The organism is Aeromonas taiwanensis, from assembly GCF_000820165.1.
GTDB lineage: Bacteria > Pseudomonadota > Gammaproteobacteria > Enterobacterales > Aeromonadaceae > Aeromonas > Aeromonas taiwanensis.
This window is the reverse complement of sequence record NZ_CDDD01000084.1, coordinates 1-56,455: the sequence shown is the minus strand read 5'-3', so window position 1 is coordinate 56,455 and position 56,455 is coordinate 1. Positions and strand designations below refer to the sequence as shown.

Sequence of the window (56,455 nt, the reverse complement as noted above, 5' to 3'; positions counted from 1 at the left end):
GGACTCCACCAGCAGCAGGACGGGGTGCGGGGCCAGCGCCAGAGCTCCCGCGCTGGTGGCGACCGGCCGGCCCAGCAGGTGCATGCCGGTAAAGAGCGGCAGCACGGCCAGGGTCGGGTTTTCGGTGCGGGTCATGGCCGGCGCGATGGCTGCCCAGCCACGGGTGGTCAGGAAGGGGTGCTCGGCGGTAAAGAAGGGGGCCAGCCGGTTGATCCCGTAGAGCCTGCGCGCGCCCAGCAGTACCCGCTCGATCGCCAGGATCCGGTTGCGGTGGCCATGCTGGTCCAGTACCTCTTCACCGGCCAGCAGCGTCTCGATGGGGCGCTCGCTGCCATCGGCCATGACGATACGGGTACCGGCAATGAAGCAGGACTTGGCATAGGCCTGATTCGGCTGCCACTGGTGGTGGCTGAAATCATAGGTGTACGGGGTTGCAAACAGGGCCAGAGCGATGGCGGAACCCACCAGCAGTCGGCGCTGGCTGGGTGTGAAGGAGGGCAGTGACATGGGGAACTCCTTGTCGGTATTTGGGCACTCCTTCGAGTATAGGGAGGGAATGGGGGCGACATCTGCGTCGACCAGTTGAAACCCTTGTCATGCTATCTACCCTGAAAAACGATTGGCGTCGGCCATAAAAGTGCGTAAAATCGCATCCTCGATGCTTGTAGCAACGAATCCCGCCTAAAAAGCCAGTTTCATGCCCTCCCCAAGCAGTGAAAGGTAACAAGTGACGCCCTTCGGCCCATTTTCTGCCTTGAAAATGTCTTGTGATGACTGAAAAGTGTCAAATATCCCTGTCAGTTATCAAAAAATTAAGGATACCCATGTTTTCCTTGGTCAAGCAAAGCGTCGCCGGGCTGCAAATTCTGTTTGTCGCCTTCGGTGCCATGGTGCTGGTGCCCCTGCTCACCGGATTAAACCCCTCCATGGCCCTGCTTGGTGCCGGTGTCGGCACCCTGCTGTTCCAGCTCTGCACCCGCCGTCAGGTGCCGATCTTCCTCGGCTCCAGCTTCGCCTTCATCGCCCCCATCATCTATGCCACCCAGACCTGGGGCCTGCCCTCCACCATGTTCGGTCTGTTCGCCGCGGGCTTCATGTACTTCATCCTGGCGGCCGTCATCCGCGCCCGGGGCATGGGCTTCGTGCACAAGCTGCTGCCCCCCGTGGTGATCGGCCCGGTGATCATGGTGATCGGCCTGTCGGTGGCCCAGGTGGCCTGCAACATGGCCATGGGCCGTGCCGGCGGTGAGCAGGTGGTGCCTGCCACCACGGCACTGACCCTGGCGGGGATTTCGCTGGCGGTTACCCTGATCGCGGCCGTCTTCTGCAAGGGCTGGATCAAGCTCATCCCCATCCTGTGCGGCGTGATTGCGGGCTATGTCTCTGCCGTGCTGATGGGTCAGGTGAGCTTCGACGGCATGGTCAACGCCCCCTGGCTGGCGCTGCCCCACTTCGAGACCCCGGAGATCAACTGGGCTGCGGCCCTGTTCATGCTGCCGGTGGCCATTGCCCCCTGCATCGAGCACATCGGCGGCGTGCTGGCCATCGGCGGCGTGACCGGCAAGGACTACACCAAGAACCCGGGTCTGCACCGCACTCTGGCCGGTGATGGCATCGGCGTCTGCTTCGCCGGCCTCATCGGTGGTCCCCCCGTCACCACCTACGCCGAAGTGACCGGCGCCGTGATGATCACCCGCAACTTCAACCCGGTCACCATGACCTGGGCCGCGGTGTTCGCCATCATTCTGGCCTTCTTCGGCAAGTTCAACGCCCTGCTGACCTCCATCCCCATGCCGGTGATGGGCGGCATCATGCTGCTGCTGTTCGGATCCATCGCCGCCATCGGCCTCAAGACCCTGGTGGAGTCCAAGGTGGATCTGGGTCTGTCCCGCAACATCGCCATCGTGGCCGTGACCCTGACCGTGGGCGTCGGTGCCCTGGAGATGAAGATCGGTGACTTCGCCCTGGCGGGCGTGGGCCTGGCCTCGGTGGCGGCCATCCTGCTGAATCTCATCCTGCCCCAGCACTCGGAAGAGGGCGCGATGGAGAGCGCCAAGGATTAAGCGTCGTCACTCCTTTATTCGACAAGAGGCCACCTTCGGGTGGCCTCTCTCTTTTTTGCTGGCGTCACCACTGACCCCGGGCTATCCATCTCAAGCGGCTACAATCAGGAGCATCGTTCACAGGTAGAGGAACAGGCGATGAAGAAGGCATGGATGCTGGCCCTGTTGGGGCTGATGGGCAGCGGCGCGGCCGAGGCGGGCGCTGTGCGCTACGAGGTCGAAGGCCAGCCGTTCGAGGGGTATTACTTGGCGGCCGCCGACAAGCAGGCGCCCCTGGTGCTGCTGGTGCACGACTGGGACGGGCTGAACGGCTACGAGATCAAGCGGGCCGAGATGCTGGTGGCGCTTGGTTACAGTGTCTTCGCGGTGGACTTGTTCGGTGCAGGGGTGAGGCCGACCGCCATGGAGGAGAAGAAGAAGCTGACCGGTGCCCTCTATCAGGACAGAGCCAAAATGCGCAAGCTGTTGCAGGGGGGGCTGGCCGAAGCCGGTAAGCAGGGGGGGCGGCTCGACAATGCGGTGGCGCTCGGTTACTGCTTTGGCGGCGCCGCCGTGCTGGAGCTGGCGCGCAGCGGGGCGGATCTCAAGGGAGTGGTGAGCGTGCACGGCGGGCTCGAGACTCCGGCCGGACAAGATTACCGGCAGGCGAAGGGGACGCTGTTGATCCAGCACGGCAGCGCTGACGAGGCGGTGTCCCTCGGGCAGTTTGCGGCGCTTGTCGGCGAGCTGGAGAGCGCCGGGGTGAAGCACGAGGCGACAAGCTACAGCGGCGCCCCCCACGCCTTCAGCGTCTTTGGCTCGGACAACTACCGTGCCGACGCGGATGCGAAATCCTGGCGCCGCTTCATCGACTTCCTCGGGGAGGTGACCAAGGGGTGAGGGGACCCGGATAGGATATACTGGTCAGATGTGACGCTACCCGCCCGGGCTCGGTGTCCCGCGAATCAATACAACAAGGAGTGAAGATATGCGTCAATTGCAGTTCTGGAGCCAACTGTTGATCGTGTTGGTGCTGGCGGGATGCTCAGCGAAAGGGGACACCCCGAGCGAGCAGCGCAACAGCATCTTGCAGATGCGTCAGGAGACGCTCTCGGCCCTGTATGGCCAGAAGCCTGCCATCAGGCAGGAGGTGAGCCGTGCCAAGGGCTATGCGGTCTTTAGCAACTTGAACAACAACCTCTTTCTCCTCAGTGCGGGGAGCGGGTACGGGGTTCTGCGGGACAACAGAACCGGTCGCGACACCTACATGAAGATGGCCACCGCCGGTTTCGGGGTGGGCCTCGGGATCAAGCAGTTCAAGGCGTTGATCATCTTCAACGAGACCGCCGCGCTGGATCGCTTCATCACCTCGGGCTTCGATGCCGGCGCCCAGGCCGACCTGGCGGCCAAGGCAGCTGACGATGGCAAGGTGGTGGTCAGCGAGGCGGCCAACGCCGACTTCCAGCGGGTGAAGGTGTACCAGCTGACCGAGCAGGGGCTGGCGGCGCAGGCCACCCTGCAGGGTTACAAGTACTGGCCTGATGATAATCTCAACGGCAAGTGAGGGCCGGATGGCCCGGTCCACCTCCCAGGCGGCGCTCCATGAGCGCCGCCTGTTTTTTTAAGGCCGTTCAGGCGGGGCGCCCGGCGAGATCCAGAACCCTCACCCACATGGCCCCCTTGCCCACGGGCTGGCGGGAGGCCAGGGTCAGCTGCCCACTCTCGGGGTCGATGCGGTGCACGGCCACCTGATCGGACTGCTGTCCGGTGGCGATGAGCCAGCGGCCGCCATGGTCGATGGCAAAGCCGCGGGGGCAGGCCTCGGTCGGGAAGTGGGCGAGGGATGTGAGGGCACCGTCCCGGGCATCGATCCCGAACAGGGTGAGCAGGCTGCTGGCCCGCTCGCTGGTGTAGAGGAAGCGACCGTCCGGGGTCAGGTGCAGGTCCGCTCCCCAGCGCTCGCCCTCATAGCCGGGGGGAAGCATGTCCAGGCTCTGGCGGGCCTCGATGCGGCCGTCCGCCTCCCTGTGGTAGCGATTGAGGGTGCCGTCGAGCTCATTGAGGCAGTAGAGATCGCCGTTGGTCGGGTGCAGCGCCAGATGGCGGGGGCCTGCGCCTTGGGCGGTGTGCAGATCCCCGAGGGGGTGGGGGGTCAGCCTGTCTTCCGTTAGAGTGAAGCGGCGGATGGCGTCTTCCTTCAGGCAGGCGACCAGCAGCTCCGGTTCACCGTCATGCCCCGCCAGCCACGTCACCGAGTGGGCCGCCATCAGGCCGTCGAGGCACTGGTGAGGGGGCTGCATCCGACCTTGCTCGTCCATGCGCGACACGCTGGCATGGTTGAAGGCGTAGGAGGCGGCGAAGAAGAGGCGGCCGCTCCCATCGGTGCAGGTGTGGGAGGCGCTGCCGAGCAGCGGTGCCGAGGTCGGCGTCCCCAGCCGGCCGTCCGCTGCGATGGGGTAGCTCAACACCCGAAAGTCGGGGCGTACTCCGGCGTGGATCCAGCGCCTGTCGGGGCTTATGACCAGGGGCTGCACCTCGCCGCCGGTCTGCACCTCCTGCAGCGGCAGCAGCTCTCCCTCCGCCAGCTGAAACACATGGATCAACCCGCTCACCGGGTTGGCCACATAAACCACTTGTTGCATTACATGCTCCTTGGCGACGGCCATCCGTCGGGATGAAGTAGGAGAAGGCGGGGGCTTTCCCGCCGCAGGATATCAGATGTGGGTCAGGATCTCCTGGATGACGGGCACCACGGAGAGCGCCAGCAGGGTGGCCATGACCAGGTTGAAGCGGCGGCGGGCAAGGGGGCTCGCCAGCCAGCGCTTGAGCAGGGCCCCGCACAGGAGCCAGAGCCCGACGCTCGGGAACGAGACGATGAAGAAGGTCAGGGCGATGGTCAGGTTCTGCTGGTGGAACCCGGCTCCCGCGCTGGTGAAGGCGGCGATGGCGCCGGTGGCGACCACCCAGGCCTTGGCATTGACCCACTGGAACAGGGCGCCCTTGAAGAAGCCGAGGGGGCGGGCCTGAGTGCTCCCCGTCACCTCGCCCGCCGAGCGGGCGATGAGCCAGGCCAGATAGAGCAGGTAGAGGGTGCCCGCGCACTTGATGAAGAGGTGCAGGTCGGGGAAGAGGGTAAAGAGCTGGCCGAAGCCGAGGCCCACCAGCAACAGCATCAGGGTGAAGCCGACGCAGATCCCCATGAGCAGCGGCAGGCTCTTCCTGACCCCGAAGCTGGCACCGGCGCTCATCACCATGATGTTGTTCGGCCCCGGGGTGACCGATGCCGAGATGGCAAAGAGCACCACGGCATAGAGAGAGTCCATAAGGTTCCTCGGGATGACAGTCCGTTGTCTTCCCTATATTGGGGGACTCTCTGTGCTTTCAAGGCGTGGGCGGGGACGAAAAAAAACAGGCCCCATGACGGGGCCTGTGCAAGAGAGCGGGATCAGGCGGAGGGATTCTCCGCCGGCGGCAGGGCCGGACGGGACTCCACCTTCTGCTCTTCTCCCTGCATGTTCTTGATGTAGACGTCCATCTGGTTGAACGCGATCTCGATGCCGTGCTCGCGGAACAGCACGTCGATGCGGCGGTTCAGCTCGTCGATGGCCGGGTTGCGATCCCCCAGTTCGCTCACGAAGAAGCGCAGCTCGTGATCCAGGGTGCTGGGCCCGAAGGTGAGGAAGTAGACGATGGGTTCGGGATCCTTCAGGACCCGGCTGTTCTCCATGGCGGCCTGATTGAGCAGCTTGCGGGTCAGCTCCAGATCCGAGCCATAGGCTACCCCGACCTTCACGATGACACGGGTAATGGTGTCACTCAGGGACCAGTTGATCAGCCGTTCCGTCATCAATTGCTGGTTCGGGATGATCACTTCCTTGCGGTCGAAGTCGGTCAGGGTGGTGGCGCGGATGCGGATCTTGGAGACGGTGCCCGAGAAGGTGCCGATGGTGACGGTGTCACCGATCCGTACCGGACGCTCGAACAGGATGATGATGCCCGAGACGAAGTTGGAGAGGATCTCCTTCATGCCAAAACCGATACCGACGGACAGACCCCCCGCAACCCACTGCAGCTTGTCCCACTGGACACCCATCATGGAGAGTGCCACCAGGGAGCCGACACCGATCAGCACATAGTTGAGCATGGTGGTGATGGCGTAAGCGGTGCCCTGGGCCAGGTTCAGCCTGGACAGTACCAGCACCTCCAGGAGACCCGGCAGGTTGCGGGCCAGGGACAGGGCGCCCCCCAGCAGGAGGAGACCGATCAGCACGTCGCTCAGGCTGATGGGGAAGAGGACGGCGTTGGCACCGGTCCCTTCGCTCTTGTGCCACAGCACCATGCTGTCGAGGTAGGAGAAGATCGCCACCAGATCGGACCAGAGCCAGTAGAAGGCGACGCCGAACACCAGCAGCAACATGATGCGGGTCAGACGCAGGGACTGCTGGCTGACCTCTTCCAGATCCATGGGCTGCTCTTCGATGGTTTCACCGCCTTCTGCATCTTCCTGACTCTTGTGCTCGCGCTTGGCCACCGCACGGCGGTAGGCGAGGCGACGGGCCGCGAGCTCAAGACCACGCAAGGCGGTGCGATAGACCAGGCCCCAGATGATGAGGAGGTAGAAGGACTCGATCAGGCGGCCGGTCAGCTTCAATGCGGTGTAGTAGTAACCCAGGCCTACCAGCACGATGAGCGCCACCGGTGCCAGGGCCAGGGCCATGGCGACGAGGGACTTCTGCATGCTCGCCTCGCCCTTGATGCGGGCGCGGGAGATGGGGAAGATCAGGTAGGCAGTCAGGCCCAGCAGGACCAGGGTCAGCACCTGGCCGATCACGTCGTTGCCAAGGGTGGAGGGTTCCACCACCGCCTTGGTCGAGAGCATGATGAGGGGCAGCAGGGGCAGCCAGAGGTAGCGCATGCTGTTGCGTTTGGCCTGCAACTCGTCACGGGGGATGCGGAAGTGGGTCTCGCCGATACCACTCGGGCGCATCACCGACAGGTAGACGCTGAACACCAGGTAGCCGAGTGCCAGGTTCAGGGTGATCTGGAAGATGAGACGCGGGCTCAGCAATCCGCAGTAGGTGAGCAGCAGACCGGCGGCCAGGATGAAGAGGCTGCCCGGCAGGCGCTGCAACACGGTATAGAGCAGGGCGCGAGGGGTGTGCCACTGGCTGTCCTGGCGGAAGCGCCCCAGATCCTTGGCGATCCGCTTCTGGCGCTCGAGCAGGGCCGACCGTTTCCACATCAGCAGCCCCCCGATCAACAGCAGCGGCAGGGCGAGCAGGGAGATGGGCAGCAGCATGTCGCCCCAACCGCTCCAGTCAGGTTTGAGTACCCAGTCGGAAGCCTGTTTGTAGGCCAGCGCAGGCCAGCTGAAGAACCACTTGCCGTCGATGGGCTTGTTGCTGCTCACCCAGAAGATGTGCTGTTGCAGGGTGAATTCGATGGAGGCATAGACCCGGGTCAGCTGCTGCTGGGTCAGTTGCAGGCTGATGGCGTTGGTCAGCTGGGCATCCATCTGGCGGTTGAGCTGGTCCAGCAGGCTGACGCGCGTGTCGATCAGCTTGGCCAGGTTTGCCCTGTCCTCCTCGCTCACCGTCTCGCCGCTGCTGGCGATCAGGTTGTCCAGATACAGGTTCTTCTGGAACAGCTGGTCACGCTGCTGACTCAGTTCGAACTGGGCCAGATGCAGGTCGGCGATCTGCTCCTCCAGGTTTTTCACCAGGGTGGAGGGGACGGCTTCCAGCTGCTGGTAGAGCTGGTAGAGGATGCGCGACAGCAGCAGGTTGCCCTTGAGCATCTGTACCTGTTCGTTGAGGTTGCGCTCGGTCTGGGTGCCGCGCTCCAGCCAGCTCTTGGCCTGCAGATTCTTCTGGGCGAGGGAGTTGAGGTTGGTGGTGGCGCTGATGAGCTGCTGGCTGAGCTGGTGGTTGATCTCCTGCTCTTTCTGCACCAGAGGGTTGTCCTCGGTGGCGACCAGCTCACCGGTCTGCTCTGCGGTCTTCTCGGTGTCACCCAGGCGCTTGGCGCTGCTCTGCTCCTGCAGCACCTGGAGTTTCTGCTCTTCGCTCGCGAGGCGCGCCCCCTGGTAGTCGCGCTGCTTGATTGCCAGATCCTGCATGCTGGTGCGGTTGTCCAGCTCCTTCTGCAGGTTGGCCAGCTGCAGATCCAGCAGGGCCAGCTCGGTATTGAGCTTCATCTTCTCGGCGCTGCTTACCCCGTCACCGGCGCTGAGGCGGGTGCGGATCTCCTGGCTGCGCTGGTAGGCCCGGCTCATGCTGGCCTGGGCCCGTTCCGGCAGGGTCTGCAGGCTGGTGAGGCGGCTTGCGATGGCGCCGATGGCTTCCTGGGCAGCCTGCATGTTGGCCAGCACATCGGGCTGACGGCTCTCCAGCTCGTTCAGGCTCATGCTGGCGTATTCGCTCTTCAGCTGTTCCAGGCTCTTGCCCTGGGTCAGGGCATCGAGTTTGGTGCTGATATCCTTGAGCTCGGACGGCAGGGAGCGGATGCGCTCGCTCAGGCTTTTGGCCTTGATCTTCTCCTTGTCGATGCTGTCGAGCAGGGAGAGGGTGTCCGTCAGGAACTTCTGGTCTGCCTGCTGGCTGACGGTCTCCGCCTTGCCGAGGGCATCGATGGCCCGCTGTACGGTGGCGCGCTGAGGCAGCTCTTGCGCCATCGCCGTCGGGGAGCCGAGTGTGATGAGTAAACAGAGCAGCGGCAACAGGGCGGCCGAGGCTCTTTTGAATCGTGTAGAGAACATAAAACGTCCGGGTGTATATGCGAGGTTCGGGTGATTTTCCACCAGGGGAAAATCCGCGTGGATTCTAGCACCGGTACAAGAAGGGCTGCAGGGGGAAAGAGAAAAAAAAACGGCGCCTCGTGGCGCCGTTTCATCGGTTCAGGCGTACTTACAGCACGTGAACGGAGGCGGTGTTGGTGGTACCGCTCGGTACCAGGGCACCGGAGACCATGACAACCACGTCACCCTTCACGCCCATGCCGATTTCCAGCGCGGCTTCTTTGCCGATGCGATAGAAATCGTCGGTGGAGGCGATGGAGTCAACCACGTGAGTCACCACACCCTTGGTCAGTACCAGCTGGGCAGCGGTCTTCTTGTTGGTGGTGATGGCCAGGATCCAGGCTTTCGGGAAGTACTTGCGGATGGCCTTGGCAGACTTGCCGCCTTCGGTGGCGACCACGATCAGCGGGGCATCCAGCTTCTCGGAGGTCTCGACCGCACCTTTACATACCGCTTCGGTGATGCGCAGCTTGTTGCTGTCGTTGGCAGCAGACAGGTTGGACGGCATCACGGAGTCAGTACGCTCGCAGATGGTGGCCATGATGGTCACGGCTTCCAGCGGGTACTTGCCCTTGGCGGATTCGCCGGACAGCATGACCGCATCGGTACCGTCCAGGATGGCGTTGGCCACGTCGCCGGCTTCGGCGCGGGTCGGACGCGGGTTCTTGATCATGGAGTCCAGCATCTGGGTCGCGGTGATAACCACTTTACGCGCCTTGTTGCACTTCTCGATGATCATCTTCTGGGCGAAGATAACTTCTTCAACCGGGATTTCCACACCCATGTCGCCACGGGCGACCATGATGCCGTCGGAGACAGCCAGGATCTCGTCGAAGTTGTCCAGGCCTTCCTGGTTTTCGATCTTGGAGATGATCTGGATGTTCTCGCCGCCGTGGGCCTTCAGGTGCTCACGGATTTCCAGCACGTCTTCTTTCTTGCGGATGAAGGAAGCAGCAACGAAGTCGACGCCCTGCTCGCAACCGAAGATGAGATCGCGCTTGTCTTTCTCGGCCAGGGCCGGCAGCTTGATGGAGACGCCAGGCAGGTTGATGCCCTTGTTCTCGCCCAGATCGCCGTTGTTCAGCACTTTACAGATCACTTCGCGCTCGGTGATCTCGATGACGTCCAGACCGATCAGGCCGTCGTCAACCAGGATGCGGTTGCCGACGCGCAGGTCGCTGGCGAAGCCGGCATAGGTGACGGCCACTTTGTCTTTGTTGCCAACCACGGTCTGGTCGGTGGTGAAGGTGAAGGTCTGGCCGGCGACCAGGGAGACGTCGTTGCCGCCTTCCAGCTTGATGGTGCGGATTTCCGGACCCTTGGTGTCCAGCAGGATGGCTGCTTGCTTGCCGGTTTCGGCCATGACAGCGCGCAGGTTGCTGATGCGACCACCGTGCTCGGCGTAATCGCCGTGGGAGAAGTTCAGGCGCATGACGTTCATGCCGGCATCCAGCATCTTGCCCAGCATTTCTTTGGATTCGGTCTTGGGACCGATGGTGCAGACGATTTTGGTCTTTTTCATGTCAGTCTTCATGGTTAAGGAATTTCCGCCGTGCAATATACACCAGTTTTTGGATACTTTTTATGATCCAGAAACAACGTTTTGAGTGAAAACTGCCTCATTTTGAAAGATAACGTTTTCGCTCACTGTTGATTTTACGGGCTAAAATAATTGGTTCCTCCATGTACCGGTTCATTTGGTACCCACCCTGTGTCCACTTGGGTGTCGTTCGGATGTTGTTAAATAACCAACATGGTGACATGAGCGACAGGGGGCTTCATGGTCGACCGTCACCAAGTGTAGTGGGGGGGCCGTCGGTTGCCAGCACAGGCGACGACAAAGGGGATCTGCAAAGTAACAAGGCGCCGCTGTCACCAGCGGCGCCTTGTCGTTGTCTGGGCGGTTTAGCCGAAGAACCAGTAGCCGCGGTTGACCAGCCGGGTCAGCAGCTGCAGGAAGCCGGCCTGATCCGCGAGCTCCACCAGCTCATCCTGGGTAATGATGTCCTTGTCGCACAGGAGCGAAATGGCGGCCGGATCCTCGCTCGGCAGGGTCCAGGCCTCGCCATCGATGTAACAGGTCCGGCTCTCGCCGCTGAACCAGACAGAGCGCAGCCCCGGCACCTTGATGGCGGGCTCGCCCTGGCTCAGCAGGTCGGCCACTTCGTCGGCGCTGTAGTCGGGCTCCATGGGGCTCACGTCCAGATCGTGCTTGGCCTCGGAGATCATGGTGCCAAACCACTCCTTGAACAGGGTCTCGTCATCGAGGGCCTGCTGCATCAGCTCCCGCAGGCGGTGCAGCTCAAAGGGCTGGATCTCGCCGTGGCGGGAACGAGGCTGGAGGTCGGGGTCGCCGTAACGCTCGGTGCGCATCTCGTTGTCAATCAGGTGATCGGCAAAGGAGGAGATAAGCGCTTTTGCGTCAGGCGCGCGGAAGCCCACGGAGAAGTTCAGGGAGGGCTCGATGGCGTAGCCCTCGTGAGGGAATCCGGGCGGAATGTAGAGGATGTCGCCCGGCTCCATGATGACGTCGATGATCGCCTCGAACGGCTCGCAGTGCAGCAGGGCGGCGTGGGCGGCGAACTCGCTGAGCGGCTTGGCATCGCCCACGCGCCAGTGGCGTTTGCCCTGGCCCTGGGTGATGAAGACGTCGTAGTTGTCGATGTGGGGGCCGACGCCGCCATGAGGGGTGGAGAAGCTCACCATCACATCGTCAAAGCGCCAGCCCGGGATGAACTGGAACGGCACCGCCAGCTCGTGTACCTCGGGAACCCAGTGGTTGCAGGCCTGCACCAGCACGGTCCAGTTCTCCTCGCCCAGGTGATCATAGGATTCGAAGGGGCCGTGGGATGCCTCCCATTTGTTGTTGAAGCGGGTCACCAGGCGCGACTCGATCACGTCCTCCATGGCCAGCCCCGCCAGCTCGTCCGGGCTGATGGGATCCTGAAAGTCGGTGAAACCGCCCTTGATGAGGAGCGGGCGCTTCTGCCAGTAGTGCTCGAGGAAGTGAGCGATATCCAGATTGAGTTGGTACATGGTGCTTCTCGTATCTTGTGAGAGAGGGCTTGCCCAAGGCGGGCTTGGGCAAGGCCACTCGGTTCAACAGGGTCCTGACTTGAACATAGTGTTGCCGGTCGAAAATAGCAGGGGCCCTGTGGCAGTGCATGCACAGGGCCCCTGACGTCTTCGGCTATCCGCTTATTTCAGCAGATCGACCAGACGCTGGGCGTCGCCGATGTAGTTGGCCGGGGTCAGCTTCTTCAGCTCCACCTTCACTTCTTCGGGCAGTGCGAGGGTGTCGATAAAGGTACGCATCCCTTCGGCGTCCACGCGGCGGCCACGAGTCAGCTCTTTGAGCTTCTCGTAGGGCTTCTCGATGCCGTAGCGGCGCATCACGGTCTGGATCGGTTCGGCCAGCACTTCCCAGTTGGCGTCCAGATCGGCGGCCATGGCATCGCTGTTGGCTTCCAGCTTGGAGATGCCCTTCAGGGTCGCCTGATAGGCAATCAGGGAGTAACCCACCGCCACCCCCAGGTTGCGCAGCACGGTCGAGTCGGTCAGATCACGCTGCCAGCGGGAGATGGGCAGTTTGCTCGCCAGGTGCTGGAACACGGCATTTGCCAGACCCAGATTGCCTTCGGAGTTCTCGAAGTCGATGGGGTTGACCTTGTGGGGCATGGTGGAGGAGCCGATTTCACCGGCGATGGTGCGCTGCTTGAAGTGGCCCAGGGAGATGTAGCCCCACACGTCGCGATCGAAGTCGATCAGGATGGTGTTGAAGCGCGCCATGGCGTCAAACAGCTCGGCGATGTAGTCGTGCGGCTCGATCTGGGTGGTGTAGGGGTTCCAAGTCAGGCCCAAGGAGGTGACGAACTCCTCGGAGAACTGGTGCCAGTCCACTTCCGGATAGGCGCTGAGGTGGGCGTTGTAGTTGCCCACGGCCCCGTTGATCTTGCCGAGGATTTCGACTGCCATGATCTGCTTGAGCTGGCGCTCCAGACGGTAGGCGACGTTGGCCATCTCCTTGCCCATGGTGCTCGGGGTCGCCGGCTGGCCGTGGGTGCGCGACAGCAGCGGCATGTCGCGGTACTCGACGGCCAGGCGCTTGATTTCGCTGATCAGCTTCTCGCAGTAGGGCTTGATGACCTCTTCGCGAGCGGTCTTCAGCATCAGGCCGTGGGAGTTGTTGTTGATGTCTTCGGAGGTGCAGGCGAAGTGGATGAACTCGCTAACGGCGGCGAGCTCGGGGTTCACTTCCACCTTCTCTTTCAGGAAGTACTCCACCGCTTTCACATCATGGTTGGTGGTGCGCTCGATCTGTTTGATGCGGGCGGCGTCGCTCTCGTTGAAGTCGCTGACAATGCCGTCGAGCAGGGCGCTGGCGGCCGCACTCAGGGCAGGGACTTCCGGGATCCCGGCGTGGCTGGCCAGTTTTTGCAACCAGCGAACCTCGACTTCGACGCGAAAACGCAGCAGACCGAATTCAGAGAAGATAGGGCGCAGGGCATCGGCCTTGTCGCCATAACGACCGTCAATCGGGGAAACGGCAGTCAGCGCGGACAGCTCCATGGGGTGAACTCCTGATGATTGGTGTGGGGGATTCGTCGCCTCTCGTGTCTTGGCCGGGTCGTCATCCAGGGGGATGTGCGGCTGTTCACCCTGGTGTCGACCCCGTGCCCGGGCACGAGCGGATATTTAGTAACGTTTGGCCAGCTCCACCATCTTCTTGCGCGCGAAGATGATCTGGGTACGGCTGCCGCCCAGCTGGCGCCACAGCACCACGGCGCGGATGCCGGCCAGCAGCAGGGCGCGCACCTTGTGCTGCACCAGGGGCTGCTGCAGGAACAGCGGGGTGCCCGCCACCTGGATGCGCGGCCCGATGGGGCTGATAAGATCGCTGTAGATGCTCGCCATGTTGGCCAGGATCTGCTCGTCGAGCAGGTCGAAATGCTGTTGCTGGCGGCCGATCTGGCTGATCCGCTCCCCCAGCATGTTGAGGATGTCCTTGCGCTTGGCCAGCTTGCGCTCGAGCGCAATCAGGCTCACCACGTAGCGGGTCAGCTCGGCATTCTTCTGGCTGCCGTCGGCGCCCAGCTGCTCGACCAGTGCGCGGTAGCCGTCGCGAATGGCGAGGTGGTTGCCGAACACGTCCAGCGGCTGCTTGGGGTCGGTGACCAGGATGCTGGAGAGGCTCTCGCGCAGGGAGGCCTCGTCACAGGTGCCGTCGCGGGCCACCTTCTGCACCAGATAGGCCGCCTGGCAGATGCCGGCGAAGGCCATGGTTCTGTCTTGGAATTTGTCGCTCATATCTTCACAGCCCTGTTCTGTTCATCCGCCGACTGATGGCGCAGTCGGCCAGGATCCGGCCTTGGAATGGGTGGCTCACGCTTGTGGCCTTTTGTTCACGCTTCAAACAGGCGCGAGCCCGTTGGCCGAAGGTGTCTGCCAAGGGCCGCACGTTGCGGCCCTCGCTGCTCATCACACCGGATGGCTGAAACGCTGCTCTATGATGCCGCCACCCAGACATACTTCCCCGTCGTAGAAAACGGCGGACTGGCCCGGGGTCACCGCAGCCTGTTTCTCGTCGAAGATGACCCGGATGGTCTCATCGTCGATGGGCTGGATGAGGCAGGGGATGTCCTGCTGGCGGTAACGGGTCTTGACGGTGCAACGGCGCGGCTCGTGAATGGGGGTGCGATCCACCCAATGCAGCTGGCTCGCGATGAGGCCGTCGGAGTAGAGGCGGGGATGCTCCCCTTGCGCCACCACCAGGGTGTTGCGCTCCACCTCTTTGTCCACCACGTACCAGGCCTCCTCGGTCGCATCCTTCATGCCGCCGATCCCCAGGCCCTTGCGCTGGCCCAGGGTGTGGTACATCAGACCCTGGTGCTCACCTATCACCTTGCCATCCACGGTTTCGATGGGGCCGGGCTGGGCGGGCAGGAACTTGGCCAAGAAGTCCTTGAACTTGCGCTCGCCGATGAAGCAGATGCCGGTGGAGTCTTTCTTCTTGGCGGTGATGAGATCGAGCTGCTCGGCGATGCGGCGCACCTCCGGCTTTTCCAAATCCCCGACCGGGAACAGGCTCTGACCCACCTGGGTTTCGCTCAGGGTGTAGAGGAAGTAGCTCTGATCCTTGTTGGTATCCAGACCGCGCAGCAGGCGCGGGCGGCCGGTGCTGTCGTCACGGCGCACGTAGTGGCCGGTGGCGATGTAGGTGGCCCCCAGCTCTTCGGCGGCAAACTCCAGGAACGCCTTGAACTTGATCTCCTTGTTGCACAGGATATCGGGGTTCGGCGTACGCCCTGCCTTGTACTCTTCCAGGAAGTGCTCGAACACGTTGTCCCAGTACTCGGCGGCGAAGTTGATGGTGTGGAGTTTGATCCCCAGCTTGTCGCAGACGGCCTTGGCATCAGCCAAATCCTGGGCGGCAGAGCAGTACTCGTCCGTGTCGTCTTCTTCCCAGTTCTTCATGAACAAGCCTTCGACCTGATAGCCCTGCTGCTGGAGCAGGTAGGCCGAGACGGAAGAATCCACGCCGCCGGACATGCCGACGATCACCTTGATTTGGCTGTTGTCTGTCATTAGTCGAAGTTACCAGTTCGTTTAAACGGGGCGTATTCTACCAGAGTTTTGCGCCCCCGGTCACATCTCCATGCCGCCTTGCCCATCGGGAGCCTGGCAGCGGGAAATCGTTTTTCTTGTCTCGGCCCCATAGCATCAAAAAGAGCGTCTAATGGCGCTTAAATGAAGGCCTTGAGGGCCGACAGCGGCAAGCGGGTACCGGACAGATAGTCCTGGATGCACTGCCACACCAGGGGGCTGCGCAGGGCCGGCTTGCACTCGGCGATCTCCTCCAGGCTGAGCCAGTGGCAGGCAAGCACGTCGCCGTCGGGATCCTCTGGATGGTGCTGACCCGGCGCCTTTTCAAGGTCGAAGATGACGGCGGTGCGCACAAAGGTGGCCTCGCTGTCCGCCGGCTTGTAGAGATAGACCCCGAGCCAGGCGGTGGGAGGCACGGTGAGCCCCGTCTCCTCTTTCAGCTCGCGGCAGGCGGCCTGGATGAGATCTTCCCCAGGCTCCACATGGCCGGCAGGCTGGTTGAAGCGGCGCCGGCCCGCTATCTCCTCTTCTACCAGCAGGAAGCGTCCCTGCCAGTGCACCAGGGCGGCCACGGTGAGGCGGGAGGAAAGGGGGGGATGTTCGATCATAGGGACTCCTTGTCTCGTTGGGCTCGGCCTGTGTGGGGCGCTCGATTCAGCTGCGTTATTTACTGCACGATTGCCAGGCCATGGCCGCCCGTTATTCCGAGGGTTTGGTGCGAGCCGGTCGGCGCGCAGTGCCACGCCCGCCGCTGCGATTGGCCGGGCGGGGGCTCGCTTCGCGGCTGTCCCGCCCTTGGCGTTGCTCCTGGTGTTGGGTGTTGCGGGTCGGTCGGGCCGCTCGCGGTAGGCTGTTGTTGCCGGCACCTTGCGGCCTGGCGGATGCGTGCGGCTTGCCGTGCGCAGCAGATTGCCGCGGGGCCGGCGCCAGCTCGGGAGCGGGCAGGGCGCGGCTCTCGCCGGGCGCCAGACCGTCGAGGGTCCACTCCCCGATGGCGTAGCGGATTAGGCGCAGTGTGGGGTGGCCGATATGGGCGGTCATCCGCCGCACCTGGCGGTTGCGACCCTCGACAATCTTGATCTCCAGCCAGCAGGTGGGGATCTCCCTGCGCTCGCGAATGGGCGGGTTGCGTGGCCACACCGCAGGCTCATCCATGATGCGCGCCCCGGCGGGCAGGGTCATGCCGTCGTTGAGCTCCACTCCGGCGCGCAGGGCGGCCAGTTTCTCCTCGCTCGGCACGCCTTCCACCTGTACCCAGTAGGTCTTGGGGGTCTTCTCCCCCGGCTGGGTGAGGCGCGCCTGCAGCTTACCGTCGTTGGTAAGCAGCAGGAGTCCCTCGCTGTCGCGATCGAGCCGGCCCGCGGCATAGATGCCGGATTCGGTGATGTAATCCTTGAGGGTCTCGCGACCCGCCTCGTCGGTGAACTGACAGAGCACCATGTAGGGCTTGTTCAAGAGCAGCAGCTTGCGATCGGCAGGCGCCGGTGCCGGTTTGCGCTCCTGCTCTCTGGCTGTGCGCGGTTCATCCCGGCGCGGGGCCTGGCGCGGCGTGGCGGCACGTCTGGCCGTGGTGTCGGCATCGGGACGAGAAGAGAGGGAGAGTCGAGGGCGGGCTGATTTCATCGCGTGCATACCAAAAGCAGGGGATGCCGGAGTGTACCACAGGGGGGCAGTCGACGGGATGCAGGGTTGAATGGGGCGGGATAGGGGGGCCCGGAAGAAGGCCGCACGAGAGAAGGGCTGGGAAAGACCGCCAATCCGGCGGCTCGAAAGTGCCAAACACCCCCGGTGTGGGAGTTGGCCACGCCAGGGGGCAAGCCATCCGGATGATGGCCCCGGCAGCGGGAGGGCCGATGGGGCTGACTCCCGCTGCCGTCACAAGAGGGCCGTCAGGCTCAGGCCAGCTCGTCTTCTCCGACGCGAATGACCAGCTTGCCGAAGTTCTTGCCCTCCAGCAGCCCCTTGAGCGCCTCGGGGGCGTTCTCCAGACCGTCCACGATCTGCTCCAGATAGTGGATCTTGCCCTCACTCACCCACTGGCCCATCTGCTCGGCGAACTCGCCATAACGATGGCCGTAGTCGTCGAAGATGATGAAGCCTTTCACGGTGGCCCGCTTGGTCAGGATGGTGGACCAGGCCCAGTCCAGATGATCGGGCCCCTGGGGCAGGGCGCTGGCGTTGTAGTTGGAGACGGTGCCGCATAAAGGGATTCGGGCCTTGGCATTGAGCAGGGGCAGCACGGCCTTGAGCACCCGGCCACCGACGTTTTCGAAATAGATGTCGATGCCGTCCGGGCAGGCGGCGGCGAGCTGCTGTTCGAAGTCGCCTGCCTTGTGGTTCAGGGCGACGTCTGCGCCCAGTTCCTCGCGGGCCACCCGGCACTTCTCGTCGGATCCGGCGATGGCGACGACACGGCAACCCATGATCTTGCCGATCTGGGCGACGGTGGCGCCGACCGGGCCGGTGGCGGCGGCGACCACCAGGGTTTCACCGGCCTTGGGCTGGCCGATATCCATCAGCCCCATGAAGGCGGTGAAGCCCGGCATGCCGAGCACCCCGAGGGCGTGGCTGACGGGGGCCTGCGCGGGATCCAGCTTGAACAGGAAGCTGCCGTCGGAGACGCCGTAATCCTGCCAGCCCACCCCGTAGCTCAGCACCCAGTCCCCTTCCCGGTAGTCGGGGTGGCGGGAGGCGACGACCCGGTTGATGGTGCCCCCCACCATGACGCCACCAATGGTCACGGGCTCGGCGTAGGAGTCGGCATCGCTCATGCGGCCGCGCATATAGGGGTCGAGGCTCAGGTAGACGGTTCTGAGCAGCAGTTGCCCCTCGGCGATGCTCGGGACTGGGGTGGTCTTGAGGGCAAAGTGTTCGGCACCCGGGGTACCGACGGGACGGGCCGCCAGGGTCATCTGGCGGTTTTCGGTCCGGCTCTGGGTCATGGTATTTCCTCTTGTCACTGGGTGTCATTGCCACTGCGCGGTCAGTGGGCCCGCAGTGGCGAGAGTATTTGAGGCGCCTCACTCACTGGGGGGCACCTCGCCGGGCATTCAACTAGACCGGTCGTCTAGTTGTGGTGGCCAAAAAAGCCCGACATGACATCGGGCCTGTTGTTCAGGGTGCCAGCAGCTGGCACGTCAGGGTGTAGGCGTGCGCCAGCTGTTGTCCCTCTCGATCCAGTTTGCCAAGCAGGGCCGCCCCCAGCCAGAGCTGGTAGAGGTTGGTCGCCAGCGGCTGGGTCGCTCTGTGGCCCAGGCTGCCATCGGCGATGGCCTCCGCGATGGCCTGTGCGAGGCGCCGCACCACCCTGTCTGTGCCGGTTTTCAGTATGAGGCGCATGGTGTCGGAGAGATCCGCCACCTCGGCGCTCAGCTTGACGACGAGGCAGTCGCAGCAGTTCCCTTGCCAGTGGGCGAAGTAGCGCAGCAGGCGTTCCCGCCCCGGCATGTCCTGGCCTGCCAGCAGCGCCTCCATCTCCACCAGGTAGGTGTCGATGTAGTGGCTGAGCAGGGCTTCGCCAAACTGCTCCTTCGACTTGAAGTAGTGGTAGAAGGAGCCCTTGGGCACGCCGGCCTCTTGCAGCAGAAAACTCAGTCCCATGGCGCTGAAGCCGTGGGAGGTGAGTATGGTGCGGCCAGTGTCGAGCAGATGCTGGCGCGTGTCTTGGTATCTGTCGGTCATGGGGGCATGGTAGAGGTTACTAGACCGGTCGTCTAGAGGAAGTTTGCCCACGACCTCTCCTATGCCATCGGGCGAGTTTGCCCCGCACGGAGCGCGGGGCTAACCCCTTGTTCGGGCTTGGGTTCTTTTTACGGTCACCGGAAGAGGGCGCCAGGATCTTTTCTTGCCAAGTCCGGGGACCGCCCCGAAGGTTCGTTCCCATCGAAGGAGGTCCTGGTCAGGCGGCTAGACGCAGGCAACCGGTCAGCGGGCCGCAATCCATCGGTTGCCGATGGCTGTCAGGAGGGGGCAACGTCGGTCTGAGGGGACAGGCCGCCGGAGTCAGCGTGCGTCGGGGTCAGCTCCAGGGAGAGGCGCAGCATGTCCTTGTGCCGGATGCCGTGCTCCATCAGGGGCTCGGGGTAGTGGGTCAGGAAGTGATCTTTCACGACGGCCTCGACGCGAAAGCCGTGGCGCTGGTAGTAGGTGAGCTGATGGCCGAAGCTGCCGGTGCCAAGCTCGACGCGGCGCACGCCCTTCTCGGCCAGGCTGGTCAGCACGAAGTCCAGCAGGCCGGATCCTATGCCTTGTTGCTGTCGGTCGGGGGCCACGGCGATATTGAAGATCTCGGCTGTTTGCTCCCCCACCTGGCCGGCCACGCAGGCGCCCACCACCAGCTCGCCCTCCAGGGCGGCAAAACCCCAGGCGCCGGGCAGATAGGCGGCGATGCGCCGCTCGGCGGGGTCCGCCTCCAGCAGCAGCGCCATCGGCAGTTGGCCGGTCTCCATCTCGAGGAACTCCATCTTCATTTCATCCTGTTCTCTTGATGACACGCAGGGGCGCCCCTCAATACTCGAGAAATGTCTCGCCGCAGCGCTCGCAGATAAGGTGGCGCACATGGGTAGCCTGATAGGCCAGGGTCTGGCCAAATACCGCGTTGGTCAGGAGGCTGGCGCGAAAGGCCTGCCAGAAGGCCTTGTACGGATCCTTGGGCAGGATGTCCTGGCTGTGATCGCGCGCCACCAGCACCACGATATGGCGGGTGCGCTCCCCGCATTGGTCGCAGGGATGGATCTCGCTTGGCGGCTCGGCCTGCTCTTTCTCTTTGGACTCTGTTGTTGCCATGACGTCGGCTTCCGTTCTGGATGGTGCGGCGCCCATCATAGTCTTCTTCACTTGGCTCTCAATCCCCCAGGTTGAGGGGCGCTGCCGCTTGCTAGCGGGATCACCCCTTGGGGCGCGAGGCGGAGCGGCCAGGGGAGGGTGGTGCCCCTTCCCGTGATCTATCTGAGGGCATGATGCCCATGCTGGCCAGGACCCGGGCGGCGTTCTCCTCGCACGGCATGCCGTCGGGCTTGGACGCCACCAGCTGGATAAGGGTCTGCAACTGCTGCTTGTTATGGGCAAGGCGCGCCTCCAGCGCCTCAATGTCGCTCACCTTGGCCTTGAGCGCCGCCAGTAGCGGGACGTGTTGCCAGGTGCTGATGTCCGCCGGCACCAGCTGCTTGATCTCGTCGAGGGAGAAGCCCGCCTGCTGGGCCTGGCCGATGATGGTCAGCAGTTGCACCGTCTCGGGCGGGTAGTCGCGATAGCCGTTGGCGCCCCGCCGCACCTTGCTGAGCAGGCCTCTGGATTCGTAGAAACGGATGGCGGACGCCGCCATGCCGGTCTGTCTTGCCAGGTCGCCTATCTTCATCTTGCCTCCGGTGTGGTGAGCGGACAGCCCGCGCCGATGGTCGGGGGGGCAGGTCATCCTGGGGTTAAAGCCGGCTTGAATGTCAACGGCGGTCACAAGCGTTGCTGGCCGCGACCTGGTGTCGGCTGCACCAGCCATGACGCCACAAAGGAACTTGACCTTCAAGTTAGCTTTAAACTTATGGTGGGCTCCTCACTACAGAGGAGAGCGCCATGACCCCCTTTATCCCCTTGACCTTGCCCAATGGCAATCAGCTTATCAACCGCCTCGCCAAGGCCGCCATGGAAGAGAACATGGCCGACTGCGACCATGCCCCGTCCAAGGCGCTGATCCAGCTCTATCGTACCTGGGCGCAGGGGGGCGCCGGCCTCATCATCACCGGCAATGTGATGGTGGACGGGCGCGCCATGACGGGGCCGGGGGGCGTGGTGCTCGATTCCCCAGACCTTTCCCCACAGATAGGCGAGCGCTTCAGGGCCTGGGCCGATGCGGCCAAGAGCGGTGGCGCCCAGATCTGGATGCAGATCAACCACCCGGGTCGCCAGATGCCGGCGGCGCTGGGGCAGCCCACCCTGGCCCCGTCCGCCGTGCCCATGGCGCTCGGCAGTTTCACCAGGCAGTTTTCCCCGCCCAGAGCCATGAGCGAGACCGACATTGCAGAGGTGAAGGCGCGCTTTATCAATACGGCGCGGCTGTCACAGGATCTGGGTTTTGACGGGGTGCAGATCCACGCCGCCCACGGTTATTTGCTGAGCCAGTTTCTCTCGCCGCTCACCAATTTTCGCCGCGATCGCTGGGGCGGCAGCCTTGAGAACCGCGCCCGCCTGCTGCTGGAGATAGTGCAGGGGATCCGCCAGCAGGTGGGGGAGCGCTTCGCGGTGTCGGTCAAGCTCAACTCCGCCGACTTTCAGCGCGGCGGCTTCAGCGCCGACGATGCGAAGGCGGTGGTGGAGATGCTTAACCCCCTCGGGGTGGATCTGGTGGAGCTCTCCGGCGGCAGTTACGAGGCGCCCGCCATGCACGGCCAGGCCCGCGATGGTCGCACCCTGGCGAGAGAGGCTTATTTTCTGGAGTTCGCTCGGGAGATCGTCTCCGTTGCCCGTATGCCCGTGATGGTGACGGGGGGAATCCGTCGTTATCCTGTGGTGGAGCAGGTGCTCGGTAGCGGGGTGGCGGTTGCCGGCATGGCCACTGCGCTCGCCATCGACCCGGATCTACCCGCCAGATGGCGCCGTGAGCAGGAGAGTAGTGCCCAGCTCAGGCCCATCCCCTGGCGCAACAAGGTACTGGCCTCGGTGGGCTATATGGCGATGGTGAAATACCAGTTGCGCCGCCTGGGCCGGGGCAAGGCCAGCAACCCCGAGGTGGCGCCCGCCCTGGCGCTGGCCTGCCAGCAGTGGCAGACCCTGCTAGGCAACGCCCGCTATCGGCGCTGGATCCGCGGACGAGCGTCTTGATCGTTAGGGGCTGGGTAACGAGAGCTGCATGCCAGATAGCAATAGCCGTCCGTGCAAGAGTGGTTTTATGCCGGGCTGAATAGCCGTGTCGGTGGTCTAGACCGGCTCTTCGGTACGATAGAGCACCTTGCCACAGGAGAGGCAGGTATGGCGAAAGCGGTGATCAAACCAGCCGGTCTGCGGGTGGCCCAGCACCTTGTCGGAGCCGCAGGCGCAGCAGCGGGCACCCAGTTCATCGCCCGTGGCGCACTCGGGATGAGAGCTCAGGTACTCGGCGCGAGTGGGCAGGCGTTGCCAGTTGGGCTGAGCGTGGCGCCTGTCCCAGAAGCGCATGGCACAGAGGCTGGCCGCGAGGGCGAGCAGGCCGAATAACCAGAAGAGGTCCATATGGTGGCTTCGTGATGAACGGGGTCGAGGTTCCTTGTTTAGAGAATGGTGCGGCTGCGAAACAGTATCTTGCCGCAGGCAAGGCAGGTGTGGCGCAGGCGGTAATCGCCGACGCCGGTCAGGGGATGGAACACCACCTTGTCGGAGCTGCAGGCGTGACAGCGGGCATTCTCGGCATCCCCCGTGACGCAGTCGGGGTGGCGTGCGAGGTATTCCGGCAGGGTGGGCAGCGCCTCCCAGTCGGGTTGACCGAGGGCTCGGTTGCGCAGGATAAGGCCGGCGGTGATGAGGCCCGCCAGGGTAAGCAGTGTGTCGGTCAGATCCATGAGGAAAGCTGCTCCATCGTCGGGGATGAGTCGAGGCTGCCGGAAGCGGAGGTCATCGGGCGGCTTGCCCCGGCATCTTATCGGAGTGAAGAGGATGGAAGGTATCCCCGAATGGGTCGTGTTTGCTCCGGCCAGGAGGGGGTGCGAGAGAAAAATATGTGCATAGCATCTTTTTGCCGGCGAAGGTAAATCAATAGTTACTCAATAAGATTGCAAATAATTGATAAATAAAGATAATAACTCCAATTCATGAGGTTTTGATGAGCCGAAATAAAGGGCTTAAAAGGGTCTTTAAATTGTTTTTTAGATTGGATGTTGCATAATCAATCGCTTATTTTGGTGGACAATCCAGGAAAAACTGGTGTCCAATCGGGTGAGCAGGTTGGCCAACAGTGCCGTCAGCCAGTGTGTAACCCGAGATGTAAGGAGACATCCTGATGGATAAACTTGACCAAAATATCGACAACATGCGCCAGGAGTTCGAATCCCAAGGGCAAAAGCAGGCCCAGGACAAATGGCAAGCTAGGGTCGATGAACTGCAGCGGGAACGTACCGAGGTTCCCCAGCCGGAAGTGGCAGAACACTAGCCCCCGACGGCCATGATGGCCATCGGTTGAGCAAATAATAAAAACCACCGCCCTGCATCGGGGCGGTGGTTTTTTTCTGGGGTATTGCAAGGCGTCATCCGGCAGACGCGTCGGCTGGTGGCTGGGCCTATTGCTTAGCTGCGCTGACCCGTATGGATCAAGTTCATGTTCACACAATACCGTTCTCGCTCAAGGGAAGTGGCGCATCGCCGTGGTTACAGCGATGTGAACTGTGTTGGCCGGGTTTTCACGTTGCGGGTCTTTATGGATCTCTTTTGGTGTGGGGTGCTCTGTGAGCCCTGGGCAGGGAGAGAGCCTGGCATCCTGATGCCGGGGCGCCTTGATGCCCGTGCCCAGGCGGCATTGCGGTGACGATTCCCCTTCCCCAAGGCGTACTGTGATCCAGTCCCCGACTATGGTCGGACATGCACGCCCGCCATTTGATTATGCAAATGGATGGGCTTAAGATGGCCGCGCGCAACGATCAGATTGATAACAAACGGAAGTTAGGAGATGCCGATGGAAAGCAAAGTAGTTATCCCGACCCAGGGCCAGAAAATCACAGTCGATGCCAACGGCAAGCTGCAGGTTCCCCACAATCCCATCATTCCGTTTATCGAAGGGGATGGTATCGGCGTGGACGTGACCCCGGCCATGTTGAATGTGGTCAATGCCGCGGTCGAGAAAGCCTACAAAGGCGAGCGCAAGATCGCCTGGATGGAGATCTATACCGGCGAGAAATCGACTCACGTCTATGGCGAAGGTGCCTGGCTGCCGGCCGAAACCCTGGATTTCATTCGTGAATACTGCGTGGCCATCAAGGGCCCCCTGACCACTCCGGTCGGCGGCGGTATTCGCTCTCTCAACGTGGCTCTGCGCCAGGAGCTGGATCTCTACGTCTGCCTGCGTCCGGTACGCTACTACGAAGGCACTCCGAGCCCGGTCAAGCACCCCGAGCTGACCGACATGGTGATCTTCCGCGAGAACGCCGAAGACATCTACGCCGGCATCGAGTGGAAAGCCGACAGCGATGAAGCCAAGAAGGTGATCGCCTTCCTGCAAAACGAGATGGGCGTGAAGAAGATCCGCTTCCCCGAGTCCTGCGGCATCGGCATCAAGCCCATGTCCAAGGCCGGTACCGAGCGTCTGGTCCGTGCCGCCATCGAGTACGCCATCGACAACGATCGCGACTCCGTGACCCTGGTACACAAGGGCAACATCATGAAGTTCACCGAGGGTGCCTTCAAGGATTGGGGCTACGCCCTGGCCCAGAAAGAGTACGACGCCCAGCTCATCGACGGCGGCCCCTGGTGCTCCTTCAAGAACCCGAAGACCGGCAAGACCATCGTCGTCAAGGACGTCATCGCCGATGCCTTCCTGCAACAGATCCTGCTGCGTCCGGCCGAGTATGACGTCATCGCCTGTATGAACCTCAACGGTGACTACATCTCTGACGCCCTGGCGGCCCAGGTCGGCGGCATCGGCATCGCACCGGGTGCCAACATCGGTGACGGTGTGGCCCTGTTCGAGGCGACCCACGGCACCGCGCCGAAATACGCCGGTCAGGACAAGGTGAACCCGGGCTCGCTGATCCTCTCCGCCGAGATGATGTTGCGCCACCTGGGCTGGACCGAGGCGGCCGACCTCATCGTCAAGGGGATGGAAGCGGCCATCGCCAACAAGACCGTCACCTATGACTTCGAGCGACTGATGGAAGGCGCCACCCTGCGCTCCTGCTCCCAGTTCGCCCAGGACATGATCGACCAGATGTAATCCGGGTCGTTGAAATGCAAAACCGGCGCCATGGGCGCCGGTTTTTTTATGGGAGGAGCGGGAGCATCAGGTGGTCTTCTCCACGTGCTGCTCATAGATCTGCTGCCATTTGCTGAGCTCGGCTTCGTTCCCCTCTGCCTGCCAGAATTCGCAGATGGAGCTTGCCAGTTCGGATGCCATGGCGTGATCCCCGTCGCGACGGCTCATCAGATATTGTCCCAGCCAGCTTTGGTATTGTTTCATAGCCCGATCTCCTTATCTTGGGTGGCCCGGATGCCTGCCCACCGGCGTGGATAGCCCGCCAGAATCGGCCCGACCGGGTCACAAGTTTGCCTGCGCCGCTGCTCGCGGCCCTCATTGATTCCGATTGCTATCCAGTCGATGCGAGGGGTCAACGGGGGGCAGGTGTCAAAAAACGGTCTCCATCGTATCACATTTTAACCAGCCTGGGGGCGTGCAAGGCAAAATAAGGCATCCAGCAGTCTGGCCATCTATGTTCCTGGGTAAGATGCAAAGTGAACCATCTTGCTGATCTTGTTAAAGAAAAACCCGCCATCATGGCGGGCCTTTCGGGTGAAAAAAAGATCAGAGACGGGCACCGGCGAGGCACTGTTCTATCTCCTCGGCAGGCACCATGCCGCCACTGGTGGCACACACCAGGTGGGTGGCCCGGGTCACCTTGGCCTCATTCAGCCCTTGAGTTTCCAACCATGCGCGGCCGGCTACCACCCGCCAGGGGCCCGCCATGCCGGCTCGCCATCCACCCCCTGATGGACGAATACATGGTGCCGGTGTGCAGCCCGGCGTATGCCGAGCGCCATCAATTGCTGGATAACCCGGACCAGCTGCAACACTGTCGCCTGCTGCACGACAGGCAGGCCTGGGGATATGACTCCGACAGCGACGAATGGCAGAGCTGGGCTCGCCAGTCAGGGGTGTCCCTCGAGGGCCGCCAGATGAGCATGGGGTTCGATCGATCCGATCTTGCCATCATCGCCGCCCTGAACCACGCCGGGGTCGCCATGGGTCGCAAGCATCTGGTGAGCCAGCGGCTGGCACGGGGTGAGCTGGTGGCGCCGTTTCCGGGCAAGGAGGTGCGTTGTGAACAGCGTTATTATCTGGCGACTCTCCCCAATCGTCAGTGTCCCAAGATCCAGGCCTTTATCGCCTGGATAAAAGGTCAGGTGGATGCGGCGAGTTGAACCAGACCAGGTTCGACCGTTATGGTGATGGCTTATTGCCTCCCGGGCCATGACGATAAGCGCAATATTTGCGCAGAACCTGGCTGGCCCCATGGAGGAAATGAAAGGGATTGATCAAGGTGCCGCGTGGCGGGCTCCCCCGCTAATGGGATGGGGAATCCGGCTGGATTGACCCGGATGAAAAGAAATAAAGGCAGCCGCCTCTTTCCAATAAGTGCGAGGGGATGAAATTAACCATTGTGAATAATGCCCATAAAGGTTCTGGAATCCCCTCGTCGCCAGAAAAACATTATGTTGTTATCGAGTCGGCATGCTATTCTCAAAATGTGTTATCCCTGTGACATACAAAAATAATTCTGTGAGGAAGTAATGAACGAGTTTCTGAAGGTTCTGCTGAACATTCGTAGCTTGCGCGCTGCCATTCGTGAACTGCCGTTTGAGCAACTGCAAGAAGCAAAAGAGAAGTTTGATCTGGTATATAACGAGCGTGCCGAATCCGTAGAACAGGAGCGCGCCGAGCAGGAAGAGCGCCAGCGCAAACTGACTGAATTTACCGAGATGCTGCAACAGGCTGGCATCGATCCGCGCGAGCTGATCGGCAGCGTGGCTGCACCGGCAGCGGCAGGCGCGACCAAGAGCAAGCGTGCTCCGCGTCCTGCGAAATACAAGTATCAGGAAGATGGCCAGGAGAAGACCTGGACCGGTCAGGGCCGTATGCCCAAGGCCATTGCCGAGCAGGTTGCGCTGGGCAAGGATCTGAACGACTTCCTGATCTGATTGCCGGATCCGGATACCAATAATGCCGCCCAAGGGGCGGCATTATTATTTTCGGGATCCTGCCAATCTATTGCTCATGAAAAGAATCAGTAATTATACAGCCTCATCTGGAATAGCCATGAGCATCTTGGGTCAATAAAGCAGGGTGCGCCATCGCCTACTTGTGAGCGTCAAACCTGGGGGCCGGATAATCAGGACTCATACAGCCCGATGAGTGGCCCGATAGCACTGCATATCAAATTAGGATAAGGCTGGGCATGGTGAAATAGGCGAGGGGACACTGAGTCCCTCTCTCCATCCCCTTCCATATCATCAATCCGCGTCTTCATGGCGGTCTTGCGATTATTTTATTCCGTCATTCATGGTCTATTTGACACCCCGACTGTGAAATATATGTTCCCATGATTGCATGAAGGAGATAGGCCGGGTGCCGGTGGGAAGAAATAACTCAGATGACGGGCTGGTGCTTTTCTTGACCGAGGTGAACTGCACGGGATTTGGCGGCACGACGGCGCGTCTGCACCGCCTCGGCCAGCATGGCGAGCAGGGTCTCGCTCTCTTCCCAGCAGAGGCAGGCATCAGTGACCGACAGACCGTATTGCAGCTCGCTCAGCGGGGCTGGCTTCTGGCTGCCCCCCTGCAGAAAACTTTCCACCATGACGGCGGCGATGGCATCGCTCCCCTCGCTCAGTTGCCGGCAGAGTGACTCGGCGACCCTGAGCTGATTCCTGTGCTGTTTCTGGCTGTTGCCGTGGCTGCAATCGATCATCAGACGGGGGCTGAGCCCCTGCCGCTTCAGGCGCTCGGCGGCCTCCATCACATCGCTCTGGTGGTAGTTGGGCAGGGTGCCACCACGCAGGATGATATGGCAATCCGGATTGCCCTCGCTCTTGATCACCACCATGCCGCCCTGGCTGCCGGGAGCGGTGAAAAGATGGGATGCGGTGCTGGCCAAGATGGCGTCGATGGCCACCCGGATGTTGCCGTCCGTGCCGTTCTTGAAGCCGACAGGGCAGGGGAGGGCCGAGGCCAGCTGTCGATGCACCTGGGATTCGGTGGTGCGAGCCCCTATGGCTCCCCAGCTGACGAGATCCGCGAGATAGAGGAAGCTGGTGGTATCGAGGAATTCGGTGGCGGTGGCCAGCCCCAGGCGGTTGATGTCAAGCAGCACCTGGCGGGCCAGGTGCAGACCCTGGTTGATGTCGTTGCTGCCATCCAGATGAGGATCGAACACCAGCCCCTTCCAGCCGACCGTGGTGCGAGGCTTCTCAAAATAGGTACGCATCACTATCTGCAGGGTGTCCTCATAGGTGACGGCGAGCCGTGCCAGTCGCCTGGCATAGTCGAGGGCGGCGACGGGATCATGGATGGAGCAGGGGCCTATCACCACCAGGAGGCGATCGTCCTCCCCTGACAGGATCCGACGTACCTGGTGGCGCTGGTTGTCGATGTGTCCGGCCATGCCGGCGGGGCAGGGATGTTGTGCCAACAGCTCGGCAGGAGTGGGGAGCGCCTCTACCGCGAAGGCGCGCATTACCGAATTCAAAACAGCCATCTGAAGATTACCTTGCTGTGCAAATGGGACCGATAAGGCGTCAGCGCTGGGGACCGGTTGGAGTCGCGGCCGTAACGCCTTAGTTGAGAGTGATTATCATTATCTTGGTGTTTGTCTCAAATGCAAGCACTACCAGGCAGTGGGACAGAGATGGGGGAGTGGAGACAGGGAGAGATAAAGACGATGGCAGACAGGCCCGCTCCCTGCGGGAGAAGGCCTGATAAATCAAAGGGAAACAGGAGTGATCAGCTGTCCATCACGGTGTGCCTGTCCTGGTGGTAGGCATCTTCATCCTTGCCGCTGCGCCAGTAGGGGACAGCGTAGACCCGCTGGCGATCCACATCCAGGGTTCGCCTGACGTGGCGGCGAAGCGGCACGACCAGGCTCTCTTCCCCGCCGAACCAGAAATAGCTCCCCTCGGCGACCATGGGCTGGGCGGTGAAATGCGCCACCAGGGTCGCGGCCTGCTCCGGGTTGCCCACGAACCAGCGCAGGTCGACGCCGGCTGGCAGCGACAGATCCTGCACATCGTCCTGATGGGGGACCAGGAGGGCGATATGGCCGCGGGCGTCGCTCGGCATCACCTCGGCCATGGCGCTGATGGCGGGCAGGGAGGTGAGATCCCCCGCCATGTAGTAGTGGCTGGCCGGTTGCAGCATGGGATCCGGGCCACCGGGGCCAGAGATGGCGAGCTTGTCGCCCGGCTTGGCGTGCAGGGCGAAGCGGCTGGCGGGGCCGGCTTCGCCGTGCAGGGCGAAGTCGATGTCGAGCTCCAGCGCCTCGCGGCGAAAGGCGCGTATGGTGAAGGTGCGGATGACGGGTTTCTGGGCCGGATCCAGCCAGCGCGGCCCCTGGGGCGTCGGGGTCGGCAGCACTATTTCGCTCTGGCCCGGCCGGGGCAGCATGATCTTGACATGGGCGCCGCCACAGCTGAAGGGATAGTCCGCGAGCTCGGGGCTGGTCAGGCAGACTCGGCGCAGGTTCGGGCTCACATCGTGCACGTGCTTGACGGTGAGCAGGCGGGGGCGGTTGACCGGGGCGGGCTGAGACATATGAGTACTCCTGACAGGCAAGGGCGCTCATTTTCAAGCAAATGAAAATTATTATCAATTGCTTTGTGGGTAGCAACCGGCGAGATAAAAGGGAGTGTTTTGGCTCCCTTTCTGGGGTTGTGCTGGGTTGGATTATGCCCCTTACTCCCTATCGCTCCCCCCCAGTGCCCGGTAGATCCCGGCCATGTTGTTGAGCTGGCTCTGCTGCTGGGCGAGCAGGGCCAGCTCGGCATCCCAGAGGCGATTCTGTTCATCCAGCCAGGGTTGCACCCCGGTGGCGCCCGCAAGGAAGCGGGCGCCTGCCAGTCGCTCGGCCTCTCTGGCATAGTCCAGCTGCTGCCCCAGGTAGCGCAGTCGCTGTTCCCCCTGCTGGCGGGCGGCCAGGCCATCTTCCACCTCCATCAGGGCGGCATAGAGCTGCTTGCGAAACTCGGTCTCGGCGATCTGATAGTCGATGTCGGCGCCGGCGATGGAGAGCCGGGTCTTGTTGTATTCGAGGAAGGGGAGGGCCAGGGTTGCTCCCAGGGTCCCGATGGGGTTTTGCAGCACCTGGGTCAGGGTATCCGAGGTGGTGCTGGCGCCGCCGGTGAGACTCAGGGTGGGGTAGAAGCCGGTGCGGATCTCGTCCCCCCTGGCGAGGGTCTTGCGCAGCCTGAGCTCGGCGGCCCGCACGTCGGGGCGCCGGGCCAGCACATCGGCCGGGATGCCGGCTGCCAGCGTCGGGATGGGCCCCAGGGCGAGGGCGGTGGGCGCGTCGTCCAGGGGGCCATGGCTCTGTCCAAGCAACAGGCGCAGGGCATTGCCTGCCTGCTCCCGCTGCAGGATGAGGGTGGCGATCTCCGCCTGCTTGCCCGCCTTCTGCTGGCTGGCCTGCACCAGGTCGAGGCGGGTGATGGCCCCTGCCTCGTACTTGGCCCAGGTCAGCCGTTCGACCCGCGCCAGGTTGGCGAGCTGCTGGTTGCCCAGGGTGATGGCCGAGCCGAGGTAGGCCAGCTGCCAGTATTGCTCCAGGGTTTTGCCGATCAACAGCAACCGGGTAGCGGCGAGATCCTGCTCGCTGGCCGCTGCCTCCCACTGCGCCTGATCCCGTGCTGCGGCCAGCCTGCCCCAGAGATCCACTTCGTAGCTCAAGTTGAGGGAGGGGCCCAGATTGCTGCTGGCGCTGCCATCTCTCATGTTCTTGGTGCCACTGGCGCCGAGGTTGGCGCTGACCGAGGGAGTGAGGTTGGTGTCGGCCAGATCGGCGCCAAGCAGGGCGCTTTTGAGCCTGAGCCCCGCCACCCGCATGTCCGGATTGGCCGCCAGCACCGCCTCTACCAGGCGATCGAGGGCGGGATCCTGAAATCCCTGCCACCAGAGACCGGCCTGCGGCCCGGCGAGATCCCGGGCATCCTGCTGCCATTGTGGCGCCACGTCGAGGTCGGGTCTGTGATAGGGGCTCTGCTGGCTGCAGGCGCCGAGGCTGGCGGTGAGCAGCAGGCTCAGCCCCAGCCGGGGTAGGTTGTGCATCGTCATTCCCGCGCCAGTGCCTCCACCGGATCGAGCCTGGCCGCGTTGCGGGCGGGCAGGTAACCAAACAGGATCCCGATGAGGGAGGAGCAGCCGAAGGCCATCAGGATGGAGAAGAGGGAGAAGTGCATCTGGAAGCTCTCCACGAACAGTGAGAAGAGGGCACCGATCAGCAGGGCCAGGCCGATACCGAGCAGGCCCCCCAGCAGGCTGACCATCACCGCCTCGATCAAAAATTGTTGCAGGATGTCGGACTGGCGGGCGCCCACCGCGATGCGGATCCCTATCTCCCGGGTGCGCTCCACCACCGAGACCAGCATGATGTTCATCACCCCGACGCCGCCGACGATGAGGGAGATGACGGCGATGGCGGAGACCAGCAGCGTCAGGGTGGCGGTGGTCTTCTCCACCGACTTGACGATGCTGTCGCTGCTGAAGGTGAAGAAGTCCTTCACCCCGTGTCTCTGGGTCAGGAGCGCCACGGCGGCCTGCTCCGCCAGGGCGGGCTGGACGCCGTCCTTGACCCGGATGGTGATCTGGCTGAAGTGCTGCTGGGAGAGGAGGCGGCTCATGACGGCGCTGTAGGGGAGCCAGACGTTGACTGACTGGCTGCTGCGGCCAAAGCCGGTCTCCTGGGTCACCACCCCCACGATGCGCACCGGCAGGGTGCCGACCAGCATCACCTGGCCGACGGGGTCCGTCTTGCCGAGCAGGCTCTCTATGGTCTTGCCATCCACCACGGCGACCGCCGCCCGGCTGCGAATGTCCCGTTCATCGAGCAGGCGCCCCTGGGTGAGCGTCATCCCCTTGACCCGGAAGAAGTCGTTGCCGACACCGATCACGCTGCCGCTACTTGTCTTGTTGCGATAACGGAGCTGGCCCGAGGTCGCTATCTGGGGGCTGGCCCCCTCCAGATAGGGCTGGCCGAGCAGGGCGTCGAGATCCCGCTCGTTCAGGGTCTGGATGCTGGCGGCCTTCTCGTCCCCCCAATCCTTGCCGGGGAAGATGTCGATGGTGTTGGTGCCCATGGCGTTGATGTCGTCGATCACCTTGGCGCGGGCCCCCTGACCCAGCGCCACCACGCTGACCACGGCGGCGATGCCGATGATGATGCCGAGCATGGTGAGGAAGGTACGCATGCGGTGGGCCAGCATGGCGTGCAGGGCCATGCGCCCCGCCTCCCGGTAGCGATCCCAGCCCTGGCTCGCGGTGCTGGCATGGGCGTGTACCGGCACGGCCTTGGCATCTTGGGTTCCGTCCCCTTGCGTGCCGTGGGAGGGTGCCGATGCGGCGGCTGCGCCCTGGCTGGCCACGCCGGCCTCTGAGGCCGGGTGGGCGCTGTCTTCCACCACCCGCCCGTCGCGCAGGGTGATGATGCGATCGGCGTGGTTGGCCACGGCCATGTCGTGGGTCACGAGGATGATGGTGTGGCCCTGGGCGTGCAGCTCCTTCAGGATGGCCATCACCTCCTTGCCGCTCTGGCTGTCGAGGGCGCCGGTGGGCTCGTCCGCCAGGATCACCTCGCCGCCGTTGGCCAGGGCGCGGGCTATGCTGACCCGCTGCTGCTGGCCGCCGGAGAGCTGGCTCGGTCTGTGATGGCTGCGATCGTGCAGCCCCAGGCGGCTCAGCAGGGTACGGGCCCTGGCCTGGCGATCAAGGCGGGCGGTGCCGGCATAGATGGCGGGGATCTCCACGTTGGCGGCCGCATCCAGGTGCGGCAGCAGGTGGTAGCGCTGGAAGATGAAGCCGAAGTGGTGGCAGCGCAGCCGCGCCAGGGAGAGGGCGTCCAGGGTGGCGGTGTCCTGGCCGCGGAACAGGTACTGGCCGCCGCTCGGGCGATCGAGGCAGCCCAGCAGGTTCATCAGGGTGGATTTGCCGGAGCCGGAGGCGCCGACGATGGCCACCATCTCCCCCGCATCGATGGCGAGATCCAGCGGGTGCAGCACGGTCACCTCGTGTTCCCCGCTCGGGTAGCGGCGCTCTATGCCCTTGAGCCGGATCAGGGGTGTGCTCACGGCGCCATCTCCATGGACTCGTCGTGGACGGGCTTGCCCTGATCCAGGATGACCTTCTCCTGCTCACTCAGGCCATCGACCACCTCTATCTTGATGTCGTCCTTCATGCCGGTCCGGATACGGCGGGTCTCCCGCTGCTCCCCTTCCCCGAGCAGGGCCACCTCGTATTCGTTGTCACCGAGCTTCTTGCCGAGCGCCGTCTGGGGGATGGCCAGCACCTGCTTGCGTTCACCGAGCACTATGGTGACCTGGGTCGTCATGGCAACCCTCAGCTGGTGATCCGGGTTGGGCACGTCGAACAGGGCGTAGTAGTAGATGGCCGCATTGCTGGTGGTCGTGGTGCTGGCGGTCTGCTCGTTGATGTTGGTGGGAGCCAGCTCGACGGTGCGCAGGGTGGCGTGGTAACGGGTGTCCGGATCCCCAATCAGGGTGAAGTAGACCGGCATGCCCGCCCTGACCTTGGTGATGTCGGCCTCCGAGATCTGGGCCTTGACCGTCATGGTATCCAGGTTGGCGAGCTTGAGCAGGGTGGGGACCGTCTGGCTGGCGGCCAGGGTCTGCCCCTGGCGGGTCACTATGCTGACGACGGTGCCGTCCATGGGGGCCAGAATGCGGTTGTAACCGAGCTCCGTCTTGGCGCGCTCCACCTTGATGAGAGCGCTGTCGATGTCGGCCTGGGCACTCTGCAGCTCGGCCCGGGTGACGGCGAGCTGGGCCTCGGCGCTCTCCAGATCCGCGCGGGAGCTCGCCTCCTGCTTGAACATCTGCAGCTGGCGGCGCCAGGCGAGCTCGTTTTGCTTGAGCTGGGCCTGCTTGATCTTGAGCTGGGCACGGCGGCTGGCCAGCTCCGCCTCGGCGGTCTTGAGGTTGTTCTGGGCGATCAGGGGATCGATCTCGGCCAGCAGCTCGCCCTGCTTGACCTGTTGCCCCGCCTCGACGGCCAGCTTGGTGACCTGACCCGAGACCTGGGCCCCCACATCCACCTGCTCGATGGCCTGCAGGACCCCGCTGGCGAGCACCGTCTGTTCCACGTCCTGGCGGGTCACGGTGGCGGTCAGCACGGGATCGGGCGTCTTGCCGGGCCAGGTCAGCCACGCGATGAGGGCCAGCAGCGCGAGGGCAAGCAGGACGAACTTGCCAGGGAGGGGAAGAGTCTTCATTGATCACCTGAACGAAAGGGGCGAAGCGCGCAAGGGCCATATCGTGCAGCAAATGGCACTGAAAAAGAAGCGAACAAAGTGTAAGAAAGCATGTCGCCGGGAGGGCTTGCACGCCGGGGGCCTAAGGCCGGCACCATGACAAAGGGGCTTCCTGCTCGGGGGCAAGGAGAGGGGCCCGTTTGCGGGCCCCGGTGCTCAGCCGACGGCCTTCAGCTGCTCGGCATGGGGTTCGTGGCAGACCTGGATATCCACCGGCAGTTTGTAGATGAGCAGGCGGGCCAGCGAGCCCTCCATCCAGTGGTGACGGCTGCCGACCAGCAGCAGATCGGTGGGGTGGGCGGCCAGCCAGCGCCTGAGATCCAGCACCACGTCATCGACCACCAGGCACTGGTAATCCACCGGGTGAGATGGCTGGGTGATGAGTTCGCTGATGATCGCCTTGGCATCCAGAGTGGCCTGGACGCTGCGCTCCTCCTGCGAGAGGGACAGGCTGGTGCGGCGTACCTGGCTGCTGTGGGTCAGGTGCAGCAGGGTCAGCTTGCCGCCCAGACCTTGTGCCAGGCGGCTCGCCTTGGCCAGCGTATCCTGCTCGTAATCCTTGCCTTCCAGCAACAACACGATATGGGTAGAGCTCATATGCAGTTCTCCTTGGCATTACGCGGGTCACCCGGAACAGAGAGTGTTCCATCCTTGGCGCGTGCCCGCTGGTGTTGGATCAGCACTGCCGAGCGTGCGTCCAGCGTCGTGCCTTGACGTCATGCCCGCCATTTCTGCTTTGTTTACATCATCATAACAGAGGCAGTTGAATGGAAAATGAAGGGGGGCTGCATCTTGGGGTCGAAGTGGCGGTATTTGATGGTCAAACGGGATGAAGGCGATATGGGAGCAGGGGAGCCCCTGAGTGAGGCGACATTTTATACTGCCGTCCATCACGGTAGCGCTTGCCGCCGAGGGGCCCCGTTGACGAGGTTTAGCCTGGGTGTTTTGAAAGATGCTGCGTCAGCCAGGGGAGTCCCTCCTTCTTGCGGCTGAGTGCGCCCGCCAGCGGGACGGGGTTGGTGGGCAGTATGCCCTTGCTGGCACAATGGAGCAGACTCTCCCCCCTGGCCAGATCCGTCAGCATCAGGACATAGGCATCCAGAGAGTCCTGTTCCAGCCTGATGTGCATGGCCTGGTGCAGTTCAGCCATCCTGTCCAGTAACTGGGCCGGATCCATCACGCAGATCTGGCTCACCATCAGGGTGTGCCCCGCGATCTGGTAACGCTTCTCGTCGGCGACGAGCAGCTCGCTCATGGGGGAATCACCGAGTTGGGTGCGACGCTCCAGCAGGGTCTGGGCGAAGGGGGCCAGCGTCAGATCGGCGATGGGCAGCAGTCGCTCGACCGCCGCCCTGTCCTGGGGTGTGGTGGTCGGCGAGGTGAAGTTGAAGGTGTCGCTCACGATGGCCCCCAGCAGCAGACGGGCCTGGGCGCGAGAGAGCGTTTCATGGCCCATCAGTTCCAGCAGCACGGTGGCGCTGCAGCCGACGGCCCGGATCCAGGCATCGAGGGGGCCCCGGGTAATGAGGGTGCCGAGGCGATGGTGATCGATAAGCCCCTGCACGTCGGCCTCTGCCAGTCCTTCCGGTCCCTGCTCCAGCTCGCTGAAGTCCACCAGAAAGACAGGCTTGCCGGCCACGCTGCCCTGCAAAACGGGAGGCGCCGCTACCCCGGCGGTTTCCAGGATGAAGCGAGTCTCGGCAATGGGATCGCCCAGAGAGAAGGCCCGGGCGGGACGTCCCTGGCCATTGAGCCAGTCGGCAGCGACCAGGGCGGTACAGATGCTGTCGCTGTCGGGATTCTTGTGACCAAACACGTGGAGCATGGCGCGATTCCTGAGGGTGATGACACACCCGGGGCGAGCTCAGGTGTGAGGGGCAAGGGAAGAAAGTGTGGGGGACTGTCCCCGAACGGGTTTTACTCTAGGTGCCGCTACCGCCCATGGCAACAGGTACAGGTTGCCATGAGCCGGGAGACATCCTGTTGCCATGACGCAGATCAGGTCAGATTTCAATCTTCCCGGCGGGGATTTTACCAGCGCCAAGAGAGCTAAATCTGTGTGTGGAAGGTCAGTCAGGGCAATCATCGGCGCAAGGCTCACACCGCCACGGCCTCGAAGAGCTGGGCTGGTCAATGCGTCGTGAGGCGAGTGACACGACAAGGCCATTCAGGTCTGGGACGGTTGGCAACGCGTCTCGACGGATGCAGGGGGATGTGCATGGCGCCGACAAACTATTGCATTGCTGGCGGTTACGAGGGGAATCTGACACGCATGCAGGATTCCCCTCGTGACAATGGCGGCCGGTTGCCTCAGGAGGCCAGCAGCTCGCGGGCGTTGGCCAGGGTGTTGTCGGTGATCTGATCTCCCCCCAGCAGACGAGCCAGCTCGTTGAGGCGGGCCCCCGGGGTGAGCGCCTGCATCTGGGTTTCGGTAGTCTTGCCGTCGGTGTGCTTGCTCACCACCATGTGCTGGTGGCCCTTGCCCGCCACCTGGGGCAGGTGGGTGACCACCATGACCTGGGTAGACTCGCCAAGCTGGCGCAGGAGACGGCCGACCACGGCGGCGGTCGGGCCGCTGATCCCCACGTCCACCTCGTCGAAGATGAGGGTCGGGGTGGAGATCTTGCGGGCGCTGATCACCACGATGGCGAGGCTGATCCGCGACAGCTCGCCACCGGAGGCGACCTTGCCGAGCGGCTGGATCGGCTGGCCCGGGTTGGTGGTGACCATGAATTCCACCCGGTCGATGCCGAGGGGGGACAGGCTGCTCTGGGCATCTGGCCGCACCTCGATGGCGAAGCGGCCATCGGGCATGGCCAGCTCGTGCATGCTGGCACTCACCTTGGCGCCGAGCTCTTCGGCGTAGCGCTGGCGGCTCTGGCTCAGGGCCTCGGCGGCCTGCACGAAGGCCTGACGGGCCGCGGCAAGTTCGTCCTCCATCCCCTCCAGGCGCTCCTCGTCGGAGTGGAGGCGGGCGAGATCGGCGGCCAGCTCCTGATGGTGCAGGGCCAGCTCCGCCGGCTTGACGTGGTGCTTGCGGGCCAGGTTGATGGCCTTGGAGAGGCGGGCCTCCAGCTCGTTGAAGCGTTCGGGATCCAGCTCCAGCCGATCCAGGTAGCTGCGCAGCTCGCTGTGGCTCTCCTGCACGCCGATCAGGGCCTCATTCAGCATGCCGAGCACGTCCCCAAGCCGGTTGTCCATGGCGACCAGCCCTTCGGCCCGATCGACGACGGTCTGCAGCAGGCCGGCGATGGTGGTCTCCTCGTTGTCATAGAGCAGATCCAGACAGGCGCCGCACTCCTGCATCAGCTCGGTGCCGTTGGCCAGGCGCTGGTGCTCCTCCTCGATCTCCTCAAATTCCCCCGGTTGCAGGGCGAACTCGTCCAGCTCCTGTACCTGGTACTCGATGAGCTGGCGGCGGGCCTCCCGCTGCTGCTGCTCGGCCTTGAGCCGGTTGAGCTCGTTCTGCAGCTGGCGCCACTGCTGGTAGTGGCGACGCACCTCATCCAGCAGCAGGTGGTGACCGGCGTAGCCGTCCAGCAGTGCGAGCTGGTAGTCGGGTTTGAGCAGCAGCTGGTGGGCGTGCTGGCCGTGGACGTTGACCAGCAGCTGGCCCAGGTTCTTGAGCTGCGCCAGCGGCACCGGCACGCCGTTGATGTAGCTGCGCGAGCGCCCCTCGGCGGAGAGCACCCGCCGCACTATGCACTCTCCCTCGTTTTCCAGCTCGTTGGTGGTGAGCCAGGCGCGGGCGGCGGGGTTGCCGTCCAGCAGGAAACGGGCGCTGACCTCGGTCTTGTCGCTGCCGGGACGCACCATGCTGGCCTCAGCCCGTTCTCCCAGGCACAGGCCCAGGGCGTCGATGGCGATGGACTTGCCCGCCCCGGTCTCGCCGGTGATGCAGGTCATGCCCGGTTGCAGATCGAGTTCGAGAAACTTGACGATGGCGAAGTTGTTGACGGTCAGCTGGGTCAGCATGGTCTCATCCTGTATGGGTCAACATTACTGTGTATGTATCCAGTATATACTGGTTTTCCATACAGTAAAGATGTCGCCGCAGGACGGAATGCAAAACGGCCCGCGTCAGGGCCGTGTTGTGAGGGAGATGGCCTGCAGGGCGGGGTCAGAACAGCTTGCTGCCCCAGCCGAGCTTGTTGCGCAGCACGTGGAAGTAGCTGTAATCCAGCGGATGGACCAGGTGCAACTTGTGGCTGCTCTTCCTGATGAGGATCTCGTCCCCCGGGTGGACCGCCAGGGTGACCTGGCCGTCGCAGCTCACCTGCATGGCGTCGTCCTGGTTGTCTGGCGAGACCAGCAGGCGCACCTCGCTGTCCGCATCCAGCACGATGGGGCGGCTGCTCAGGGTGTGCGGGAACATGGGCACCAGCGTGATGGCGTTGAGCTTGGGGGTGAGAATGGCGCCGCCCGCCGACAGGGAGTAGGCGGTGGAGCCGGTCGGGGTGGCGACTATGATGCCGTCCGAGCGCTGGCTGTACATGAAGCTGCCGTCGATGTAGACCTCGAACTCGATCATGTGGGCTATCTTGCCCGGGTGCAGCACCGCCTCGTTCACCGCCAGGTTGCTCGACTTGCGCTCCCCGTGGCGATAGACCGAGGCCTCCAGCAGGAAGCGGTGCTCGCTCTTGTAGTGGCCGGAGAGCACCTGCTCCAGGGGCAGCAGGTAATCCTGGGGCGACAGGTCGGTGAGGAAGCCCAGGTTGCCCCGGTTCACCCCGATCACCGCCACGTCGAAGCGCGACAGCACCCGGGCGGCCCCCAGCATGTTGCCGTCACCGCCGACCACGATAGCAAGATCGGCCTGCTCGCCGAGTTGCACCAGATCCATCACGTTCTCCCCGAGCACCCCCAGGGTCTGGGCGACCCGGCTCTCCAGCAGCACACAAAAGCCTCGGCTGGTCAGGTATTGATACAGGCCGCTGAGGGTCTGGTTGGCCCCCTCGTGGTGGGGTTTGCCGATGAGCGCGACGGTTTTGAACGGAGAATCCATAGGTTACCGGGTCTGGGAGAGTCTTTGGGGGGAGTATACCGTGCTTTGCCGGGGATTTGTCTGTCTCCATGCGAGTTGGCGCATTCGGCCCCGAAAAGGGGCAATCTGGCCGGCTGGCGGGGGGCATTGTGTCCGATATGCCCTTTTCCCCTTGAAAGCCGGGGCGGCGTCCCCATAATAGCGCCAGCACAGGGTCCGTTGGCGCGTGTCGCTTGCCTGAACGCCAGCCGCCCTCATAAGTAACCCCTGAATATTGGAGATGTCATGAGCCACGAAGAACAAAAGGTTGAAGCGATGGAGCAATTGGACGCCCAGCCAGTCGAGCCGACCGATGTAGACAGTGAAGTGACAGCCGAGCAGGCCCGCATTGCCGAGCTGGAGGCCCAACTGGAAGCGGCCCAGCAGGCCTCCCTGGAAGAGCGCGAGCGCGCCATTCGTGCCGTCGCCGAGATGGAGAATCTGCGTCGCCGTGCCGCTCAGGACGTGGAGAAAGCCCACAAGTTTGCACTGGAGAAGTTCGCCGCAGAGCTCTTGCCGGTGCTGGACAACCTGGAGCGCGCCATCGAGCTGGCGGACAAGGAGAACGACACCCTCAAGCCGATGATTGAAGGGGTGGAGCTGACCCTGAAATCCATGCAGAGCGGCGTGGCCAAGTTCGGCCTGGTGGCCCTGGACCCGACCAACCAGCCGTTCGACCCCAATGCCCACCAGGCCATGAGCATGGTGCCGAGTGCCGACGTGGCGCCGAACACCGTCATCGCCGTGATGCAGAAGGGCTACGAGCTCAATGGCCGCGTCATCCGCCCGGCCATGGTGATGGTGTCCAAGTCCGCTGACTGATCGCGCTGTTCTCACCAAGCCCGCCGCTTGGCGGGCTTTTTGTTGGATGTGGCGCCAAAAAAACGTGTCTGGCGTCATTTGGCTGTCAGGTGGCCTGTATGCAGGTTTTTTCAGGGCCGGACTTGAAGCGCCGACTTGAGACCCCATATAGGTTGCAAGGCCACGGCGGCACAAAAAATTTGATGCCGGGAGCTTGAAAGCCACAGTGGCAGGCCCCACCTAGCCGTTAACGTATCAAGGCGAGCCCCTCGCCAGTTTATTCAAAGTATTTGGAGATTCGTCAAATGGGTAAAATCATCGGTATTGACCTGGGTACTACCAACTCCTGCGTCGCTATTCTGGATGGCGACCATGCTCGCGTGATCGAGAACGCAGAAGGCGACCGTACTACTCCGTCCATCATTGCCTATGCCGATGACGGCGAAATCCTGGTTGGTCAGCCGGCCAAGCGTCAGGCCATCACCAACCCGAAGAACACGCTGTTCGCCATCAAGCGTCTGATCGGCCGTCGTTTCGAAGATGACGAAGTACAGCGTGACCTGAAAATCATGCCGTATGCCATCGCCAAGGCCGACAACGGTGACGCCTGGGTCGAGGTGAAAGGCAAGAAAATGGCACCGCCGCAGATCTCTGCCGAAGTGCTGAAAAAGATGAAGAAGACCGCCGAAGACTACCTGGGTGAGCCGGTCACCGAAGCCGTCATCACAGTGCCGGCCTACTTCAACGACGCCCAGCGTCAGGCCACCAAGGATGCCGGTCGCATCGCCGGTCTGGATGTAAAACGCATCATCAACGAACCGACTGCCGCTGCTTTCGCCTACGGCGTGAACAAGGTCAAGGGCGAGCGCAAGGTTGCCGTCTATGACCTGGGCGGTGGTACCTTCGATATCTCCATCATCGAGATCGACGAAGTCGAAGGCGAGACCACCTTCGAAGTACTGGCGACCAACGGTAACACCCACCTGGGTGGTGAAGACTTCGACAACCGCGTCATCAACTACCTGGTTGACGAGTTCAAGCGCGAGCAGGGCATCGACCTGCGCAACGACCAGCTGGCCCTGCAGCGTCTGAAAGATGCCGCCGAGAAGGCCAAGATCGAGCTCTCCTCCGCCCAGCAGACCGACGTCAACCTGCCGTACATCACTGCAGATGCCACCGGTCCGAAGCACATGAACATCAAGGTGACCCGCGCCAAGCTGGAATCCCTGGTGGAAGACATGGTGAAAGACTCCCTGGAGCCGGTTCGCGTCGCCCTGAAAGACTCCGGTCTGGCGGTTGGCGAGATCGACGACGTCATCCTGGTGGGTGGTCAGACCCGTATGCCGCTGGTGCAGAAGACCGTGGCCGACTTCTTCGGCAAAGAGCCGCGCAAGGACGTCAACCCGGACGAAGCCGTGGCCATGGGTGCTGCCATCCAGGGTGCCGTACTGTCCGGTGACAAGACCGACGTACTGCTGCTGGACGTCACTCCGCTCTCCCTGGGTATCGAGACCATGGGCAGCGTGATGACCGCGCTCATCGAGAAGAACACCACCATTCCGACCAAGAAGTCCCAGGTGTTCTCCACCGCTGAAGACAACCAGTCTGCCGTGACCATTCACGTGCTGCAGGGTGAGCGCAAGCGCGCCAGCGACAACAAGTCCCTGGGCCAGTTCAACCTGGAAGGCATCCGTCCGGCACCGCGCGGTCTGCCGCAGATCGAAGTGACCTTCGACATCGACGCCAACGGCATCCTGCACGTCTCCGCGAAAGACAAGGAGACCAACAAGGAGCAGAAGATCACCATCCAGGCCTCCTCCGGTCTGTCCGATGACGAGATCGAGCGCATGGTACGCGAAGCCGAAGCCAACGCGGCCGAGGATAAGAAGTTTGAAGAGCTGGTGCAGGCTCGCAACCAGGCTGACGGTCTGGTCCACTCCGTGCGCAAGCAGATCACCGAAGCCGGTGAAGCCCTGCCTGCCGACGAGAAGACCAAGATCGAGACTGCCCTGAGCGAGCTGGAAACCGCCATCAAGGGTGACGACAAGGCCGCCATCGAAGCCAAGCAGCAGGCGCTGCTGGAAGCGTCCCAGAAGCTGATGGAGATTGCCCAGCAGCAGGCTCAGGCACAAGGTGCCGCCGGTGCTGATGCCCAGTCTTCCTCTTCCGCCAAGGCCGACGACGACGTGGTCGACGCCGAGTTCGAAGAAGTGAAAGACGACAAGAAATAAGCCCGACCCGGATGGGCGAGGTTCGCCTCGCCCATCGGCTCAGAATCTGTTCACGGTCTGTCGCGAGAGGCCGTCAGCAAGGTAAAGAGCAGCGCAGGAACCGGAGCGTATAGATATACGTGAGGATTCCGAGCAGCACATGAGCCTTGATCACGGCTTCGTAGTAAGAGTGTGAGCAGATTCGTCAATGAATTTACGGGCGTTGGGTGACCAACGCCCGTCTGCATAACTGCTGATATAGCAACAGGATGAGTATGTCGAAGCGCGATTTCTACGAAGTGCTCGGGGTATCGAAAGGTGCCGACGAGCGCGAGATCAAGAAGGCGTACAAGCGTCTGGCCATGAAGTATCACCCGGATCGCAACCAGGGTGATGCCGCGGCCGAAGAGAAGTTCAAAGAGGTCAAGGAAGCCTACGAGGTCCTGACCGACGAGAACCTGCGTGCCCGTTACGACCAGTACGGTCATGCCGGGGTGGATCCGAGCCAGGGTGGCGGCCACGGCGGCTTTGGCGGTGGTGCCGACTTCGGCGACATCTTCGGCGACGTGTTTGGCGACATCTTCGGTGGTCGCGGGGGCGGTCGTCGCGGCCCGGCCCGTGGCTCCGACCTTCGCTACAACATGGAGCTGACCCTGGAAGAGGCGGTGCGCGGGGTCTCCAAGGAGATCAAGATACCGACCCAGGTTCACTGTGAAGTCTGCAACGGCTCCGGCGCCCATACTGGAAGCCAGGCCCAGACCTGCCCCACCTGCCACGGCTCCGGCCAGGTGCAGATGCGCCAGGGCTTCTTCGCGGTGCAGCAGCCCTGCCCGCACTGCCACGGTCGCGGCAAGATCATCAAGGATCCGTGCCGCAAGTGCCACGGCGAGGGTCGCTACCAGAAGACCAAGACCCTGTCGGTCAAGATCCCGGCTGGCGTCGACACCGGGGATCGCATCCGTCTCTCCGGCGAAGGGGAAGCGGGGGAGGCCGGCGCACCGGCCGGGGATCTCTACGTACAGGTCCACGTGCGCGAGCACGAGATCTTCGTGCGTGACGGCAACGATCTCTACTGCGAGGTGCCCATCAGCTTCACCACGGCGGCCCTGGGTGGCGAGATCGAAGTGCCGACCCTGGATGGCCGGGTCAAGCTCAAGGTCACCCCGGAGACCCAGACCGGCAAGCTGTTCCGCCTGCGGGGCAAGGGCGTCAAGTCCGTGCGCTCCGGCCAGGTGGGGGATCTGATGTGCAAGGTGGTGATCGAAACCCCGGTCAAACTGACCGAGACCCAGAAAGATCTGCTGCGCCAGCTGGACGACTCCTTCAGCGGCGCCGCCGCCAAGACCCACAAGCCGAAATCCGAAGGCTTCTTCGAAGGGGTGAAACGCTTCTTCGACGATCTGACCAAATAAGCGCGACTCGCGTGACCCAAGCCGGCCTCTATGGCCGGCTTTTTTTTTGCCCGGGATCCGGCCCTATTGAGTGGATCCTGATGAGGGATCTTCCTCACAACTTCCACCTCTTCCTGCTGTGCAAATGTTATCCCGCTCACAGTTGGCTGAAACGGTTTAGCTGGCATATTGAGTTGGCTAAAGCGGTTTAGCTATCCTCAGCCCGTCGATAACAACAGCGCCCGGACGGGCGACACATGACAGGTGAGGAAGATGACGATGCACAAGAGCAAGTTGGCGCTGGCCGTGGCGCTGGGATTGGGGATGAGCAGCCCGCTGTGGGCGGCGGATGGTGGTATCGAGGCCCGCCTGGCGGCGCTGGAGGCGCGGGTGCAGGCGGCCGAGGCGCGCGCCACTGCGGCGGAAGCGCGGGCCGATGAGGCCGAGAGCAAGGCGAGCGAGGCCCACGAGACCGCCGCTGTGGCCAAGGCCCAGAGCGAGAAGGTGGACAAGCAGACCGCCGCAGCCCAGGGCTTCGAGTTCCACGGCTATGCCCGCTCGGGCCTGCTGGTGAACGGCAATGGCAACGGTGGCCGCGGCGGCCCCTACATCACCCCGGCCGGTTCGGTGGGCGGGGCCGTGGGGCGCCTTGGCAACGAGGATGACACCTACATGGAGGCCAACCTGCTGAAGACCCAGACTTTCGACGATGGCAGCTGGGCCCGCTACAAGCTGATGCTGGCGGACGGGGTGGAGACCAGCAACGACTGGACCGCCAGCGATTCCAGCCTCAACACCCGCCAGGTGTTTGCCGAGATCGGCGATCTGGCGAGCTTCAGCGGCCCCTTCCAGCACTCGGTGCTTTGGGCGGGCAAGCGCTTTGACCGGGACAACTTCGACATCCACTGGCTCGACTCGGACGTGGTCTTCCTCGCCGGCACCGGCGGCGGTGTCTATGACGTGCAGCTCGCCGACAGCTGGAAGGCGAACTTCTCCCTCTACGGGCGCGACTACGGCGACATCAGTGCGAGCGGTCTCTCGGACATCGAGAGCTACATCCTCACCATGAACAACCGCGTCGGCAACTGGCAGTGGATGCTGAACGGCCTCTCCGCCAAGGACAACGAGACGCGCATCAACGACGGCGGCGCCGGCAGCGAGGCGGCGAACAAGGGGGCCCACACCCTGGTGGCCTACCACGCCGACAGCTTCTTTGGCATCAACCCCGGCTTCTCCAAGGCAGCCGTGCTCTATGGCCATGGCCTCGGGGCCGAGCTCAAGGGGCTGGGCTCCGACAGCGAGCTGCTGCCGGATGCCGATGCGGTGCGAGTGGCCGTCTTTGGTGCCACGGATCTCAGCCCGCGCTGGCGTGTCGCCCCGGCCCTGCTGGCGGAGCAGAGCCAGGATCGCTACGTGAAGGGAGACGAGTACAGCTGGGTGACCCTCAATGGCCGGCTGGCCCAGGTGCTGAGCCAGAACGTCGAGCTGGTCTACGAGGCGACCTGGCAGTACATGGATCTCGATCCCAAGGGCTACAAGGGGCGCCAGGCGGTGAGTGGCGACTTCACCAAACTCACCTTCGCCCCCACCTTCAAGGCGCAGACCGCCGGCTTCTTCGAGCGGCCCGAGCTTCGCGTGTTCGCCACCTGGATGGACTGGTCCTCCGAGCTCGACAACTACGCCAGCACCGACGCCATGGGCCAGAACGATTTCACCGCCGGTGGCGAGTGGAACTTTGGCGTGCAGATGGAAACCTGGTTCTAGTTCGTTATCCCGATCACAAAAATGGCAGCCGGCGTCGGGATCTGTTGGTTGGCTAAAACGGTTTAGCAGATAATGCGGACCAAGAGATCAGGGCCCGGCTCTGGCAAATCCTGTGCAGCAGTGGAGTAGCAAGGTGACGAATCGTGTGTGGGTAATGGGGGATGCGGTGGTGGACTTGATCCCGGAAGGGGAGGTGCACTACCTCAAGTGTCCCGGCGGCGCGCCGGCCAACGTGGCGGTCGGGGTGGCGCGGCTCGGCGGGGAGTCGGCCTTCATCGGCCGGGTCGGCGCGGATCCCTTCGGCCGCTTCATGGCCGACACCCTGGCAAGGGAAGGCGTCGACATCCGTCACCTGACCCTGGATCCGGCCCATCGCACCAGCACAGTGCTGGTGGAGCTCGATGAGTCAGGGGAGCGCAGCTTCACCTTCATGGTGAGGCCCAGCGCGGATCAGTTTCTGAGCCCCGCCGATCTGCCGGTCTTCCAGGCCGGGCAGTGGCTGCTGACCTGCTCCATCGCGCTCGCCAACGAGCCGGTACGCAGCAGTTGCTTGCAAGCCATGGCGACCATCCGGGCGGTCGGGGGACGGGTCTGCTTCGACCCCAACCTGAGGCCCGAGGTGTGGGGCAACCCCGCCGAGATGCTGCCCGTGGTGCGCGAGGCCATCGCCCTCGCGGACGTGGTCAAGCTCTCGGTGGAGGAGTTGCAACTGCTGAGCGGTCTGGACGATCTGGCGGCCGGGCTCGCCACCATCACGGGACCCGCCCTGGTGCTGGTGACCCGGGGGGCGGCCGGCGTGGTGGCCCGCCTCGGGGGCGAACTGCTGGAGTGGGTGGGGCCCAAAGTGGTACCCATCGACACCACGGGAGCGGGGGATGCCTTTGTCGCCGGTCTGCTGGCGGCCCTTGCCAGGGGGGAGGGGGTGCCCGCCTTCAGCGAGCTGCCCGCCATCCTGGCCCAGGCCCATGGCTGCGGGGCACTCGCCACCACCGCCAAGGGGGCCATGACGGCACTGCCCACCCGCACCCGGCTGGATGAATTTTTGCGATCGGGCGCAAGCGGCTGTTGATCCGCGGCTAGAGCCGCAGGGCGACAGACCCTACTCTCATGTGACAAGGGCCCGCCGACGGCGGGCCATAAGAGGAAGAATATGAATATCAGTGCGATAGCCAAGGATCTGGTGCCCCTGCTCGGGGGCAAGGAGAACATCGTCAGCGCCGCCCACTGCGCCACCCGGCTGCGGCTGGTGCTGGCGGACGACAGCAAGGTGAACAAGGCCGCCATCGACAAGCTGGACGGGGTCAAGGGGTGCTTCAGCAACGCCGGCCAGATCCAGGTGATCTTCGGCACCGGCCTGGTCAACAAGGTCTATGCGGAGTTCGTGGCCCTGACCGGCACCGGCACCGCCAGCAAGGCGGAGCTGACCGACATGGCGACGGCCAAGCTCAACGTGGCCCAGCGCCTGGCGCGAACCCTGTCCAACATCTTTGTGCCCATCATCCCGGCCATCGTCGCGTCCGGCCTGCTGATGGGGTTGCTCGGCATGGTGCGCACCTATGGCTGGGTCAACGCCGACAGCGCCCTGTTCGTCATGCTGGACATGTTCAGCTCGGCGGCCTTCATCATACTGCCGATCCTCATCGGTTTTACCGCGGCGCGGGAGTTTGGCGGCAACCCCTATCTGGGGGCGACGCTGGGGGGCATCCTCACTCACCCGGCCCTGACCAACGCCTGGGGCGTGGCGGGGGGCTTCAAGACCATGGACTTCTTCGGGCTGGATGTGGCCATGATCGGCTACCAGGGCACCGTCTTCCCGGTGCTGCTGGCGGTCTGGTTCATGTCCCACCTGGAGAAGCAGCTGAGAAAGCGCATCCCCGATGCTTTGGATCTCATCCTCACCCCCTTCCTGACCGTCATCCTCACCGGCTTCGTGGCGCTGCTCTTTATCGGCCCCGCCGGGCGGGTGCTGGGGGATGGTATCTCGTTCGGTCTGAGCGCCCTCTACGAGCAGGCGGGCTGGCTGGCGGGCCTGGTGTTTGGCGGGACTTATTCGCTGATCGTCATCACCGGCATTCACCACAGCTTCCACGCCATCGAGGCGGGCCTGCTGGCCAACCCGGCCATCGGTGTCAACTTCCTGCTCCCCATCTGGGCCATGGCCAACGTGGCGCAGGGCGGGGCTTGTCTCGCGGTCTACTTCAAGACCCGTGACGTGAAGATCAAGGCCATCACGGTACCGGCGGCCATGTCCTGCCTGCTCGGCATCACGGAGGCGGCCATCTTCGGGGTCAACCTGCGCTACATCAAGCCCTTCCTGGCCGGTCTGTTCGGCGGGGCCTGCGGCGGCGCCTACGTGGTGGCGGCCAAGGTCGGCATGACGGCGGTGGGCCTGACCGGCATTCCGGGCATGGCCATCGTCCAGCCCATGAGCCTCATCCACTACGTCATCGGTCTGGTGATCGCCTTTGGCGCCGCCTTCGCCGCCTCCTACCTGCTCAAGTACAAGGTGGAGTGATGAAAGAGAGCCATCTCCTCAACCAGGTTGTCCGGTCCCTGCTGGCCGGACAGCTCAAGGCGGCGGCCGATCCCCATCGGCCCCGCTGGCACCTGGCAGCCCCGGTGGGGCTGCTCAACGATCCCAACGGCTTTATCGAGCACGGCGGGCGCTATCACCTCTTCTACCAGTGGAACCCGCTCGGCTGCGAGCACCGCAACAAGGGCTGGGGCCACGTCACCTCCACCGATCTGCTGCACTGGCAGCACGAGCCGGTGGCGCTTCTGCCCACCGAGGTCTACGAGAGCCATGGCTGCTATTCGGGGTCGGCGGTGAGCGACGAGCAGGGGCGCCTGACCCTGGTCTACACCGGCAACGTCAAATACCCGGACGGCAGCCGCACCGCCTACCAGTGTCTGGCCCGTGACGATGGCAAGGGGGGCTTCGAGAAGCTCGGACCCGTGCTGGCGCTGCCCGAAGGCTACAGCGGCCACGTGCGCGACCCCAAGGTGTGGCACGACGGCCGGCAGTGGCTGATGGTGCTGGGGGCTCGTACCCTGGACGATCGAGGCGAGGTGCTGCTCTATCGCGGCGATACCCTGGATGGCTGGACGCTGGTCGGTCCCATCGCCGGTAGCGGGCACGGGGGGCTCGGGGAGTTCGGCTATATGTGGGAGTGCCCGGACCTCTTCCCTCTGGCGGACCGTCACGTGCTGATCAGCTGCCCGCAGGGGATTGCCCCACAGGGAGAGGATTATCGCAACCTCTACCAGTGTGGCTGGCTGGCGGGCCACTTCGACGGAGCTCAGTTCGAGCACGGGGCCTTCCACGAGCTGGACCGGGGCTTCGAGTTCTACGCGCCCCAGACCACCCGGGACAGCCAGGGGCGCCGCCTGCTGTTCGCCTGGCTGGGGCTGCCTGAAGAGAACGAGATGAGCCAACCCACTGTCGAGCATGGCTGGATCCACCAGATGAGCTGCCCGCGGGAGCTGTTCTGGCAGGACGACTGGCTCTGCCAGCGGCCGGTGGCAGAGCTGGACGCCCTGAAAGGAGAGCAAACCCGCTTCGAGGGGGCGCCGGGCGAGCTGCCAGCCCTGGCCATTGACGCGGCCTGGCTGGACCTGTCCTTGAGCGGGGAGGGGCGCCTCGGGTTTGGCGCCGTGGCCGAGCTGGTGTGGCAGCCGGGGCGCCTCATCCTGCGTCGCCAGAACTGGCAGAGCGGGGAGTGGGAAGAGCGATCCTGCCCCTGGCTTGGGGGGAGCATCACCGTCTTGTGCGATCGCTCCAGCCTGGAGTGCTTCGTGGACGGTGGTCGCCAGACCCTGTCTACCCGCTACTTCCCCGGTGAAAACCCAGTACTTTCCGCACGTTGTGACGGTGATGACAGCAAAATTTGCCTCGATCACTGGCCGCTGGCGGCCTGCCTTGTACAATAGCCCGGTGTCAGTTTGCCGGGAGGTCAGGTGGAGAAGAAGAAACGGATCACGATTGCCCAGATAGCCACGCTCGCGGGGGTCTCCAAGGCCACCGCCAGCCTGGTGCTCAACGGCAAGAGTGCGGAGTACCGCATCGCCGACGATACCCGCAAGCGGATCCAGGCGGTGGCGGATGAGTGTCACTACCAGCCGAGCATCCATGCCCGCTCCCTGCGGGCGGCGCGCAGCTACACCTGGGGGCTGGTGATCCCCGACCTCACCAACTTCGGCTTCGCCAGCACAGCCCGCGCCCTCGAAGCCCACTGCCGGGAGGCGGGGATCCAGCTGCTCATCGCCTGCTCCGAGGATGACCCCACCCTGGAGCAGCGGGTGGTGGACAACCTCATCAGCCGCCAGGTGGACGGCCTCATCGTCGCCTCCAGCGGCCACAGCGATGACATCTATGCCCGCATCCACGACCGCCTGCCGGTGGTGCAGCTCGACCGCCACATCGGCGAGTCGCGTCTGCCCATGGTGATCTCGGATGCCTGCAAGGCCACCGCCGAGCTGGTGCAGGACATGGCGGCCGGCTGCGGGGAGGATATCTACTACTTCGGCGGCCTGCTGGATCTCTCCCCGAGCCGCCACCGGCTGGCGGGCTACGAGCTGGGGTTGCACCGCGCCGGGCTGGAGGCCACATCAGACCGGGTCCGTCATCGCGACTACCAGCCAAGCTCCGGCTATCAGCTGATGGCCGAGCTGGTGGACGAGCTCGGGGCGCCCCCCAGGGGGCTCTTCACCGCCTCCTTCACCCTGCTCGAGGGGGTGCTGCGCTACCTCAACGAGGCGGGGTTGATGGAGACGGGGATGCGGCTGTGCACCTTCGACGATCACGACCTGCTCGACTGTATTCCCATGCGTATCGACTCCGTGGCCCAGGATTGCCCGGCCCTGGCCCGTGCCACCTTCGAGCTGATGCAAAAGCTTATTGCGGGTAATGCCCCCACCCAGACCGCCCAGGTCATCCCCCCCAGGGTGCGCTGGCGCAGTCGCCGTTGACCCGGAAGATGAAAAAAGCCCCGCCAGTGCGGGGCTTTTTGTCGTGGGGCGAGGGCGTGCCTCAATCCGTGGTGCTGGCGCGCCAGAAGATCTGCTTGATGCGGGGATGCTCCCCCAGCCGCTTCATCAGGGCGTCCAGCTCGTCGCCATCGATGGAGGTGGCCAGCAGCACCGCCGAGATCTCCAGATCCTGCTCCCCGAACGGCTCGATATCGAGCTCGCTCAGGGGGTAGTTGGCCTGCTCTAGCATCTGCTCCAGCCAGGGCAGCACCTCCTTCTGGTGGGTGCGGCGGATGAGGGCCGTGACGCGGTAGGTCACCTCGGTGTCGGTATTGTCCACCGGGTGGCGGTTGATCTGGTTCACCAGGGGGCGCAGCAGAGTGTTGGCCGCCAGCACGAAGAGGGCACCGAGCACGGCCTCCAGGGCAAAGCCGGCACCGCTGGCGGCCCCCACCGCCGCCACGCCCCAGAGAGTGGCGGCGGTGTTGATGCCGCGGATGTTGCCGGATTCGCGCATGATGACGCCGGCGCCGAGAAAACCGATGCCGGAGACGATGTAGGCCACCACGTGGACCACGCCGTAGCTGCCGCCGTGCAGGTCATAGATGCGCTGGGCCAGGTTGACGAACAGGGCCGCCCCCACGGCGACCAGGACGTTGGTGCGAAGGCCGGCGGTGCGCTGGCGATACTGGCGCTCCAGACCGACCAGGCTGCCGAGCACGAAGGCGAGCAGCAGGCTGGCCAGGGTGTCGAGCAGGGCGAGAAAATCGAGTTGTTGCCACATTCTCATGGGGTTCTCCTTCTAAAGGTGCCGGTTCGACGCTGCCCATCTGGGTGACGAGATGGGGCGATGAGGCATCGAGGGCGCAGCGCCGGCGCAGGATGAATGCAAACTAGGGGCCGTGCCCGGAAGGCGGGCACGGAACGAACGGAGCGTGGCCGAGGTGCCCGGGAGGGCAGTCAGTGCCGGGCGGGTCGCTGTCCGGGCGCAGCTCCCAGCGCACGGGGCGAGTGGCCCCGACCTGGTGGACGAACTGCACCAGATAGCGGCGCTGGGGCGGGGTGCAGCAGAGGCTCAGCACCAGCATCCGGGCATCGCCGCGAGCCGGCGTCATGGACTGCGCGGGGTGCAGCCCGGCCGGATGCAGGGTGCGGTTCACCAGATCCAGCACCTGCGCCATGTCGGCCCGATCCTCGCAACGGATCTGTAGCTGGTAGTGGTGCTGGCGCCGCTTGCCGCGCAGCCAGAGCGGCAACAGGCCGTGCCCCAGTCTGCTCAGCAGGGAAGGGGATTCGCCAGCAAGATAGTTGTTTGAAATCAAACGCATAGTAGCCTCCTTTTGGGAAACAGAAACTATGCAGGCAAGGTGTCCGGCCGGGGCTGGTCACCTGACGTCAAGTGTAAAGAGAAGGGAGACGGTTCCGCATCTCGCTGGGGTAGCGAGTCGCGGCAGGGAAGGACCTGCGGCTAGCTCGCGACCGGGGGGCCGACAAGGATCGGCGTGCATCTGTCACTTGATGAGTTGCCCACTGATGGTCTCCGCCAGGGATGAAAGAGGCGACATGGTAGCCGATGAGACAGCCGGGGTAAACCCTGGGGTCCTGATAGCAACATATTGAAACATAATAAAAAAGAGATGGAGGAGTCGATGAGGACGCCTCATTCCCCCGTGTTGGCTGGCCGCTCGGGCGGCCTCTACTTTCCGATGCAGGGGCATGTCTCACCCGTTTGCGTGGGCGCGGTCCGTGTCTCCCATGGGCGTCTCGTGAGGCGGTGGTGAGGTGCCACTCGCCATTTAATTAGATATTGCTAATTTAGTGTTTATTTATACAATGAGGTAAATATCAGGAGTTGCTAATTTAAATCATGACCCCCCTCGACGAGATGAACCGGCACGTCGCCGCGGCCGCCGATCTGCTCAAGGCGCTGGCTCACCCGGAGCGCCTGAGGGTGCTCTGTCAGCTGGTGGAGGGGGAGAAGGGAGTCGGGGAGCTGCTGGCGAACAGCCAGCTCGGCCAGTCTGCCTTCTCCCAGCAGTTGTCGGTATTGAAGCGTTGCGGGCTGATTCGTTCGCGCAAGGTCTCCCAGCAGATCTTCTACTCGCTGGTGAGCGAGGCGGCCGTCGATGTGCTGGCGGCGCTGCAAACCCATTTTTGTCACTCAGATGAGGAAACACGATGATGGAAAGCCAATGGCTGCTCTCTCTCGGAGGAGGCATGCTGGCGGGGCTCTCGGCCCTGATCTTGATGCTGTTCAACGGCAAGGTGGCCGGGATCAGCGGCATCCTGGCGGGGGCCCTGCAACACAGAACCCCCTGGCAGGTACTCTTCCTGCTAGGTCTGGGTCTGGGGGCCTGGCTGGCACTGAATGCCGGCTGGGCCAGCATGCCTGCGTTCAGCACCCTGCCGGGCTGGCCGCTGGTGCTGGTGGCCGGACTGCTGGTGGGCATAGGCACCCGCCTTGGCAATGGCTGCACCAGCGGTCACGGCATCTGCGGCATGGGCCGCCTCTCGGTGCGCTCCATCGTGGCCACCCTCACCTTCATGGCGGCCGGCGTGCTCACCGTCCTCGTCACTCACCATCTGTTGTAAGGGGTTGATCGTCATGGCATTGATGACAAGTTTGCTGGCGGGTCTGCTGTTTGGTCTGGGTCTGGCCATCTCCGGCATGATAGATCCCGCCCGGGTCACCGGCTTTCTCGACGTGGCGGGGGCCTGGGATCCCAGCCTCGCCTTTGTGATGGGGGGGGCCCTGGCCGTCTTCATGCCGGGCTACTTCCTGCTGGTGAAACCCCGCCGCCAGAGCCTGCTGGGGGAGCCAATGGCCAGGGTGCCGGCCCCCGTGCTGGATCGCCGTCTCATCGGTGGCGCCGCCCTGTTTGGCATCGGCTGGGGTCTGGTGGGGATCTGTCCAGGACCAGCCCTGAGCCTCATCTCGAGCGGGCAGCCCATGATACTGCTGTTCATCGGGGCCATGGTGGCCGGGATACTGCTGGTGGACCGGGGCTGGAACAAGGGGGCAGGAGCAGGCTCGCAAGCCCGGTAACGCCTGATCCCCCTCATCCCGAAGATCCCGTGTTCAACGGGCTGGCCATTTCCCTCATCTTCGGGATCCCGGTCTCGACCCGGTTGACCCTGGTGGTGATACCCTTGCTCTATTACGCCCTGCTCGCGCGCCGGGGCTGACGGTGCGCCCCGGATGGGGAAGAGAGCCATGAGAAAACTGTGGTGGGGAGGCGGGGTCGCCGTGCTGGCGACCCTCGCCCTGGCCTGGTGGCTGCGCCCGGTGGCGACGCCCGTCCCGCTGGTGAGCGTGGATCGCGGCGAGGTGCGCGTCACCGTCGTCAACACCCGGGCCGGCACCATCAAGTCGTGCCGCCGCTCCGGCCTGAGCCTGCCGGGCGGTGGCGTGGTGAGCGAGCTCGCGGTGCAGGCGGGGGAGCGGGTCAAGCAGGGGCAGCAGTTGCTGCGCCTGTGGAGCGGGGATCTCGAGGCCGAGCTCGCCCGCGCCCGGGCCCAGTCCATCCTCGGGCGCACCGAGCGCGAGCGCAGCTGCACCGAGGCCGAGTTCTACCGGCGCGAGGCGGCGCGCCTGGCCGTTCTGCTGGCCAGGAACCTCACCTCGCGCACCCTGGCCGAGCAGGCCCAGAACCTGGCAGACAGCCGCCGCCTCGCCTGTGAGGCCGCGAGCGATCAGCTGGGGGTGGACGCCGCCCAGGTGGCGCAGGTCGAGGCGCGCCTGACCGAGCGCACCCTGCTCGCCCCCTTCGACGGCGTGGTGGCCGAGGTCAACAGCAAGCTCGGCGAATACATGACCCCCTCGCCCCCCGGGGTCGCCATGCCCCCCGTCATCGATCTCATCGACGATACCTGCCTCTACGTCTCCGCCCCCATCGACGAGGTGGACGCCGCCCGCCTGCGCCTCGGCCAGCCGGCCAGGGTGCTGCTCGACGCCATGCCAGGGCGCGAGCTGGTGGCCAGGATCACCCGCATCGCCCCCTATGTGAAGGAGCTCGAGAAGCAGGCCCGCACCGTGGAGGTGGAGGCGGCCCTCGAGGAGCAGTCCGGCGATGCCCCCCTGCTGGTGGGCTACAGCGCCGATCTCGAGGTGACCACGGGGCGCGCCGAAAGGGCCCTGCGCATCCCCGCCAGCGCCCGGGCCGAGGATGGCAGCGTGCTGCGTCTGGAGGGGGAGCGCCTGGTGCGCCTCACCCCGAGCTGGGGGCTCGAGAGCTGGAACTGGGTTGAGGTGACCTCGGGGCTCGCCGAGGGGGACAGGCTCGTCGCCCAGCCCGCTCTCATCAAGGGGGAGGGGCCCTACCGCCCCGAGGAGGCCCATGAGTGAGCTCATCCGCCTCGAGGGGGTAGGCCGGCGCTTCCATCTGGGGGGCAGCGAGGTGCTGGCCCTGGACGGCGTGAGCCTCGCCATCGAGGCGGGGGAGTACCTGGCGGTGATGGGGCCCTCGGGGTCGGGCAAGTCGACCCTGCTCAACGTGCTGGGGCTGCTGGACAGGCCCGACGAGGGGGAGTACTGGCTCGAGGGGGCGCGCACCGCCCGCCTGGCGGAGCCCGAGCTCGCCCGCCTGCGCGGCCAGGCCATCGGCTTCGTGTTCCAGTCGTTTCACCTGGTGCCGCGCCTCACAGCCTTCGAGAACGTGGCCCTGCCCCTGATGCTGGCCGGGATGGCCCCCGCCGAGCGCACGGCCCGGGTGGCGGCCCTGCTCGCCGAGCTCGGGCTCTCTGCGCGCGCCGACCACAGGCCCGCCGAGCTCTCCGGCGGCCAGCGCCAGCGGGTGGCCATCGCCCGAGCCATGGTGACCCAGCCGCGCCTGCTGCTCGCCGACGAGCCCACCGGCAACCTGGATTCCCGCTCAGGGGAGGAGGTGATCGCCCTGCTCGAGCACCTCAACCGGGAGCGCGGGGTGACCCTGGTGGTGGTGACCCACGACGAGCGGATCGGGGCGCGGGCGGGGCGGCGCATCCGCATGAACGACGGCAGGCTGGAGCCCCCATGCTAGGGCGCGACGCCATCGCCTTCGCCGCCACCGCCCTGCTGCGCCATCGCGGCCGGGCCCTGACCCTGATCGCGGCGGTGAGCCTGAGCGTCGCCTCCGTGCTGCTGCTCACGGCCCTGGGGGAGGGGGCGCGGCGCTACGTGGCGGCGGAGTTTGCCAGCCTCGGCAAGGATCTGCTGGTGATGTTTCCCGGCCGCAAGGAGACCCGGGGCGGCCTGCCGCCTCTGACCGGCAATAGCCTGCGGGACATCACCCTGGAGGACGTGGATTTTCTCGCCCGGCGCGAGCCGGCACTTCGCCTGGTGCCCCTGGTGCTCGGCACCGCCGAGGTGGCCGCCGGCGGGCGGCTGCGCAGCGCCATGGTGCTCGGCACCCGCAACGGGCTGCGCGAGACCCACGGCCTGACTCTTACCTCCGGCCGCTGGCTGCCGGCGGGCAGCCCGCCGGTCATCCTGCTCGGGGCCACGCTTTCCCGCGAGCTGTTTGGCGAGCGGGATCCGGTGGGGCAGTGGGTGCGCCTCGACGGGCGCCGCTACCGGGTGGTGGGGCGCTTCACCAGCCAGAGCAGCAACCTCGGCATGGATCTCGCCGAGACGGCCCTCATCCCGGTCGAACGGGCCCTCACTCAGTTCAACACCGAGGGGCTG

The 56,455-nt window shown here is 63.9% G+C and carries 50 protein-coding genes and 3 pseudogenes (1 of these 53 cut by a window edge); 22 read left to right on the top strand and 31 right to left on the bottom strand.

Translation table 11 applies throughout. The features are described from left to right. Positions 1-507: part of a hint domain-containing protein coding region (locus tag BN1136_RS14625; RefSeq protein ID WP_043808777.1), annotated on the bottom strand (this coding region is incomplete at its 3' end). The annotated region extends 402 nt beyond the left edge of the window; the window shows 507 of its 909 annotated nt. Positions 508-824: 317 nt separating this feature from the next. Here BN1136_RS14625 and BN1136_RS14620 point away from each other — a divergent pair. The 3 genes from BN1136_RS14620 to BN1136_RS14610 all read left to right on the top strand — a co-directional run bounded on the left by BN1136_RS14620 (position 825) and on the right by BN1136_RS14610 (position 3,606). Then, positions 825-2,063 (top strand): uracil-xanthine permease family protein, encoded by a 1,239-nt coding sequence (locus BN1136_RS14620; protein ID WP_043808776.1) that lies wholly within the window; start codon positions 825-827, stop codon positions 2,061-2,063. A 138-nt stretch (positions 2,064-2,201) separates the two neighbouring features. Further along, the gene (locus BN1136_RS14615) at positions 2,202-2,942 is read left to right on the top strand and encodes a dienelactone hydrolase family protein (protein WP_043759087.1); all 741 of its coding nucleotides are present in this window, start codon (positions 2,202-2,204) and stop codon (positions 2,940-2,942) included. Positions 2,943-3,030: 88 nt separating this feature from the next. Beyond that, complete coding sequence (locus tag BN1136_RS14610; protein WP_043759089.1) at positions 3,031-3,606, top strand: lipid-binding SYLF domain-containing protein; 576 nt, start codon at positions 3,031-3,033, stop codon at positions 3,604-3,606. A 67-nt stretch (positions 3,607-3,673) separates the two neighbouring features. Here BN1136_RS14610 and pgl read toward each other — a convergent pair whose 3' ends face one another. The 15 genes from pgl to BN1136_RS14535 form a co-directional block, all read right to left on the bottom strand. Next, on the bottom strand, positions 3,674-4,684 hold the full coding sequence (gene pgl, locus BN1136_RS14605; protein WP_043808775.1) for a 6-phosphogluconolactonase: 1,011 nt from the start codon (positions 4,682-4,684) through the stop codon (positions 3,674-3,676). 72 nt (positions 4,685-4,756) lie between these two features. Beyond that, on the bottom strand, positions 4,757-5,365 hold the full coding sequence (locus BN1136_RS14600) for a LysE family translocator (RefSeq protein ID WP_043759094.1): 609 nt from the start codon (positions 5,363-5,365) through the stop codon (positions 4,757-4,759). 122 nt (positions 5,366-5,487) lie between these two features. Continuing rightward, positions 5,488-8,799 (bottom strand): mechanosensitive channel MscK, encoded by a 3,312-nt coding sequence (gene mscK / locus BN1136_RS14595; protein ID WP_043808773.1) that lies wholly within the window; start codon positions 8,797-8,799, stop codon positions 5,488-5,490. Between the two features lie 148 nt (positions 8,800-8,947). Further along, entirely contained in the window at positions 8,948-10,360 is a 1,413-nt protein-coding gene (gene pykF, locus BN1136_RS14590) for a pyruvate kinase PykF (RefSeq protein WP_043759114.1), read from the bottom strand. A gap of 383 nt (positions 10,361-10,743) precedes the next feature. Continuing rightward, positions 10,744-11,874, bottom strand: coding sequence for a ribosomal protein uL16 3-hydroxylase (locus BN1136_RS14585; protein WP_043759116.1), 1,131 nt, complete (start codon positions 11,872-11,874; stop codon positions 10,744-10,746). Between the two features lie 162 nt (positions 11,875-12,036). Next, positions 12,037-13,407, bottom strand: a complete 1,371-nt coding sequence (gene purB / locus BN1136_RS14580) for an adenylosuccinate lyase (RefSeq protein ID WP_043759118.1) — start codon at positions 13,405-13,407, stop codon at positions 12,037-12,039. A 126-nt stretch (positions 13,408-13,533) separates the two neighbouring features. Further along, positions 13,534-14,145: a high frequency lysogenization protein HflD gene (hflD, locus tag BN1136_RS14575; RefSeq protein ID WP_043759119.1), complete on the bottom strand. Its 612-nt coding sequence runs from the start codon at positions 14,143-14,145 to the stop codon at positions 13,534-13,536. 171 nt (positions 14,146-14,316) lie between these two features. Next, positions 14,317-15,423, bottom strand: a complete 1,107-nt coding sequence (gene mnmA / locus BN1136_RS14570; protein ID WP_043759120.1) for a tRNA 2-thiouridine(34) synthase MnmA — start codon at positions 15,421-15,423, stop codon at positions 14,317-14,319. A 158-nt stretch (positions 15,424-15,581) separates the two neighbouring features. Next, on the bottom strand, positions 15,582-16,049 hold the full coding sequence (locus BN1136_RS14565) for an NUDIX hydrolase (RefSeq protein WP_043759122.1): 468 nt from the start codon (positions 16,047-16,049) through the stop codon (positions 15,582-15,584). 91 nt (positions 16,050-16,140) lie between these two features. Then, positions 16,141-17,073 carry a pseudouridine synthase gene (locus BN1136_RS14560; RefSeq protein WP_043759124.1) on the bottom strand — a complete coding sequence of 311 codons (933 nt, stop codon included), beginning with the start codon at positions 17,071-17,073 and terminating at the stop codon, positions 16,141-16,143. Between the two features lie 263 nt (positions 17,074-17,336). After that, positions 17,337-18,383 (bottom strand): NADP-dependent oxidoreductase, encoded by a 1,047-nt coding sequence (locus BN1136_RS14555; RefSeq protein WP_043759126.1) that lies wholly within the window; start codon positions 18,381-18,383, stop codon positions 17,337-17,339. Between the two features lie 172 nt (positions 18,384-18,555). Beyond that, entirely contained in the window at positions 18,556-19,173 is a 618-nt protein-coding gene (locus tag BN1136_RS14550; protein WP_231557893.1) for a TetR/AcrR family transcriptional regulator, read from the bottom strand. Positions 19,174-19,400: 227 nt separating this feature from the next. Then, the gene (locus BN1136_RS14545; protein WP_043759176.1) at positions 19,401-19,904 is read right to left on the bottom strand and encodes a GNAT family N-acetyltransferase; all 504 of its coding nucleotides are present in this window, start codon (positions 19,902-19,904) and stop codon (positions 19,401-19,403) included. A gap of 43 nt (positions 19,905-19,947) precedes the next feature. Continuing rightward, complete coding sequence (locus tag BN1136_RS14540) at positions 19,948-20,226, bottom strand: hypothetical protein (RefSeq protein ID WP_043759129.1); 279 nt, start codon at positions 20,224-20,226, stop codon at positions 19,948-19,950. A gap of 100 nt (positions 20,227-20,326) precedes the next feature. Continuing rightward, complete coding sequence (locus BN1136_RS14535) at positions 20,327-20,797, bottom strand: MerR family transcriptional regulator (protein WP_043759130.1); 471 nt, start codon at positions 20,795-20,797, stop codon at positions 20,327-20,329. Between the two features lie 212 nt (positions 20,798-21,009). Here BN1136_RS14535 and BN1136_RS14530 point away from each other — a divergent pair, with 212 nt between their 5' ends. Next, a complete protein-coding gene (locus BN1136_RS14530; RefSeq protein ID WP_043759132.1) occupies positions 21,010-22,254 on the top strand; it encodes an NADH:flavin oxidoreductase/NADH oxidase family protein in 1,245 nt (414 codons plus the stop codon). Positions 22,255-22,350: 96 nt separating this feature from the next. Here the strand turns inward: BN1136_RS14530 and BN1136_RS14525 are convergent, their stop codons facing one another. Together BN1136_RS14525 and BN1136_RS14520 are read right to left on the bottom strand one after the other, a co-directional pair. Beyond that, a complete protein-coding gene (locus BN1136_RS14525) occupies positions 22,351-22,641 on the bottom strand; it encodes a hypothetical protein (RefSeq protein ID WP_043759133.1) in 291 nt (96 codons plus the stop codon). 38 nt (positions 22,642-22,679) lie between these two features. Next, a complete protein-coding gene (locus BN1136_RS14520; RefSeq protein ID WP_043759135.1) occupies positions 22,680-22,967 on the bottom strand; it encodes a hypothetical protein in 288 nt (95 codons plus the stop codon). Positions 22,968-23,404: 437 nt separating this feature from the next. Here BN1136_RS14520 and BN1136_RS20425 point away from each other — a divergent pair, with 437 nt between their 5' ends. Further along, the gene (locus BN1136_RS20425; protein WP_081843654.1) at positions 23,405-23,554 is read left to right on the top strand and encodes a hypothetical protein; all 150 of its coding nucleotides are present in this window, start codon (positions 23,405-23,407) and stop codon (positions 23,552-23,554) included. A gap of 519 nt (positions 23,555-24,073) precedes the next feature. After that, complete coding sequence (gene icd / locus BN1136_RS14515) at positions 24,074-25,327, top strand: NADP-dependent isocitrate dehydrogenase (RefSeq protein WP_042075114.1); 1,254 nt, start codon at positions 24,074-24,076, stop codon at positions 25,325-25,327. Positions 25,328-25,393: 66 nt separating this feature from the next. Here the strand turns inward: icd and BN1136_RS19955 are convergent, their stop codons facing one another. Together BN1136_RS19955 and BN1136_RS20650 are read right to left on the bottom strand one after the other, a co-directional pair. Further along, the gene (locus tag BN1136_RS19955) at positions 25,394-25,570 is read right to left on the bottom strand and encodes a hypothetical protein (protein WP_081843655.1); all 177 of its coding nucleotides are present in this window, start codon (positions 25,568-25,570) and stop codon (positions 25,394-25,396) included. A 342-nt stretch (positions 25,571-25,912) separates the two neighbouring features. After that, positions 25,913-26,080, bottom strand: a pseudogene (locus BN1136_RS20650) (D-serine ammonia-lyase); the annotation flags it as partial. Here BN1136_RS20650 and BN1136_RS14510 point away from each other — a divergent pair. Together BN1136_RS14510 and BN1136_RS14505 are read left to right on the top strand one after the other, a co-directional pair. Next, positions 26,071-26,529 (top strand): annotated as a pseudogene (locus tag BN1136_RS14510) (LysR substrate-binding domain-containing protein); the annotation flags it as partial. The pseudogenes BN1136_RS20650 and BN1136_RS14510 sit on opposite strands and share 10 nt — an antisense overlap. A 369-nt stretch (positions 26,530-26,898) precedes the next feature. Further along, entirely contained in the window at positions 26,899-27,306 is a 408-nt protein-coding gene (locus BN1136_RS14505) for an H-NS family histone-like protein (protein WP_043759138.1), read from the top strand. A gap of 448 nt (positions 27,307-27,754) precedes the next feature. Here BN1136_RS14505 and BN1136_RS14500 read toward each other — a convergent pair whose 3' ends face one another. From BN1136_RS14500 to nadK, 9 genes are all read right to left on the bottom strand, one after another. After that, on the bottom strand, positions 27,755-28,861 hold the full coding sequence (locus BN1136_RS14500; protein WP_043759140.1) for a 3-deoxy-7-phosphoheptulonate synthase: 1,107 nt from the start codon (positions 28,859-28,861) through the stop codon (positions 27,755-27,757). A 245-nt stretch (positions 28,862-29,106) separates the two neighbouring features. Continuing rightward, the gene (locus BN1136_RS14495) at positions 29,107-29,913 is read right to left on the bottom strand and encodes a siderophore-interacting protein (protein ID WP_043759141.1); all 807 of its coding nucleotides are present in this window, start codon (positions 29,911-29,913) and stop codon (positions 29,107-29,109) included. Between the two features lie 141 nt (positions 29,914-30,054). Continuing rightward, positions 30,055-31,428, bottom strand: a complete 1,374-nt coding sequence (locus BN1136_RS14490; protein ID WP_043759143.1) for an efflux transporter outer membrane subunit — start codon at positions 31,426-31,428, stop codon at positions 30,055-30,057. Beyond that, positions 31,425-33,437 (bottom strand): MacB family efflux pump subunit, encoded by a 2,013-nt coding sequence (locus tag BN1136_RS14485; protein ID WP_043759145.1) that lies wholly within the window; start codon positions 33,435-33,437, stop codon positions 31,425-31,427. The genes BN1136_RS14490 and BN1136_RS14485 overlap by 4 nt, the downstream gene beginning before the upstream one ends. Next, on the bottom strand, positions 33,434-34,597 hold the full coding sequence (locus BN1136_RS14480) for an efflux RND transporter periplasmic adaptor subunit (protein ID WP_043759148.1): 1,164 nt from the start codon (positions 34,595-34,597) through the stop codon (positions 33,434-33,436). The genes BN1136_RS14485 and BN1136_RS14480 overlap by 4 nt, the downstream gene beginning before the upstream one ends. 195 nt (positions 34,598-34,792) lie before the next feature. Continuing rightward, the gene (locus BN1136_RS14475; protein WP_043759150.1) at positions 34,793-35,233 is read right to left on the bottom strand and encodes a universal stress protein; all 441 of its coding nucleotides are present in this window, start codon (positions 35,231-35,233) and stop codon (positions 34,793-34,795) included. A gap of 334 nt (positions 35,234-35,567) precedes the next feature. Beyond that, positions 35,568-36,461 carry a DHHA2 domain-containing protein gene (locus BN1136_RS14470; protein ID WP_043808770.1) on the bottom strand — a complete coding sequence of 298 codons (894 nt, stop codon included), beginning with the start codon at positions 36,459-36,461 and terminating at the stop codon, positions 35,568-35,570. A 485-nt stretch (positions 36,462-36,946) separates the two neighbouring features. Further along, the gene (gene recN / locus BN1136_RS14465; protein WP_043759152.1) at positions 36,947-38,611 is read right to left on the bottom strand and encodes a DNA repair protein RecN; all 1,665 of its coding nucleotides are present in this window, start codon (positions 38,609-38,611) and stop codon (positions 36,947-36,949) included. Between the two features lie 145 nt (positions 38,612-38,756). Then, on the bottom strand, positions 38,757-39,641 hold the full coding sequence (nadK, locus tag BN1136_RS14460) for an NAD(+) kinase (protein ID WP_043759154.1): 885 nt from the start codon (positions 39,639-39,641) through the stop codon (positions 38,757-38,759). Positions 39,642-39,905: 264 nt separating this feature from the next. Here nadK and grpE point away from each other — a divergent pair, with 264 nt between their 5' ends. The 8 genes from grpE (at position 39,906) to BN1136_RS14420 (ending at position 50,793) form a co-directional block, all read left to right on the top strand. Continuing rightward, entirely contained in the window at positions 39,906-40,481 is a 576-nt protein-coding gene (gene grpE, locus BN1136_RS14455; RefSeq protein ID WP_043759156.1) for a nucleotide exchange factor GrpE, read from the top strand. 284 nt (positions 40,482-40,765) lie between these two features. Next, positions 40,766-42,691: a molecular chaperone DnaK gene (gene dnaK, locus BN1136_RS14450; RefSeq protein WP_043759158.1), complete on the top strand. Its 1,926-nt coding sequence runs from the start codon at positions 40,766-40,768 to the stop codon at positions 42,689-42,691. 254 nt (positions 42,692-42,945) lie between these two features. Further along, positions 42,946-44,082 (top strand): molecular chaperone DnaJ, encoded by a 1,137-nt coding sequence (gene dnaJ / locus BN1136_RS14445; RefSeq protein ID WP_043759160.1) that lies wholly within the window; start codon positions 42,946-42,948, stop codon positions 44,080-44,082. Positions 44,083-44,334: 252 nt separating this feature from the next. Further along, complete coding sequence (locus BN1136_RS14440; RefSeq protein ID WP_081843656.1) at positions 44,335-45,825, top strand: carbohydrate porin; 1,491 nt, start codon at positions 44,335-44,337, stop codon at positions 45,823-45,825. Between the two features lie 112 nt (positions 45,826-45,937). After that, positions 45,938-46,894 carry an aminoimidazole riboside kinase gene (locus BN1136_RS14435; protein WP_081843657.1) on the top strand — a complete coding sequence of 319 codons (957 nt, stop codon included), beginning with the start codon at positions 45,938-45,940 and terminating at the stop codon, positions 46,892-46,894. Positions 46,895-46,975: 81 nt separating this feature from the next. Next, complete coding sequence (locus BN1136_RS14430; protein ID WP_043759165.1) at positions 46,976-48,340, top strand: sucrose-specific PTS transporter subunit IIBC; 1,365 nt, start codon at positions 46,976-46,978, stop codon at positions 48,338-48,340. Continuing rightward, positions 48,340-49,755: a glycoside hydrolase family 32 protein gene (locus BN1136_RS14425; RefSeq protein WP_043759166.1), complete on the top strand. Its 1,416-nt coding sequence runs from the start codon at positions 48,340-48,342 to the stop codon at positions 49,753-49,755. Before BN1136_RS14430 ends, BN1136_RS14425 begins: the two co-directional genes overlap by 1 nt. Positions 49,756-49,782: 27 nt before the next feature. Beyond that, positions 49,783-50,793, top strand: coding sequence for a substrate-binding domain-containing protein (locus BN1136_RS14420; protein ID WP_010673652.1), 1,011 nt, complete (start codon positions 49,783-49,785; stop codon positions 50,791-50,793). 61 nt (positions 50,794-50,854) lie between these two features. Here the strand turns inward: BN1136_RS14420 and BN1136_RS14415 are convergent, their stop codons facing one another. Beyond that, positions 50,855-51,583 carry an MgtC/SapB family protein gene (locus tag BN1136_RS14415; protein ID WP_029314049.1) on the bottom strand — a complete coding sequence of 243 codons (729 nt, stop codon included), beginning with the start codon at positions 51,581-51,583 and terminating at the stop codon, positions 50,855-50,857. 181 nt (positions 51,584-51,764) lie between these two features. Next, positions 51,765-52,121, bottom strand: a pseudogene (locus BN1136_RS14410) (hypothetical protein); the annotation flags it as partial. A 539-nt stretch (positions 52,122-52,660) separates the two neighbouring features. Here BN1136_RS14410 and BN1136_RS14405 point away from each other — a divergent pair. The 6 genes from BN1136_RS14405 to BN1136_RS14380 form a co-directional block, all read left to right on the top strand. Further along, positions 52,661-52,975, top strand: a complete 315-nt coding sequence (locus tag BN1136_RS14405; protein ID WP_010673655.1) for an ArsR/SmtB family transcription factor — start codon at positions 52,661-52,663, stop codon at positions 52,973-52,975. Then, positions 52,972-53,385, top strand: a complete 414-nt coding sequence (locus BN1136_RS14400; protein WP_041201475.1) for a YeeE/YedE family protein — start codon at positions 52,972-52,974, stop codon at positions 53,383-53,385. Before BN1136_RS14405 ends, BN1136_RS14400 begins: the two co-directional genes overlap by 4 nt. Before the next feature lie 13 nt (positions 53,386-53,398). Next, entirely contained in the window at positions 53,399-53,839 is a 441-nt protein-coding gene (locus BN1136_RS14395) for a YeeE/YedE family protein (protein WP_043759170.1), read from the top strand. A 168-nt stretch (positions 53,840-54,007) separates the two neighbouring features. Further along, positions 54,008-55,138 (top strand): efflux RND transporter periplasmic adaptor subunit, encoded by a 1,131-nt coding sequence (locus BN1136_RS14390; RefSeq protein WP_043808767.1) that lies wholly within the window; start codon positions 54,008-54,010, stop codon positions 55,136-55,138. Next, complete coding sequence (locus BN1136_RS14385; RefSeq protein WP_043759189.1) at positions 55,131-55,811, top strand: ABC transporter ATP-binding protein; 681 nt, start codon at positions 55,131-55,133, stop codon at positions 55,809-55,811. The genes BN1136_RS14390 and BN1136_RS14385 overlap by 8 nt, the downstream gene beginning before the upstream one ends. Next, positions 55,805-56,455 (top strand): ABC transporter permease (locus tag BN1136_RS14380; protein ID WP_043808763.1); only part of this gene is annotated, 651 nt, incomplete at its 3' end. The genes BN1136_RS14385 and BN1136_RS14380, both read left to right, overlap by 7 nt.

What these genes read in the sequence shown, in the direction of transcription:
- BN1136_RS14560 (WP_043759124.1), bottom strand. Translation starts at nt 17,073, where the DNA reads ATGCACGCGATGAAATCAGCCCGCCCTCGACTCTCCCTCTCTTCTCGT.
- BN1136_RS14535 (WP_043759130.1), bottom strand. Translation starts at nt 20,797, where the DNA reads ATGAAGATAGGCGACCTGGCAAGACAGACCGGCATGGCGGCGTCCGCC.
- dnaJ (WP_043759160.1), top strand. Translation starts at nt 42,946, where the DNA reads ATGTCGAAGCGCGATTTCTACGAAGTGCTCGGGGTATCGAAAGGTGCC.
- BN1136_RS20425 (WP_081843654.1), top strand. Translation starts at nt 23,405, where the DNA reads ATGGATAAACTTGACCAAAATATCGACAACATGCGCCAGGAGTTCGAA.
- BN1136_RS14505 (WP_043759138.1), top strand. Translation starts at nt 26,899, where the DNA reads ATGAACGAGTTTCTGAAGGTTCTGCTGAACATTCGTAGCTTGCGCGCT.
- BN1136_RS14490 (WP_043759143.1), bottom strand. Translation starts at nt 31,428, where the DNA reads ATGACGATGCACAACCTACCCCGGCTGGGGCTGAGCCTGCTGCTCACC.
- BN1136_RS14525 (WP_043759133.1), bottom strand. Translation starts at nt 22,641, where the DNA reads ATGGACCTCTTCTGGTTATTCGGCCTGCTCGCCCTCGCGGCCAGCCTC.
- BN1136_RS14415 (WP_029314049.1), bottom strand. Translation starts at nt 51,583, where the DNA reads ATGAGAATGTGGCAACAACTCGATTTTCTCGCCCTGCTCGACACCCTG.
- BN1136_RS14555 (WP_043759126.1), bottom strand. Translation starts at nt 18,383, where the DNA reads ATGACCCAGAGCCGGACCGAAAACCGCCAGATGACCCTGGCGGCCCGT.
- BN1136_RS14520 (WP_043759135.1), bottom strand. Translation starts at nt 22,967, where the DNA reads ATGGATCTGACCGACACACTGCTTACCCTGGCGGGCCTCATCACCGCC.
- recN (WP_043759152.1), bottom strand. Translation starts at nt 38,611, where the DNA reads ATGCTGACCCAGCTGACCGTCAACAACTTCGCCATCGTCAAGTTTCTC.
- BN1136_RS14425 (WP_043759166.1), top strand. Translation starts at nt 48,340, where the DNA reads ATGAAAGAGAGCCATCTCCTCAACCAGGTTGTCCGGTCCCTGCTGGCC.
- icd (WP_042075114.1), top strand. Translation starts at nt 24,074, where the DNA reads ATGGAAAGCAAAGTAGTTATCCCGACCCAGGGCCAGAAAATCACAGTC.
- BN1136_RS14620 (WP_043808776.1), top strand. Translation starts at nt 825, where the DNA reads ATGTTTTCCTTGGTCAAGCAAAGCGTCGCCGGGCTGCAAATTCTGTTT.
- BN1136_RS14405 (WP_010673655.1), top strand. Translation starts at nt 52,661, where the DNA reads ATGACCCCCCTCGACGAGATGAACCGGCACGTCGCCGCGGCCGCCGAT.
- BN1136_RS14495 (WP_043759141.1), bottom strand. Translation starts at nt 29,913, where the DNA reads ATGTCTCAGCCCGCCCCGGTCAACCGCCCCCGCCTGCTCACCGTCAAG.
- nadK (WP_043759154.1), bottom strand. Translation starts at nt 39,641, where the DNA reads ATGGATTCTCCGTTCAAAACCGTCGCGCTCATCGGCAAACCCCACCAC.
- BN1136_RS14400 (WP_041201475.1), top strand. Translation starts at nt 52,972, where the DNA reads ATGATGGAAAGCCAATGGCTGCTCTCTCTCGGAGGAGGCATGCTGGCG.
- BN1136_RS14545 (WP_043759176.1), bottom strand. Translation starts at nt 19,904, where the DNA reads ATGGAGTTCCTCGAGATGGAGACCGGCCAACTGCCGATGGCGCTGCTG.
- BN1136_RS14540 (WP_043759129.1), bottom strand. Translation starts at nt 20,226, where the DNA reads ATGGCAACAACAGAGTCCAAAGAGAAAGAGCAGGCCGAGCCGCCAAGC.
- BN1136_RS14395 (WP_043759170.1), top strand. Translation starts at nt 53,399, where the DNA reads ATGGCATTGATGACAAGTTTGCTGGCGGGTCTGCTGTTTGGTCTGGGT.
- pgl (WP_043808775.1), bottom strand. Translation starts at nt 4,684, where the DNA reads ATGCAACAAGTGGTTTATGTGGCCAACCCGGTGAGCGGGTTGATCCAT.
- BN1136_RS14500 (WP_043759140.1), bottom strand. Translation starts at nt 28,861, where the DNA reads ATGGCTGTTTTGAATTCGGTAATGCGCGCCTTCGCGGTAGAGGCGCTC.
- BN1136_RS14600 (WP_043759094.1), bottom strand. Translation starts at nt 5,365, where the DNA reads ATGGACTCTCTCTATGCCGTGGTGCTCTTTGCCATCTCGGCATCGGTC.
- BN1136_RS14385 (WP_043759189.1), top strand. Translation starts at nt 55,131, where the DNA reads ATGAGTGAGCTCATCCGCCTCGAGGGGGTAGGCCGGCGCTTCCATCTG.
- dnaK (WP_043759158.1), top strand. Translation starts at nt 40,766, where the DNA reads ATGGGTAAAATCATCGGTATTGACCTGGGTACTACCAACTCCTGCGTC.
- grpE (WP_043759156.1), top strand. Translation starts at nt 39,906, where the DNA reads ATGAGCCACGAAGAACAAAAGGTTGAAGCGATGGAGCAATTGGACGCC.
- BN1136_RS14390 (WP_043808767.1), top strand. Translation starts at nt 54,008, where the DNA reads ATGAGAAAACTGTGGTGGGGAGGCGGGGTCGCCGTGCTGGCGACCCTC.
- pykF (WP_043759114.1), bottom strand. Translation starts at nt 10,360, where the DNA reads ATGAAAAAGACCAAAATCGTCTGCACCATCGGTCCCAAGACCGAATCC.
- BN1136_RS14430 (WP_043759165.1), top strand. Translation starts at nt 46,976, where the DNA reads ATGAATATCAGTGCGATAGCCAAGGATCTGGTGCCCCTGCTCGGGGGC.
- BN1136_RS14565 (WP_043759122.1), bottom strand. Translation starts at nt 16,049, where the DNA reads ATGATCGAACATCCCCCCCTTTCCTCCCGCCTCACCGTGGCCGCCCTG.
- BN1136_RS14610 (WP_043759089.1), top strand. Translation starts at nt 3,031, where the DNA reads ATGCGTCAATTGCAGTTCTGGAGCCAACTGTTGATCGTGTTGGTGCTG.
- purB (WP_043759118.1), bottom strand. Translation starts at nt 13,407, where the DNA reads ATGGAGCTGTCCGCGCTGACTGCCGTTTCCCCGATTGACGGTCGTTAT.
- BN1136_RS14480 (WP_043759148.1), bottom strand. Translation starts at nt 34,597, where the DNA reads ATGAAGACTCTTCCCCTCCCTGGCAAGTTCGTCCTGCTTGCCCTCGCG.
- BN1136_RS14530 (WP_043759132.1), top strand. Translation starts at nt 21,010, where the DNA reads ATGACCCCCTTTATCCCCTTGACCTTGCCCAATGGCAATCAGCTTATC.
- BN1136_RS14475 (WP_043759150.1), bottom strand. Translation starts at nt 35,233, where the DNA reads ATGAGCTCTACCCATATCGTGTTGTTGCTGGAAGGCAAGGATTACGAG.
- BN1136_RS14470 (WP_043808770.1), bottom strand. Translation starts at nt 36,461, where the DNA reads ATGCTCCACGTGTTTGGTCACAAGAATCCCGACAGCGACAGCATCTGT.
- hflD (WP_043759119.1), bottom strand. Translation starts at nt 14,145, where the DNA reads ATGAGCGACAAATTCCAAGACAGAACCATGGCCTTCGCCGGCATCTGC.
- mnmA (WP_043759120.1), bottom strand. Translation starts at nt 15,423, where the DNA reads ATGACAGACAACAGCCAAATCAAGGTGATCGTCGGCATGTCCGGCGGC.
- BN1136_RS14440 (WP_081843656.1), top strand. Translation starts at nt 44,335, where the DNA reads ATGACGATGCACAAGAGCAAGTTGGCGCTGGCCGTGGCGCTGGGATTG.
- BN1136_RS14585 (WP_043759116.1), bottom strand. Translation starts at nt 11,874, where the DNA reads ATGTACCAACTCAATCTGGATATCGCTCACTTCCTCGAGCACTACTGG.
- BN1136_RS14615 (WP_043759087.1), top strand. Translation starts at nt 2,202, where the DNA reads ATGAAGAAGGCATGGATGCTGGCCCTGTTGGGGCTGATGGGCAGCGGC.
- BN1136_RS19955 (WP_081843655.1), bottom strand. Translation starts at nt 25,570, where the DNA reads ATGAAACAATACCAAAGCTGGCTGGGACAATATCTGATGAGCCGTCGC.
- mscK (WP_043808773.1), bottom strand. Translation starts at nt 8,799, where the DNA reads ATGTTCTCTACACGATTCAAAAGAGCCTCGGCCGCCCTGTTGCCGCTG.